Raw genomic sequence first — 57,671 nt, 5'->3', positions numbered from 1 at the left:
GCCCGTTTGAGGGAGATATTGACGGAAACAGCCCCATAAAGTCCAACGCAAACGAGCCAGACAGCAAGAATGCTGATTATCCATTTCAAACGGGAATACGTGCCTTTTACCACCTATGCACAAACCCCTCTACGCGACATTGGTGACAGCATAGGTCATAAAGTGAACCGTTCATCAAGTGTCTGCCACCGGCAATCATGCTCACGGCAGATTGATCAGACACGTCAAGCGGAGACATATCTCTGCCTTTTTAACGGCTGTAAGACGGTGGAGTGAAAACAAGGGAGTGCTTAGATTGTTGAGGACATGGCCGTTCATGCAGAGATCACTGAGGCTGATGATCCGGGCAATCGCTCTCTATAGCGTGATGGTGGGAGCGGCAATGGCGGAGACAAAACCAGATCTGTTGGAACTCGTGCGGCGCGGTGACCATCCTGCCATCGCATCGACAATCAAGGCCGGTTCTGCATTAGAATTACGCGATGAGCGGGGCCAGACAGCGCTGCTGATTGCCACCCATGCCAATGATGTCGAAGCAGCAAGGATGTTGATCGAGGCGGGAGCTGACGTCAACGCAAAGGACGCTATTCAGGACAGCCCCTATCTCTACGCCGGTGCGCGTGGGCACCTGGAAATTCTGCGATTAACGCTTTCGCATGGTGCTGATCTGAAAAGCACCAACCGCTATGGTGGAACGGCGCTGATACCAGCCTCGGAACGCGGTCATGTCGAGACAGTGAAAACGCTGATCGACGCAGGTGTTGATATCGACCACGTCAACAACCTCGGATGGACCGCACTGCTTGAGGCGATCATTCTGAGCGATGGCGGCCCAAAACACGTCGAAATTGTCAAACTGCTTGTCGATGCAGGTGCCGATAAAAATATCGCCGACAATGATGGCATAACACCGCTTCAGCATGCGCAAACCCGGGGTTATCAGCAAATCGTCGATATTCTCGAAAGCAAATAATACTGATGATTGGGCCGTGCACAAAACCCGTCATCTTGGCGCACCAGTTACCTACCGATGCGCCAAGATATTGCGGCTACAGCCTGAAGGTTTTTACGGCATTGCCACGCTCGATTGAACGATTGGCAATAAAACGCTCGGTTTTTGCCGTGACGGTTTTCCTGTCCTGAAGATGCTGAAGCATGGAAGCCAGTCGTTTCACCGCCAGAGCCTTGTTGCGGTGTTGCGACCGCTCATTTCTGGCAATGACGCGTAATCCCGTCGGAGTGTGGATTGCACGCACGGCACTATCGGTGGTGTTCTGGTGCTGACCGCCTGGACCTCCGGCTCTGAGCGTTTCAAAGCGTAGGTCCTTGGCATCAATTTCGACATCTTCGCCGACATCAAGGTCAATTTTTTGCACCGAAACAAACCAGTTCTGGCGTTTATGGCCCGGCCGAACAGGGCTCTTGAACAGGAACTTCACAGTGCCACAATAGTCCGCAGCCAGTTGTGCAGCCGCCTCTCCTTCAAGGTTCAGCAGAGCAGACTTGGGACCATGTGCGTCAGGCATCGGCCCCATGTTCAATTCACACAGACAGTTGTTTTCGCGCGCCTGCCTCTGAAGAATATCCAGCAACGCTTTGACAGCGATGCGGCATTCCGTCGGTCCATTGCCTGAAGTAATCAACAGATCAATAGCGGTCATGTTTATGACCTCCCTTTTTGTGGCCTTCCTTGCGACGGTGATCGGGTTTGCCAGTATGTTGGGTAACGCCATCCTCCCCCACTGCCTTTTTGTAGGTAACAAGCGGGCGCATGGCCGCAAGGCTGTCGATCAGCCCCTCGGCCTGCAGGTCCGTTACCACTTGTCCCGCATCCTTGTACGCGGATGAGGCTTCCTCGATGACCAGATCACGATCATCGCAGATCGCCACGCCACCCCAACTGTTGCGCAAGAGGCCGTCCCGTTCCGACCGTGTTTTGCCAACGCGACCGTGCATGGTGGCACGGTCATATTTGCGCCCGGCACCGTGGGAAATACCGCCTAGGGAAACACCAACCTGGTCGGTTGCCTTCACGACATAGCTCAGTGTCGCCCGCGATCCTGCGATGGGAGCAATCTCTCCCGGCGTTACGGCTGCAGCGCCCTTGTAGTGGACGAAACCATCTGATGTTCTGCGAACCAGATTATGCGGCACATCCGCCACAAGACGAAGATCGGCGTTGAGTAGAGAAGCTGCCTTTTCGGCGATCATGCGTCGATTGAGCGACGCCCAGGTTACGCATTGATCGTGCTTTTCCAGCCATGAAACCGCAGCGTCAGTGACGGCGTCAAGACCATGTACCAGGTCTGGTAGGTGTGCATAAATGCTTGAAAACACATCTGCACCCAAACCACGGGAACCGGAATGAACAAGCAGATATGAGCTCTGCTTCTCCAACGCAGCCCCCTCTACGTCGCCGAGCAGACTTTCGACCGCCTGCAGCTCACAAAAGTGATTGCCGCCGCCGATCGTCCCCAAGGCGTGCGAGAAGAGGTCATTTGGCAGGTCGATGTCGCCAAGCCTTTGCGATGCATCGTCAGTCTTGACGCTGTCCATGCGACGCAGCCGGTTTGCCGCCTTGTCGAGCTTAAGCTTGCGGACCGGAAGATCCAGCTCGAACAAAGACATGCCGCAGCCGATGTCGTTACCAACCAGCAGCGGATGCAGCCTTTCAGACAGCAGGGCAACACCGGTTGCACCGTACTTGCCAGGATGAAGATCAGGGAATGCCGCGACGGCTTTGACACCCGGCAAACGCGACATTTTTTCAAGCTGGTCGAGAGCTGCACCCTCAATCCAGCTTTTGCTGGAGAAATAATGATGAATATTAGCCGGCAAACGTGCTGGCTCGTGGGAAGCAAAAGCGTCCCCGGAAAAAGTGCCCATGAATGATAACTCTGGATACGTGTTCGCTATCCGCCGTCGATGACGGCGGTTGGAGCGACCTAAGTCAGCTTATACTGAGTTAGACCGAGGCCCCGATGGGGCGTGAGGAGATATTTTGCATCGATCCGCTCCCTTTCCAGAAATCAAGATGCGGTGCTTATACGCGAGTTTTGCGAGATTGCAACTCTTCGGTGACAAAGGGGCGAGCCGGAGTCTATCAATACGACGCCCCCGCGATATTTAGAGCCATGTGCAGATGCCCAATAGAATGCAACGCATTTCTCCTTCATGGCCGTGGGAACACCTAAAGCACTGATATGATGATCCATTCTCCATCGCGGTAGATGATGGCATAGCTGAACTGCTGTCCTAGTCCGACCTCGTTACTGAGGCGGACAAGGACAGCGAGCCGCAAGGCTGCTTGAGAAGATCAGGCAGCCTTCATCAGGTCACCATGGGGGTCCAGCACATATTTTACTGCCGCGCCCTGATCAAAGTTTTCGTAGCCCTGCGCGGCGTCATCAAGCGAAATGATTTTTGCATTGACGATGTCGGCGATCGGCAGCCGGTCGTGAAGGATGGCTTGCATGAGCTGACGATTGTATTTCAGCACGGGCGTCTGGCCAGTGTGGAAAGACTGCGCCTTCGCCCAACCAAGGCCCAATCGAAGGGACAAGCTACCCTTTTTGGCAGCATCATCGACCGCACCAGGATCTTCCGTCACATAGAGGCCTGGAATGCCAATGGAGCCTGCCGCGCGGGTGATTTCCATCATCTGGTTCAGAACAATGGCTGGCTGTTCGCCGCCCGAATGTCCGCGGGCTTCGAAACCGACGGCATCAATGGCGCTATCGACCTCATCCGTTCCTGTGACCTGTGCGATCATCTCCCCGAGCCGATCGCTTTTCGACAGATCAATCGGCTCGAAGCCAACCTTGGCAGCATGTGCAAGGCGTTCCTTGTTAAAATCCCCGATCATTACGACCGCTGCACCGAGAATACGCGCTGAAGCCGCTGCCGCGAGACCCACCGGACCGGCGCCTGCTACATAGACGGTCGATCCGACACCAACCCCCGCTTTCACCGCACCGTGAAAACCAGTCGGTAGAATATCGGACAGCATTGTGAGATCGCGGATTTTCGATAGAGCTCTGTCGCGATCGGGAAATTTCAGCAGATTGAAATCGGCATAGGGAACGGTGACGTAACGGGCCTGGCCACCGATCCAGCCGCCCATGTCAACATAGCCATAGGCGCCGCCCGCGCGTGATGGATTAACGGTCAGGCAGACGCCCGTGTCCTGCGACTTGCAGCAGCGGCAACGGCCGCATGCGACGTTGAACGGCACCGAGACGATATCGCCGATGTTCAGCATCTCGACATCGACACCCTTCTCGATGACCTCACCCGTAATTTCATGGCCAAGGACGAGACCTGGCAAGGCCGTCGTGCGGCCGCGCACCATGTGCTGGTCGGACCCGCAAATATTGGTAGAGATGACTTTCAGGATGACTCCATGCTCGATCCGACGCCCGTCCGGTGCCTCGAGCTTGGGATCGTCAATATCTCTCACCTCGACCTGGCCCGGCCGCAAATACACGACACCTCTGTTTCTGCTCATTCCCATTCCTCCTCTGGGTTTAGATTCGAAACTGTTGCTGCTCGGCTGGCAATTCTTTGAACACGACAATTCAGCGGGTTCGAAACCTTTTCCTCCACGAAAAGATTATGCCAGATCGGCAGTACAACTCAGCCCTGCCAGCAGAACATCAACCTCTCTCATCGACTGCCGTGAGAACGACATGGAGAGACAAAATGGCGACGAAGGTCGCGTGGCGCTATCTTAAGAAATAGCGCGTGACGATAGATACAGATCAGTTTTGGCTATTATTTGATAATGAGGGAAATGCCTTATATTGAAGGCTGTTATGGCGGAGAGGGTGGGATTCGAACCCACGATACGGTTGCCCGTATGCCGCATTTCGAGTGCGGTGCATTCGACCACTCTGCCACCTCTCCGCGGACACAGGAAGCCATAAAGCTTCAAGTGCGGCGTTCTCATAACGGGCAAAACGGGAGCGTGCAAGGGGTAATGTGCAGTTCGTGACGAGTTTATGTCGAAGCGGTCAAGAAAACTGCGCCCATCCCGCTCATGTTGGTGCAATCACCTCGACATCAGCCATCAGAACATCATCACTCTCTCGTTTCTGTAACCACTGATGAGATGATGGCTGACACCGATTCTGGTCATTTTGTTCGTGACCATATCCGTTGTTATCCATTGATATTGCGGATGATCCGCATAAAAATCCGGGCGCCAATATCAATCAACTCATCGGGAAAGTCGTAGTCCGGATTGTGCAGATTTGCGTGGCTCTGCCCAGCCCCCAGAAAAAACATAGCGGACTGTGAAACAGCGCCAAAACGTCCAAAATCTTCTGATCCGCGCATCGGTAGAAAATCCTCGGTATAGGGAATGTTCTCGGCCTTTAGTGCGGTTATGATATGCGCCGTCGCCTCGGGCGAATTTTCGCAATGCAGGAAAATATCATCGTAGGCTATGGAAGATTTCAGACTGTTTTTATTGGCAATATCTGTGACGAGCTCTACGGCCTGAGCGCACAGGGTATCCATATTGTCATCCGACAATGTGCGCAATGTCGCCCAAAGCTCGGCATTGGCAGGGGAAATGCCAAAGGCAGCTTCGCCCATACTGGCATGGGTGATGGTGACCATGCGAAAGTCGGAACCTGGCAAAAATGGCTCGTCGGCCTTTGGTAGCCCTACACCCAGTTTAACCAGCGCAGGCATCAACTCTGACAGTGCCAGCATCGGTGAGATGCCTTGCTCCGGTGACGATGCATGGGCGGTTTTGCCGCTGAGGCTGATCTTGATGCCACGCGAGGCACAGTTGACCACGCCTTGCATGATGCTGACATGGCCAAGCGGCAAGCCGGGAAGATTGTGCAGTGAAACGGAAACGTCAGGCACGATCTCGGCAAAACGCGGATCAGCCAATACAGCGGCGGCACCAGCGCCGGTTTCTTCTGCCGGCTGAAACATTAGGATAACGCGGCCCTTTTGCGGCCTCTGCCGTGAAAGACCAAGACCCAGCGATACAAGAATGGTGGAGTGCCCGTCATGGCCACACAAATGGCCCTTGCCATCACTTTGTGAGCTGTAGGCAAGACCGGTCTTTTCAAAGATCGGCAAGGCATCCAGCTCGGAGCGAATGAGCAGTGAGGGACCGGGTTCACGACCTTCGAAGATCACAGCCAGACCATGGCCGCCCAGACCTTCGATGATCCCGTCCGGTTTCATCTGCTCAATGTAAGTGCGTACGCGCTGCGCGGTCTCTTTCTCTTCTCCGGAGATTTCCGGAAACCGGTGCAGCTCCCGGCGAAATGCGGTCAATTCAACAAGGTCGTCATTGCTTAAAAACATCCGAATACCTTACTTTATTGCGGGCAAGCGCTACCCCTGCCCTGCTGCCGTTTCATCCGTCTTTCCAAAGATCATGAACACGTCATAACGTGTATTTTTACCGTCAATCTGATGATTGGGTTTCTTCAGACCGGGCATCGGGTCCGCCTTTTGGGGCCATTTGAGAACCACCCGCTTTTTGGCAACCTCAAGCGCCACACGCATCAATTCGGCCTGATCATCGTCTGCGCCGACAATGTCGCGGAGGTCGCGCATTTCCTTTTTGACAAGTGCGCTGTTGTGGCGAGGAGGATGCATAGGGTCGACCAACACGACGTCGGTTTCTAGCCCGGGCAGCAGCAGCCTGGAATCGCCGTGCAGCAGCGTCATCCGCGCTACGGTTTCAGCGTAGCGCCCACCTTCGGCCATTGCGGCCTCAAGTCCTGCCGCCAGTAGCGCATGCATCTGCGGCGACCGCTCGATCATCGTGACATTGGCGCCCAGTGAAGCAAGCAGAAAGGAATCGCGGCCAAGACCTGCCGTTGCATCAACGATAGTCGGCAAGCGCCCCTTTGTCAGCCCGACAGCCTTTGCCAGGGCCTGTCCCCGCCCCTCGCCGGCGCGAAAGCGATGACCGACAGCGCCACCGACAAAATCCACGACCAGATCTGTGTTGTTTGGTTCCTTGCTCACGCAGCCACCTCAAAACGGACACGGAACGCGAAACGACACATCACGTCCGTCCGGGTGACGAAAACCGATTTCCTCAGCGTGCAGCAACAAGCGATCCGCTGCATCAAGCGCTTCACCACTGGCGTAGAAAGCATCCCCAAGAATTGGGTGGCCGATAGCCTGCATATGAACGCGCAGCTGGTGGGTGCGGCCCGTCAGCGGGTGCAGCTTTACCCGGGTAGCCGGTAATGGCAGGCGGTCCAGCACATGCCACTCACTCTGCGCCGAACGGCCATTTTCATGGTCGACGCGGTGGCGCGGTTTGTTGTCTTGATCAATTGCCAACGGCAGATCAACAAGGCCGCTTTCTTGCGCAAGACGCCCCCAGACAACGGCTATGTAGGATTTGCGTGTCGTGCGGTTTTCGAACTGGGCAGCAATGGCAGCGTGCGCCTTGCGGTTCAACGACATCAGGACAAGACCGGATGTGTCCTTGTCCAGCCGGTTGATCATCAATGCCTTGGGAAACTGCTTTTGAACGCGGGTCGCCAGACTGTCGTAAAGAGCAGGGTCACGCCCAGGCACGGACAAAAGGCCACTTGGCTTGTCTAGGACAAGAATGTCGTCATCCCGGTGGACGATGGACAGGTATGGCTCCAGCGGCGGCGTATAAACAGGGTTTGAAAGAGTTGTGGGCATGCCACCCTTTACCACGGTTTGTGCCTGTTTTGCCTTGGATAATTGAATACCGGGTGCCGCTTTCGCAAAGCACCCGGCATTTCTTTTCGATTATGCGCGCTGTTCGCGGGCGGCAGCCTTGGCTGCCATGCGCTTGCGGATGCTTTCGATATCCGCCTGCGGCGTGGCCGCAAACAAGGTGCGGGTGTATTCGTGCTTCGGATCCGAGAAGACCTCTTCACGCGTGCCGTACTCCACCGCTTCACCAAAATACATCACCATGACTTCGTCAGCGATGTACTTCACCACAGAAAGGTCGTGGCTGATGAACACGTATGTCAGGCCAAACTCGTCCTGCAGGTCAGCCAGCAGGTTGAGAACCTGAGCCTGAACAGAAAGGTCCAGCGCCGATACCGGTTCGTCCAGCACCAGCAGCTTCGGATTCAGCATCAAGGCACGCGCAATGGCGATACGCTGACGCTGGCCGCCGGAGAACATGTGCGGATAGCGATTGTAGTGTTCCGGACCCAAACCGACCTTGATCAGCATTTCCGTTGCACGTTCACGACGCTCGGCAGATGACATCTTTGTATTGATGAGCAGAGGCTCACACAAAACATCGCCGATCTTCTGACGCGGGTTTAACGAACCGTACGGGTTCTGGAACACGATCTGAACCTTCTGGCGCATTTCCGCCGTCAGATGGCCTGGGCGGGTATCAACCGTCTTGCCATCGATCAGCAGTTCACCAGAGGTCGGCTCGTCGATGAAGGTCAGCATGCGGGCAAGCGTAGACTTGCCGCAACCTGATTCACCGACGATTGCCAGTGTCTTGCCGGCTTCCAGCTTAAAGGACACACCTTTCACGGCATGGATTGTTCTGCCTTTTTTGAGCATGCCGCCCGGCAGTTCATAATCCCGCTTCAGGTTGCGAATTTCCAGCATGGTCTTGTTGGACTGGTTCGCTGTCATGCTGTTTCTCCCGCAGGCGTTGGTGCGCCATCGAAAAATGCGGAAACGGTCGTCAGCCGGTCACCTGTTGCATTTTCCGGCAATGCGGCAAGCAAAGCCTTGGTATAGTTGCTTTTCGGGTTTTCGAAGAGGGTCAGCACGTCGGCCTCCTCCATCTTGCGCCCCTTGTACTGCACGACCACGCGGTCAGCCGTTTCCGCCACGACACCCATGTCATGGGTGATCATGATCAGACCCATGCCGTTCTGCGCCTGCAGCGACATCAGCAGATCGAGAATCTGCTTCTGGATGGTCACGTCAAGCGCCGTTGTTGGTTCGTCAGCAATCAGAAGTTTCGGGTTGCAGGCAATGGCGATGGCAATCATCACACGCTGGCACTGACCACCGGACATCTGGTGCGGATAATGCTTGAGCCGTTCAACCGGATCAGGCAGGCCAACCAGCCGGAACAGTTCGAGAGCACGTTCACGACGCTCCTTGCGGCCAAGGCCAAGGTGAATGCGCAGAACTTCCTCGATCTGGAAACCGACGGTGAAGCAAGGGTTCAAGCTTGCAACCGGCTCCTGGAAGATCATGGCAATATCCTTGCCGATCAGCTTGCGGCGTTCCGCAGCAGACAGCTTCTGGATATCCTTGCCCTGAAACAGCATACGGTCAGCGGTGATGCGCGCAGTCCACGGCAAAAGGCCCATGACAGCCAGCATTGACACCGACTTGCCGGAGCCCGATTCACCAACGATGGCGAGAACTTCACCCGGATCGACCGAAATCGAAACGCCATCAACAGCCTTGAACCAGCCATTGGCGGTTTCAAACTCAACGGTGAGATTATCAATTTGCAGAAGTGCCATATCAGGACCTCTTCAGTTTCGGGTCAAGCGCATCACGCAAACCGTCGCCCATCAGGTTGATGGCAAGAACGGTGATTAGAATGGCAAGACCAGGGAATGTAACAACCCACCATGCGCGCAGAATAAATTCGCGTGCTTCGGCGAGCATCGTGCCCCACTCCGGTGCAGGAGGCTGAGCGCCCATGCCGAGGAAGCCGAGAGCGGCCGCATCGAGAATGGCGTTGGAGAAGGACAAGGTTGCCTGAACGATCAGTGGTGCGGTGCAGTTCGGCAAAATGGTGCGGAACATCAGGCGGAACGGACCAGCACCGGCCAGACGTGACGCGGTGACGTAGTCACGGGTCTTTTCCGCCATCACGGCAGCACGGGTCAAGCGCACGAAGTGTGGCTGCAGAACCAGCGCGATCGCGATCATGCCGTTGGTCAGGCTTGGTCCGAGAATGGCAACCAGAACCAGAGCCAGCAGCAACGATGGAAACGCCAGGATGATATCCATCAGGCGCATGATCATCGTGTCGACCCAACCACGGTAATAACCGGCGATGACACCGATCACGATACCGCTGGTGAGCGACAACGTGGTGACGAACACACCAATGAACAGCGAATACTGCGCACCGTAGATCAGGCGGGACAGAATATCACGGCCAACCGGATCTGTGCCGAGAAGATATGTCAGGCGTCCGCCTTCCATCCATGACGGTGGAACAAGAATAGCATCACGATACTGCTGGAACGGCGAATGTGGTGCGATGATCGGTGCGAAAACAGCAACGATAACCAGAGCAATGAAAACATAGAGACCAATGACGGCACCCTTGTTTTCAGAAAAATAGAACCAGAACTCCTTGAGCATCTGGCGACGCATCGCAGAGGCGGAAACCGGCTCTGCGGATTTGGAAATGGCGGTATCGGCCATGGGAATTTCTCCTTCTTAGTGCCGGATACGTGGATTGATAAGGCCATACAGAACATCAACGATAAGGTTGACGATCATAATGATGCCCGCAATCAACAACAAACCACCCTGAATGACAGGGTAATCACGGCGGAAGACCGAATCGACCATCCACTTGCCGATGCCCGGCCAGGAGAAGATCGTCTCGGTGAGGATAGCGCCAGCCAACATCACGCCGACCTGAAGGCCGATGGTGGTGATGACAGGGATCATGGCGTTACGAAGCGAGTGGATGCCGATAACGCGGAAGGGCGACAGGCCCTTGGCGCGTGCGGTGCGGACGTAATCTTCCGACAGCACTTCCAGCATGGCCGAACGCGTCTGGCGGGCGATAACTGCCAGCGGAATGGTGGCCAAAACGATGGATGGCAGCGCCAGGTGGCTGAGAGCCGACGCAAATGCGCCTTTCTGGCCCGACAGCAGCGAGTCGATCAGCATGAAGCCGGTAACTGGCGGGAAGAAGAACATCAGCGAGATGCGTCCTGACACCGGTGTCCATTGCAGGATACCAGAGAACAGGATGATCAGCAGAAGCCCCCACCAGAAAATCGGCATGGAGTAGCCAACAAGTGCAACGCCCATCAGGCCCTGGTCGAAGATCGAACCACGTTTGATGGCGGCAATGATGCCTGCCGGAATACCGATAGCGATAGCCAGCACGATCGCACAGAAGGAAAGTTCAACCGTTGCCGGGAACAGTGCGAGAAACTGGCCAAGAATAGGTGACTTGGACACAATGGATGTGCCGAAATCGCCGGTGAGAACGCCGCCAAGGTAATCCAGATACTGGATGACCAGCGGGCGATCCATGCCGAGCGCAGCACTGATCTGTGCGTGGCGCTCTGGGGACATGACGCGTTCACCCGACAGCAGGGCAACTGGGTCACCCGGAAGCAAGCGAATGAACAAAAATGCAACGATAGAAACCCCGATGAATGTCGGGATGAGCACAGCTATGCGCCGTACAAGGAAGCCAATCATAGTAGACCTTCGATCTGTTCCTTCAGGAACCTGTTCGTTGGTAGGTGTGGCGATTTTGCCTACATCTTAATTTGTCGGAACTGCACAAAGCAAATGCCGCGCGCCTTTATTAAAAGGCACGCGGCACGCTTAACGATCACAGCTTACTCAGCGATGTCCACATTTTCGAATGTGAAGTCACCCAGCGGGCTCTGAACGAAGCCGCTGACTTCCTTACGCATCGGAACGATGGACAGGGAGTGGTCGATGGTTGCCCAAGGAGCTTCCTTCTTGAAGATAACCTGAGCTTCTTCATAGAGCTTGGTGCGCTCAGCCTGATCGGTCGTAACCTTGGCCTTCTTCACCAGATCGTTGAACTCCTTGTTGCACCACTGCGCACGGTTGTTACCGCCAACAGCTTCGCAGCCGAGAAGTGTGTCGAGGAAGTTGTCCGGATCGCCATTGTCGCCGGTCCAGCCGAGGAATACAGCGCCGTCACGGTCCTTAGCCTTCGAACGGTCGAGGTATTCGGCCCATTCGTAGGATACGATCTCAACCTTTACGCCGATCTTTGCGAAGTCATCCTGGATAACTTCAGCAGCGCGACGTGCGTTGAGCATGTAAGGACGCGAAACCGGCATTGCCCAGACCTTCATGGAAAGGTCCTTCACGCCTGCTTCTTCAAGCATCTTCTTGGCAGCGTCAAGATCGTAAGAATCATCTTCGATCTTGTCGTTGTAAGACCACATTGTCGGTGGGATCGGGTTCTTGGCAGGCGTTGCCATGCCCTGGAACACTGCGTCAACGATAGCTGGCTTGTTAATCGCCTTGTTGAGCGCCTTGCGGACTTCGACCTTGTCGAACGGAGCCTGCGTTGTGTTGTAGGCGAGATAAGCAACGTTCAGGCCTTCCTGTTCCATAACCTGCAGGTTTGGATCAGCCTTCATGGACTGTACGTCAGCAGCGTTCGGGAACGGCATCAGGTGGCATTCGCCAGCCTTGAGCTTCTGGTAACGAACAGCAGCATCGGTGGTGATCGCGAATACGAGATCGTCTACCTTAGGCGCGCCGCCCCAGTATTCCTTGTTAGCCTTGTAACGGATAACGGCATCCTGCTGGTAACCGACGAATGCGAACGGACCGGTGCCAACTGGCTTCTGGTTCAGCTGTTCCTTGGTGCCGTCAGCAGCAAGTTTGTCGGTGTATTCCTTCGAAACGATCGAAGCGAATGGCATCGCAAGGTTTGCCAGGAACGGTGCTTCAGGACGGTTGAGGGTGATCTTGACCGTCATGTCGTCGACTTTTTCAACAGACTTGATCAACTCCGGGAAGCCCATGCCGGCAGCATATTCCCAGGATGTACCAGCAACATACTGGTGCCATGGGTTGTCAGTCTTGATCTGGCGCTCGATGGAGAAAACAACGTCATCGGCGTTCATTTCGCGGCTTGGCGTGAAGAAATCAGTTGTCTGGAACTTTACGCCCGGACGCAGCTTGAAGGTGTAAACCGTGCCATCTTCCGAAACTTCCCAGCTTTCAGCGAGACCAGCAACTGGCTTGGTTGTGCCGGGCTCGAATTCAAGCAGGCGGCTGTAAACAGTGTGTGCAGCGGCGTCAAAGGTGGTGCCGGCGGTGTAGAGGCCCGGGTCAAAACCTTCTGGAGAACCTTCGGAGCAGTAAACGAAGGTTTTCGCGCTTGCTACATTGGCGAAGCATGTTGCAGACAGCAAGGCTGCCGCAATGAGGCCAATTTTGGAATTCATGTATAGCTCCCACTTTTATGTTCCCGTTTGTGCCAACAGACGGGAATGGTTGAGTCATTATCGTAATTTCAGTCTGATCCGACGCGGGAGCCACAATTCGGCAATTTAGCTTTGTAAGCAGGTTCCGTTTTGCTGTTCCAGCGGCGCTGCCCCCATTGCCAAAATAACGGGCGGCGTAACCGAAAAGCTGTCTTAGCATCACGAGAGGCAAAGGCGGAAGCCCCCTTATTGCGTAAAGATATGATTTATTCTGTCACAACCAGAGATTCCTGTATCGATACAGGCCAGCCTCATTTTAAGGCTCTGATATGTGAGGGAATTGGTGCCACGCAAAACCAGCATCTTGGCAAATCAGGCAAAACGCAGAATCCGCATAAAACAAGGGCTTAGAGGCTGTGCAAAACCATGCGCGGAAATTTTCACGTAAAAATACTATTTATTTTCAATTAGTTGAATCGCCAATCTGTATGACTGAAAACAATTTGTCATAAAAAATAAAAAAGTCCGTTGACATAGAGCGCTGCTCGCCGTACATCGCTCTCCGTCGCCCAGATGGCGGAATTGGTAGACGCGCCAGCTTCAGGTGCTGGTACTCGCAAGGGTGTGGAGGTTCGAGTCCTCTTCTGGGCACCAATTTCTTGATTTAGTTGTCTAAATCAGCCTGCAAAAAAGCTCCGGTCTCCGGAGCTTTTTTGCGTTTAGGGCCTAGTTACTCCTCACAGCCTGTCTGAAAATGATAGATTTCGACCAACTCGAGCCATCGTTTTGTTCGTCGGATTGGGCGTGTCTGAAACCGCAAATTTTCAGGTCAATTTTGCACCAAACTGGATATGCCGCGTTCTCATATCGAGCAACGGTGGCATCGATGAGTTGTGAACTCATGGGTAGTGAAAGCTCTCCCAAAAACAAAAAAGCGCGACTATGAGCCGCGCCTTTGATGTTTTTGCATGATGAAAGACCGGATCAAGCTTCCATCGAATAACCCGCACCACGAACCGTGCGAATGACATCCTGCATATTGGAGAAGTTCAGCGCCTTGCGCAGACGTCCTACATGCACGTCAACGGTACGTTCGTCGACGTAGATATCATGCCCCCAGACACCGTCGAGCAGCTGCGAACGTGAGAACACGCGTCCCGGTGAGGACATCAGGAACTCCAGCAGGCGGAACTCGGTTGGCCCAAGGCGCACTTCACGGCTTTTACGGTGAACGCGGTGCGTTTCACGATCAAGCTCAATATCACCGCATTTTAGCACCGAAGACAGCACCTCGGGCTTCGCACGGCGCAGCATAGCTTTCACACGTGCCATCAGCTCTGGCGTGGAGAACGGCTTGACGACATAGTCATCCGCTCCGGTGGCGAGACCGCGAACGCGTTCGCTTTCTTCACCACGCGCCGTCAGCATGATAATCGGCAGGCGTTCTGTTTCAGGCCGCATTCTGAGGCGCCGGCACAGTTCGATGCCGGAAACACCCGGCAGCATCCAGTCCAGCAACAGAAGGTCAGGAACCCGTTCCTGCAAACGAATTTCTGCTTCGTCTCCACGAGTGATCGTGTCGACTTCGTAGCCTTCGGCTTCTAGATTGTAACGCAGCAGAACGCTCAGGGCTTCTTCATCTTCTACGACTGCGATCTTCGGCAACATGGCTGTACTCCGCTCAAGTCCGTCTATCTATTATTCGGTTACAGCACCGAGCGTGTTGGAGCTGTCGTCCTTCGGACGATCACCTTCAAGCTGGCTGCCTGTTGCCATGTAATAGATGGTTTCGGCGATATTGGTTGCGTGGTCACCGATACGTTCGATGTTCTTGGCGCAGAACAGCAAATGCGTGCAGGTGGTGATGTTGCGCGGATCTTCCATCATGTATGTCAGCAGTTCGCGGAACAGCGAGGTATACATGGCGTCGATTTCTTCATCACGCTCACGGATGGCGTTGGCCTTCTCGGCGGAACGTGTTGCGTAAACATCAAGCACTTCCTTGAGCTGAACCAGTGCCAGCTCGGACAGGTGCTCCAGGCCGCGTGCCAGCTTGCGTGGTACGCCCGTGCCCTGAACAGCGATTACGCGCTTGGCAGTGTTCTTGCCAAGGTCGCCAACGCGCTCCAGGTCGCTTGCAATACGCAGGGAACCGATGATTTCGCGCAGGTCGGCCGCCATTGGCTGACGCTTGGCAATGGTCACAATTGCCTTGTCACCAATTTCGCGTTCCGCGTGGTCAAGTACGACGTCTTCGGAAATGACCTTCTGAGCCAAAGCCGCGTCGGAGTTGACCAATGCGCGAACTGCATCCGCGCACATTTGTTCTGCAAGACCACCCATCTCAGAGATGCGGCGTGTCAGGAATTTCAGCTCATCGTCATAAGCAGACAAGATATGCGAATGTGTCGATGTCATTTCAAAGTCTCCGGCTTCTGCAAGGGCGCGAGACGAAGCTAAATGGCTCCAAGTCGCTCCGGCACAATTCTTTCACGTTAACAGCGGGCGATTACTCCAGGATTAGCCGAAGCGTCCCATGATGTAATCCTGCGTGCGCTGGTCGTCTGGATTGGTGAACATCTTGTCAGTGTCGTTTTCTTCGACAAGATGGCCGAGGTGGAACATCGCCGTGCGTTGCGAAACGCGAGCTGCCTGCTGCATCGAGTGCGTCACGATGACAATGGTGTAGTTGGTGCGCAGTTCGTGGATCAGTTCTTCCACACGTGCCGTTGCAATCGGGTCGAGAGCCGAGCAAGGCTCATCCATCAGGATGACTTCCGGGCTGACGGCAACCGCACGGGCGATGCAGAGGCGTTGCTGCTGACCACCGGAAAGACCGGTACCCGATTCGTGCAGGCGATCCTTTACTTCGTTCCAGAGACCGGCCTTGTGAAGGCTGGATTCAACGATCTGGTCCATGTCCGCACGCGACTTTGCCAGGCCGTGAATACGTGGGCCGTAAGAGATGTTCTCATAGATCGTCTTGGGGAACGGGTTTGGCTTCTGGAACACCATGCCGACGCGGGCACGCAGTTCCACCACGTCGATGGCCGGATCGTAGATATCATCCGTATCGAGCGTGATCTTGCCGGTAACGCGGCAGCCATCGATGGTATCATTCATGCGGTTCAATGTGCGCAGGAACGTGGACTTACCACAACCCGATGGGCCGATCAGCGCCGTTACGGTATTTTCGCGAACGTTGAGGTTCACGTCGAAAAGCGCGCGCTTCTCTCCGTAATAAACCGAAACGTCCTTGCCGATCATCTTAAGCGAAACATCATTCATTTTCTTGTCCAGCGCCTTTTCAACTGCTGCTTCCGACATCATGTTCATCTGCTTCAAGCTCCTTTTACCAGCGCCGTTCGAAACGTCGACGCAGAAGGATTGCGCCTACATTCATAACAATCAGGAACAGAAGCAATATGATGATTGCTCCCGATGTACGCTCTACGAAAGCGCGTTCTGCTTCATTTGCCCACATGTAGATCTGGACTGGCAAGGCAGTAGCAGGGTCCATTGGTGTGGTCGGGTAGTTGGCAACGAAGGCCACCATGCCGATGAGAAGCAGCGGTGCGGTTTCACCCAGAGCATGTGCGAGACCAATGATCGTGCCGGTCAGAATACCAGGCATGGCCAGAGGCAATACGTGATGGAAGATCGTCTGCATTTTCGATGCACCGAGGCCAAGGGCCGCAGCGCGGATAGATGGCGGAACTGCCTTGAGTGCCGCCCGTGTAGCAATGATGATGGTTGGCAGGGTCATCAGGGTCAGAACCAGACCACCAACAATCGATGCCGAACGTGGGAAGCCCATGAAGTTGATGAACACCGACAGACCAAGCAGACCGTACACAATGGACGGAACGGCCGCGAGATTGTTGATGTTGACTTCGATGAGGTCGGTGAAGCGGTTCTTCGGAGCAAACTCTTCCAGATAGATGGAAGCGGCAACACCGATTGGCAGCGACAGCACCAGAACGATCAGCATCATGTAGAAGGAGCCGATCAGCGCAACGCCCACGCCAGAGGCTTCCGGACGGCTGGATGCGCCATTGAAGAAGATGCCGGTGTTGAAGTGCTTGGCCAACTGGCCAGCCTCAGCAAGCTGGTTCATCCAGCCAACCTGATTGTCTTTTACCTTGCGGCTGGCTTCGGCCACAGACAGGTCGATCTGACCCTTGTAAGCAGAGTCGATGTCGCCCGCCGCCAGCAGCGACACGTTGCGGGTCGTACCGATAACCGACGGATCCTTGGTCACGATATCGCGAAGCTGAGTGCGCACGCTATCGGAGATCATGGCATTGACAGCGCGCAGGTCTGCACGGTTGTCAGGTGCAATACCCAGAACCTTGGCAACAGCGTCGCGTGCCAGGATCGGGTAGTTGGCGGTCATCAACTTTGCCGGATTCTGAGCGCGCTCATTGTTCGGGTCGATAACCTGCTCGGAGAACTCGACAGGCACCGTGATCATCGTCTGCTGGAAGGCAGTATAGCCCTTGCCAATCACTGACCACAGCAACAGCGCGAGGAAAATCAGGCCAAACGAGATGGCAGCGACACCATAGGCACGGAACCGGCGTTCAGCAGCGTAGCGACGCTTGATACCGATATCGCGACGGTTTGTGGATGCCTTGGCAGACGGAGTGGAGGCCGGCGAGGAAACTGCGTCGGTCATTCATACTGCTCCCGGTATTTGCGCACGATGTAGAGCGCGTAGATATTGAGGCAAAGCGTGATGGTGAAAAGCGTAATGCCGAGGGCGAAAGCAACCAGCGTCTGGGGCGAGGTAAATTCAAGGTCGCCCGTCAACTGGCTGACGATTTTCACGGTCACAGTCGTCATCGGTTCAAATGGGTTGAACTGGATGCGCGCGGCAACACCGGCGGCCAGAACAACGATCATGGTTTCGCCGATAGCGCGCGATGCCGTCATGAGGATAGCACCAACAATACCTGGCAAGGCAGCTGGCAGAACAACGCGCTTGATGGTTTCCGAACGGGTTGCACCGAGGCCGAGAGAACCGTCACGCAGTGCACGCGGCACGGCGGTGATGATATCGTCCGACAGCGACGACACATAAGGAATGAGCATGATGCCCATAACGAAACCAGCGGTCAGAACACTCTGTGCCTGGATGAACGTGGTGTAGTTACCCGTTGCCAGACCGTTGATCTGGGTGGAGATGTCACGCAGGAACGGACCAACTGTCGTCAGGGCGAAAAAGCCGTAAACGATGGTTGGGATACCGGCGAGCACTTCGAGAAGTGGCTTGGCCATCGAGCGAACGCGCGGCGACGCGTATTCCGCCATGTAGATGGCCGAGAACAGGCCAACCGGTACGGCCACGAGCATGGCAACCAGACCGATGTACAGCGTACCCATCAACAGTGGGATGAGACCAAACTGACCGGAACTGTCCGTTGCACCAGCAGCCGCAAAACGTGGGTCCCACACGGTTCCAAAGAAGAACTCATGTGCTGGCACCATATTGAAGAACTGGATCGCTTCCGTCAGCATCGACAGGATAATTCCGACCGTGGTCAGGATCGCGATCGAAGAGGCAAGTATCAGACCGGTCAGAATGAATTTTTCCACTCTGTTACGGGCGCGGAAGCGCGGCGCAATCGAACGGAAAGACACTGCTGCACCGCCAAGGGCCAGACCAAGCACCACAACGATCATCGCAATGCGGCTCATCGAGGTCAGGTCGTTCAGTTCCTTGGCAGAAACGATCATGTAGGGCTGAGGGTCGCCGGCCAAGGCAATACCACGGGTAGACAGAAGCGGACGGATATCTGTCGTGCCAGCCTCAACCGCGGCGAGTTCTTCAGCCGAAAGGGCGTTCATGCCGCGCGCAATTGCGCCGACCATGCCGTAAGCCAGTCCCTGTTGGGCTTGCGACTGGGCGCGAACGTCTTCCGGGAAACCGCCACGCACGGTGGAGGTGATGACCATTGGGCTGACAATCAGCCAGATACCCAGAATGATGGCGGCTGGAATGACGGCCCACAAAAGAACGTAAGAACCGTGATAACCCGAGCGGGAATGCATGACGGCGGAACGGCCGCCGGCAAGCGCCGCAGCACGGCGGCTACCAAGCAGGTAGCTGGCAATGCCGATCAATGCCAGTATGAGCAAAAGGATCGATGTGTTCATAAAATTTCCTCGGCATGCCGGGGCGGCAGGGTGCAGCAAAACAACGTAACGGTGGCAAATAACACGCCTCTGTGGGCAGCCTGACCGTTTTCACAATCCCAATACGCCAAGGGTGAAACCGGAACAAGCCAGACACCCAAGGGAATAAACGGCGCGGGGGAAAACCCCGCGCCGTCAAGATATTAGAGAGTCTTACCGGATTCGAAGTTAGCGCGGATTTCGTCGCGCTCTGCGTCAGGCGCAGCAACCAGACCGTAAGCGGCCAGCGGAGAGTCTGGGCCGATCATTTCTTCAGACGTGAAGAACTCAACGTATTCCTTCAGGCCTGGGATAACGCCCAGGTGAGCCTTCTTCACGTAGAAGAACAGCGGACGGGATACTGGGTACTTGCCAGAAGCAATGGTTTCCGTGGAAGGAACAACGCCGCTGATGGTAGCAACCTTCAGACGGTCAGCATTGTTTTCGTAGAAAGCCAGGCCGAATACGCCCAGACCGGTCTTGTTGGCGTCGATACGAGCCAGGGTCTCTGTGTAGTCGCCGTCAATATCAACCGAAGCGCCGTCCTTACGAACAGCTACGCACTTAGCAGCAGCCTGCTTGGCATCAGCAACCAGACCCTTGATGGCATCAGTTGCACCAGCTTCCTTGCAGCCTTCAGCCATAATCTTCTCTTCGAAGACTTCGCGTGTGCCGTGCTTGGAACCAGGGATGTAAGCAGCGATTGCTACATCAGGCAGTTCCTTGTTGATTTCGGACCACTTCTTGTAAGGGTTGGCAACGAGCTTGCCGTCCTGAACGATTTCAGCTGCGAGAGCGAGGTAGATGTCCTTCGGCTCAAACTTGACGTCTGGGTTGGACGAGTCCATCGCGAAAACGATGCCGTCATAACCGATCTTGACTTCCTGAACTTCAGTGACGCCAGCAGCCTTGCAAGCTTCGAGCTCTTCGCCCTTGATTGCGCGCGACGCATTGGCAACGTCGATGGTGCCTTCACCAACGCCGGAGCAGAATGCCTTGAGACCGCCACCGGTGCCGCCGGATTCAACAACTGGCGCCTTGAAGGCAGGGAAGGTTTCGGAGAACGTCTCGGAAACGATCTTCGCGTATGGAAGAACGGTCGAAGAACCTGCGATCTGTACCTGGTCGCGAGCAGCGGCGGCGCCTGCAAATGCAACGGAAGCCACCAAAGCTGCTGCGGTCAATTTAACGATGTTCATTTGTCTCTCCCATGATGGGTTTGTAAGGACGCAGCCTATGCGGCACTCGCACTTTCCTGCGTTCGGCGCGTCCTTATTAGCCGCGCTTGGCTTATGCTTTTATGTCATTTCAATGAAACATTTGTGACACACCAAGCCATTGATATAAAACGTTATTTTATATCAGTTGAAAAACTTGATGACTGAGTATGTCAGAATCGGACGGTAAACTCGGTTCCTTCGCCCAATTCGGATTTCACGATCAACCGTGCCCGATGGCGTGTCAGGATATGCTTGACGATCGCAAGACCGAGACCTGTGCCCTTTTTGGAGCGACTGTCAGTGACGCTCACGCGATAAAACCGCTCCGTCAAACGCGGCAAATGTTCCTTGGGAATGCCCGGCCCCTTATCAATAACGCTGACTTCTACCGGCTTTCCGGGCGGTGTCTTCAGCCAGATATCGACGACCTTGCCTTCCTGGCCGTATTTACAGGCGTTCTCGACCAGGTTCTGGAATACCTGCACCAATTCGTCGCGCTCGCCCTGCACTTCGACGGCCCCTTCGGGCACATGCAGATTGATCGAGACATCAAGTTCATTGGCCAACGGCACCAGAGCATCCCGCACATGTCCGAGAAGCGGCACAAGATCGACCTTCTGATCCGGAGCGATATGAGCGCGTAGCTCCAGCCGCGACAATGACATGAGATCATCGACCAGACGGCTCATGCGGGTTGCCTGATCCAGCATGATGCCCAGAAAGCGCGTCTGCGCCGCAGGATCATTCTTGGCTGGTCCCAACATGGTTTCAATAAATCCACGCAAAGAGGCGAGCGGAGTACGCAGTTCATGGCTGGCATTGGCAACGAAGTCGCTGCGCATGCGGTCGATACGACGAAGTTCGGAAATGTCGCGGAACGAAAGGATGTAATAACGTTTGTCCTGCGATTTCGGTAGGTCGGCCGGTGCAATACGGACAATAAAGACCTGTTGGGACGGCAGTCTTTCGGAATGCTCGATCTGGTTCGGCTCTCCAGTCATGATGGTTTCGCGGATCATGTCCAGTATGCTGGGCGAACGCAGGCGGGCGGAAATATGCGTGCCGGTGGTAAGCTGACCGAAGATTTTTTCAGCAGCCTCGTTTTCAAACAGAATGGCCGCCGACTTGTCCAGAATGAATATTGGGCTGTCCAGCACGGCAAGACCGGCCTTGAAGCTGGCGAAGCTTTCCGGCACCGCATCATCGGCTTCGACGACAACAGGTGGCAGCATGCGGGGGATTTCTGGACGGGCTGATTTATCGCGCAGCAACAATGCGACCAGCGCCAATATCCAAGCGCCGCCCACCAGCCAGGGCGAACCTTTTTCCAGAACAGCCAGAAGCGCCAGCAAGGTCAAAGACAAGATAACGAGCCAGTTCCGTCCCATCTTAGCGATGACACTGTTGCCAGCATTGTTGTTGTCATCAGTCGCCATTGCCATGTCCGCTTCCAAACGTCGCCAGTTATAATGCATTGCACATCATGTCCGCAGAATCGCGAAACGTTTGGCGCATCGATCCGTCATATCGTGACTTCATGACAGATATTCATCAAGCCAGCGGTTATTAAACAGCTCATTATCCCCGAGAATAAAAAAGGGCCATTTTCCTTAGCCGGCGACAAAAATCTGTTCTCGAAATTGCTTGAATTTCAACATGCAATATGTGCTGATTGGTTGATAATTACACGTCCTGTGCGCGTGGAAAAGGGAGATACCATGGCTGATACCAGCAAGAACCGGGCAGTTGAGCTTGATATCAATGGCAAGACACGGACATTCGATATTGATGACCCAACGTTGCCCTCCTGGGTCCAAGACGCCAAGCTTTCCGCCGGAGGTTATCCCTACGAAAAGAAAATGAAGCGTGAAGATTATGACAATACGCTGGAAGCGTTGCAGATTGAGCTGGTAAAAGTGCAGTTCTGGCTGCAGTCAACAGGCAAGAAGGTTATGGCGGTCTTCGAAGGCCGTGACGCTGCCGGTAAGGGCGGCACGATTTTCGCTACCAAGGCCTACCTCAATCCTCGCTCCGCACGGGTTGTTGCGCTGACCAAGCCGACGGAAACCGAACGCGGTCAATGGTATTTCCAGCGCTATATCTCCCACTTTCCGACAGCGGGCGAACTCGTGCTGTTTGACCGCTCATGGTACAACCGCGCCGGCGTTGAACCGATCATGGGTTTTTGTACGCCGGAAGAGCACAAGCGCTTCCTGAAGGAAACGCCACGGCTGGAAAAGATGATCGTCCATGACGATGTGCATTTCTTCAAGTTCTGGCTGGATATTGGTCGTGAAACGCAGATCGAGCGTTTCCACGATCGCCGTCACAGCCCGCTGAAATGCTGGAAACTGTCGGATATGGACATCGCTGCGCTGACAAAGTGGGATGATTACACCGCAATGCGCGACCAGATGCTGGATAAGACCCATACGGATGACGCACCATGGACAGTTGTCCGTGCCAACGACAAAAGGCGCGCACGCATCAATGTCATCCAGCACATTCTCAAATCGATCGATTACGAGGGTAAGGATAAAAAGGCCATCGACGATATCGATGACAAAATCCTTGGTTTCGGCCCTGACTTTTTGAAGTAAAACACCTCTGACGTCTTTATAAAGATCAGGCCGTTTTCATTCCGGTTTCGGTTGTGACGGCCCGATCCGATATTTCGATGCGAAAACGGGTTCCTGGCTCCGGCTTTTCCACCAGCGCAATCGTACCACCATGGGCAAGTACAAGTTCGCGGGCAATGACGAGGCCAAGGCCGGTGCCGCCGGAGCGGGCAGAGCCACGAAACGCCGAAAACAGGTTTTCACGTGCCTTTAGCGGCATGCCCGGGCCATTATCATCAATGGTAATGCTGACAGAATTGCCGTTGCGCTGGCCGGAGACAATCAGCGTGCGCGGTGGCATGCTTTCGTCCCACTCCATATTCAACAATGCTTCGACTGCGTTGCGACAGATATTGTGAATAATGCGGAACAGTTGCTCTGCATCAGCATCGACAACCAGTTCCGACTGCAGCTGCGACACAAACTCAATGCCGCTTTGCGGGCCAATGGCCAGGATGTCGCGCACTTCTTGCAGCGTTGTGCTCAGTCTCAATGGACGACGTCTTGGCGCGGCTTCGGTGGCCTGACCGTAGGTCAGCACTTCATTTGTGTAACCAACGGCCCGGTCGATGGTTCTCAGAAGCTTGGGCGCAAAACTGCGGACCATTGGATCGTTTACGTCCACCAGTCTGTCCGACATCAGTTGCGCCGATGACAGAATATTGCGCATGTCATGATTGATCTTGGATACGGCAAGACCGAGGTCAGCGAGGTTTTTCTGCTGCTTCAACGTCCGGTGAAGCTGTGTCTGCATATCGGCAAGATGCCGTCCGGCCACCGAGAGCTCATCAGGACCATTATCGGGCGTGAAAATCCGTGACGGATTGTCCGGCTGTTCTGAAAAGTCCTGGATGCCACGGGTGATACGGCGGATTGGCCGGATCATAATGCGGTTGATCGAAACGAAGATAAGAAATGAGGTAATCAGCGAAAGGACGATCGACAACAGAAAGACGTTTCCGGCATAGGCCAACATTGCCTTGCGCAGATGTTTGTCCGGCATGACAAGTTCAATGATGGTGTCGGTCTCACCGACCACGCCGAACACCCGCATCATGCGGTCACCACCAAAAAGCAGAGTGGAGAAGGCATCCCTGACGGCGCCGAGTTGCGACACGTGGGAGAGATCAAACTGCTGATCGATACTTGGTGGCATTTCGGTCGCCGCCAGAAGACGCGAGGTTCCGTCTTTACGAAGGGCAATCAGCTTTGCGCCTATGGCCGACAATGTGTCATCCTGCACGGAGCGAGGAAGTTCCGCTTGTAAACCATCGATGACGGCACCGGCCGCAGCAGCCGTGTTGAGACGGTCATTGAGCCAAGACAGGCGCATATTGGCGACAGATGGTGGAAAAATCAGCACTTCCGCCACCATAATAAAAATCACGGTCAAGAGCAGCAGACGTCCGGACAGACCTTTGGTCAGCCCCGGCATGTCATTGGGAGCTTTCTCCAGCGCTGGACCTGCCTTGTCTGCTCCTTCTGAAAACAACGGCTCATTCCTGTCTGCGATGCCCCATTTGAGGTGTCGGGCATCCGTTGGGCATTATCTGACAGACATAATAAGGGGTCATCCGTGTTTTTCCAATGCCTGCCAACACGTTCCTCGCATAACACAGAAACGCCACCTGAAAAGGTGGCGTTTGTTATTTCACGGAGGATTACCGCTGATCACTCACGATATCAGAAGTCTTCCCATTCGCGGGTATTCTGGGCAACAGCGGCCGATCCGTTAAACGCGCGGGCAACATCACCCATCATGCGACGGGCTGGAGAGGCAACCGCCGTCGCGCCATTCTGACCGGGACGGGCAAGTGTCGGACGGGACTGTGCAACCGGGCTGGCCTCGCCAACTCTGAACTGGCTGACCAAACGCATCAGATTGCCAGCTTCTTCCGTCAACTTATGGGTTGAGGCAGAGGTTTCCTCGACCATGGCCGCATTACGTTGTGTGACCTGGTCCATCTGGTTGATGGCAGTGTTAACTTCCTGCAGGCCGGTCGACTGTTCCTTGGCAGCTGTTGCAATCGAGTGAATGTGCTCATTGATGCTGAGAACACGGCTTTCGATTTCATCCAGCGCTTCACCGGTTTTCTGAACCAGTGTTACGCCCTGCGACACCTCAGAACCGGACTTGGTAATCAGCGCCTTGATATCCTTGGCAGCGTTTGCAGAGCGCTGCGCCAGTTCACGCACTTCCTGCGCAACCACCGCAAAGCCCTTGCCGGCTTCGCCAGCACGGGCGGCTTCAACACCGGCATTCAGCGCCAAGAGATTGGTCTGGAAAGCGATCTCATCAATGACGTTGATGATCTGGCTGATTTCACGCGATGCCTGTTCGATACGCCCCATTGCCGAAACGGCTTCACGAACCACCTTGCCAGACTTCTCTGTTGTTTCCTTAGCCTCGGAAACCATGGTGCTGGCTTCCTGGGCTCGCGAGGTCGAGTTACGTACGACGGCGGTAATCTCGTCCAGAGCGGCAGAGGTTTCTTCCAGTGCCGCAGCCTGCTGTTCGGTACGCTTGGAAAGATCGTCGGCAGCCGAGCGGAGTTCGAGACCGCTGTCATTAATACTATGCGTGCCCAAACGAACGTCGCTCATAGTGACGCGCAGCTTGGCGAGGGTATTGTTGACGTTGCCCTGAAGTTCACCGAACACACCGTGGAATTCACCACGCATGCTCTGCGTCAGATCACCATCAGCAAGGCTTGCAATAACGCGGCCGGTTTCGGATACGCCATTATCAACGCTGACCAGTAGCGTGTTGATGTTTTGCGCGAAGCGATTGAGGTTGTCGTCACCGTAATCCTTGTTGATACGGCGGCTGAAGTCACCTTCTGCGGCAGCGCCGACAACTTCGGCCATACCGGCCTGAAGATCGTCGCTCTTTGCTCGCATGGCAGCTTCCTGCGCATTCATCTGGCGCACTTGAAGACCATTGCGCTTGAATACTTCAACGGCGGCAGCCATTTCACCAATCTCATCCTTGCGGTCAAGATAAGGGACATCCGCCTCAAGATCACCTTCAGCGACAGCATTCATCACGCCGGAGACTTTAAGAATAGGGCCGCTCAGTTGCTTGGAGCCAATGTAAAGGCCAAAAGCCGAACCAACGATAACGCCGGCAGCCGTCACCAGAGACACGATCCAGAACATCGCCTGACCGAAATTCTCGATACCGGCTTTTAGCGCGTTCAACTCGTCGACATCAGCCTTGACGATTGCGTCGATATCAACCTGATAAGCTTTACGGTTTTCTCGGTTGGCGTCATTATTACCCTGTTCATTGGCCGCTTGCGGGCTGACATCGCGACCAAGACGGACTGTTTCGGTACGGAACTTCCTGAATTCGGCAAAACGGCTTTCAAGATTGGAGAAGGCGACGGACTGTGCAGCAGGAACCATTGGCTTCCAGGCGGCAATCAGGCTTTCCATGGAATCGAGGTTCTTCAGTAGACCATCGCCAAACTTCGATGCGGTTGCTGTGTCCTTTGCCGCATAGATACCGCGTGCTTCCATAACAACGGCGGTTACCAGACGATTGAGAGATTCCCCCTTATGTGCACGATCGGCAGCCGCATCAAAAGCAACAACACGGCTGTGGTACTCATTGACGGCATAGATAGACAAGCCCCCGATTGTACACGCGACAAGGCTTAAAAGCCCCACGAGAAGATTAATCTTGCCCCGTATTTTCACTGCAATCCCTCCAAAGTGCTGCTCCCTCACGCAATAGTGAAAAAAGGAAGCCGCCATGACCTTTCGTCACAACAACATTTATCTACGCACCATTAAGAAAGAATTTCCGATTTTAATTACTTGCCGTTGCTGGAACAAAATTTATACATTCTGAAGTGATGCAATTGTTCCTAATACGCGGCAAAGTCGTTCCGGCTGTTTATCTTGCAGACAAAACAGGCTGCGGTTCAGCAATTGACTTTAGAGGTCTTAAGCCCTTATAAGCCCGCACGTCTGGCTATTATGCGCTTAATGCGCGTGCCGGGCATCAATCGAAACGCTCCTGCCCATAAGGGCAAAGCCAAGAAGGGCCGCACACCGCGGTATTAAATAAATGTCGAAGCGTACATTCCAACCATCCAAGCTTGTTCGCAAGCGCCGTCATGGTTTCCGTGCCCGTATGGCTACCGCTGGTGGTCGTAAGGTTCTGGCTGCTCGCCGCACACGCGGCCGCGCCCGTCTGTCGGCTTAATTGCCGATTGCCCGATTGAAAAGTCGCGGGCAGATGACTGAGACGAAGAAATCCCCCGGGCGGTTGAAAAACCGGCCGGATTTTCTTGCCGTGCAAAAGGGAGAGAGACGCAAGGGGGCAAATTTCCTTCTTGAAGTTCTTGACCGCAAAGAACCTGAGAGCGACGCTCGTGTCGGTTTTACGGTCACCAAAAAGCAAGGCAATGCGGTCGAGCGCAATCGAATGCGCCGCCGCCTCAAGGAAGCCGTCAGGCTGTCAGCCGGGTTTGCAATGAAACCCGGACATGACTATGTGATTGTCGCACGGCGTGACGTGTTGAAAACACCTTTCGCCCAACTGTCCTCCCAGCTTGCCGATCGTATCGAAGGCCGTGGGAAACCGAAACGGTCCCAGGAGACCCGCTCCAGGAAAGAATGATGGAAAAGAACCGCAATTACTTCATCGCGATAGCCCTTTCGGTTGTCATCGTCCTTGCCTGGCAATTCTTTTACATGAACCCGCGCATAGAACAGCAACGTCTGGCTGAAGAAGCACGCAAGGCACAGGTTGAACAGACGCAGGCAGCCAATGGCGCCGCGTCGACAACGTCGGGTGCAACGGTAGACGGCACTCTTCCAGGTGCTGCAGGCCAACCAGCGGCAACCGCGACCCGCGAAGAATCCCTGGCCAAGTCACAGCGTATCACAATCGATACCAGCGCAGTTGCCGGTTCGATCAATCTGACAGGCGCACGCCTCGATGACATCCGTCTCAAGGACTACCATGAGACCGTTGATGACTCGAGCCCGATCATCACGCTGTTTTCTCCATCGGACAGCAAGGACGGTTACTTTACTGAGCTTGGTTACATTGCCGGCGAAGGCGCAGGCTCAGTACCAGGCCCGTCGACTGTCTGGACTGTCGCTTCTGGCGACAAGCTGACCGAAACGACACCGGTTACGCTTTCCTTCACCAACGAAAAGGGCGTGGTTTTCACCCGTACCATTTCGATTGATGAACACTACATGATTACCGTTGCCGACAAGGTCGAGAACCCAGGACAGGAAGCAGTGTCCTTCTCCACTTACGGCCGCGTGACACGTAACAACAAGCCGACCACCCCGTCTGTTTTCGTTATTCATGAAGGCTTCATCGGTGTGACAGGTCCTGATGCCAGCCTGACGGAAGAGACTTACAAGAAGGCTGAAGAAGGCGCGCTTACCCTGCCTAAGGGCACTGGCGGCTGGATCGGTATCACCGACAAGTACTGGGCAGCAGCGATTGTTCCGCCGCAGACCGTACCTTTCGAAGGCCGTTATTCGCACTTCACCGATGGTCAGCCCCGTTACCAGGCCGATTATCGTACCGACGCCATTACGGTCGCCCCTGGCCAGTCCACGGAACTGAAGAGCCTGGTATTTGCCGGCGCCAAGGAAGTTCCGCTGGTCGACCGCTATGAAACATCGCTGTCCATCCCGCGCTTCGATCTGATGATCGACTGGGGCTGGTTCTACTTCATCACCAAGCCAATGTTCAAAATGATGGACTTCTTCTTCCGTTATTTTGGCAACTTCGGTGTTGCGATCCTGATGACGACCATCGTCGTGAAGGCGCTGTTCTTCCCGCTTGCAAGCAAGCAGTACGCTTCCATGGCCAACATGAAGCGCATGCAGCCGAAAATGGAAGAGCTGAAAGCCAAGCATGGCGATGACCGCATGGCATTGCAGCAGGCGATGATGGCTCTTTACAAGGAAGAGAAGATCAACCCGGTGGCCGGTTGCTGGCCGATGCTGCTGCAGATCCCGGTATTCTTCGCGCTCTACAAGGTTATCTACGTTACCATCGAAATGCGCCATGCGCCGTTCTTTGGCTGGATCCACGACCTTTCCGCGCCAGATCCGACCTCGCTGTTCAACCTGTTCGGTCTGCTGCCATATGACGTACCACACTTCCTGATGATTGGTGTATGGCCGCTCATTATGGGTATCACGATGTTCCTGCAGATGCGCATGAACCCGACCCCGCCAGATCCAACACAGGCCATGATCTTCACCTGGATGCCGCTGATCTTCACGTTCATGCTCGCTTCCTTCCCGGCCGGTCTGGTTATTTACTGGGCATGGAACAACACCCTGTCGATCAGCCAGCAGGCGCTTATCATGAAGCGTCATGGCGCAAAGATTGAGCTGTTCGACAATCTGAAGGGCTTGTTCAAACGCAAAACGGCCGAACCGAAATGACGACGGATTCGCCTCAGGAAAAACCGCTGTTCGGACGGCCCTGGATCTTCATTCGCGGTGTACCCGCCATGAAGTTCCTGCCGCCTGAGGGACCGCCGGAAATCGCATTTGCCGGGCGCTCCAACGTGGGCAAGTCCTCGCTTATCAATGCGCTGGTCGGCCATAAGGGACTGGCCCGCACATCGAACACGCCGGGCCGTACGCAGGAACTCAACTACTTCGTGCCCGACGGTTATTCAGGCCAGGAAAACGACCTTCCGCCGATGGCGCTGGTCGATATGCCCGGTTACGGATACGCACAGGCTCCGAAAGAGCAGGTCGATGCATGGACCAAGCTAGTCTTTGACTACCTACGTGGCCGTGCGACGTTGAAGCGCGTTTATGTGCTGATCGATTCCCGCCACGGCGTGAAGAAAAACGACGACGAAGTGTTTACGCTTCTGGACAAGGCGGCCATTTCCTATCAGCTGGTTCTCACGAAGACCGACAAGATCAAGGAAGCTGGTGTTCCGCGTCTGATTGGCGAAACGCTTGAGAAAATCCGCAAGCACCCGGCCGCTTATCCGGAAGTACTTGCCACATCGTCGGAAAAATCTTCCGGCCTTGATGAATTGCGGGCTGAAATAGTGCGGACTGTCGGCTACGTCTGAGATACAGCTCCTGTCATTCAGTGCATGAATGACAGGAGTACCGCAAAAAATATCGCCCCGAACGCGATGGCGCGCCAGAAGCGCACAGAATTCCAAAGATATTCCAGAGTCAGTCTTTTTGTCGCGTGTTGCCGCGCCTGCATCATCGCAATGGCTGCAGTCTGTGTCTGTAATTCTCCGGCATAGGCTGTGTGAGTAGCCTGTTCTTCAAACGCGACCTGCTGCAAATTGGCCTGCCAGCGGCTGACCATTAGCGCAAATGACCGGTCTTGCCGGATACGCCGCGTCAATTGCTCGTGAACCTCAGGCGGTAATGCACCCAGCACATATTCACCGGCCAGGATCTCGTCTTTCATACCGCTTTGTTTGTTGCTGTCCGGCATGGTCATCTGCCGTCCACTCCCTGTCATCACTTTTGTTGTTTTGACACATGCGCCTCCCGCACAATGTGCCCTATCCGACCAAGCTCTGCCTATTCCCCGCGCCTGTCAATCGCCGGAAAATCACACCCTCGCGGAATTTATGGTTTTACCATTTGTCGGGCACATTAAGCGATTGAGATTATTCCCTCCGTCAAAAACTTGCGCTAAAAGGCCGCAACCAACGACGAGGGTTTTTACATGGCAAGTTCTGAAAGCGAAATGCAAGCACGGCTTCTGGCGCAAGCCCTGCCCTTCATGCAGAAATACGAAAATAAAACCATCGTCGTGAAATATGGCGGCCATGCCATGGGCGATCCTGCACTGGGCAAGGCCTTCGCCGAAGACATCGCACTTCTCAAGCAGTCCGGTATCAACCCTATCGTCGTGCATGGCGGCGGTCCGCAGATCGGCGCGATGCTGGCCAAGATGGGCATTGAATCGAAGTTTGAAAATGGTCTGCGCGTGACCGACGCCAAGACCGTCGAAATCGTTGAAATGGTTCTGGCCGGTTCGATCAACAAAGAAATCGTTGCCCTGATCAACCAAACCGGCGAATGGGCTATCGGTCTGTGCGGCAAGGACGGCAACATGGTGTTTGCTGAAAAGGCCAAAAAGACGGTTATCGACCCGGACAGCAACATAGAGCGCGTTCTCGATCTCGGCTTTGTCGGTGAAGTTGTTGAAGTAGACCGCACGCTTCTGGACCTGCTTGCCAAGTCCGAGATGATCCCGGTTATAGCACCTGTTGCACCGGGCCGCGATGGCGCGACCTATAACATCAACGCCGACACCTTTGCCGGTGCTATCGCTGGTGCGCTGCACGCCACACGCCTGCTTTTCCTCACCGACGTTGAAGGCGTTCTGGACAAGAACAAGGAACTCATCAAGGAACTGACCGTGTCGCAGGCCCGCGCGCTGATCAAGGACGGCACGATTTCCGGCGGCATGATCCCCAAGGTTGAAACCTGCATTGATGCGATCAAGGCCGGTGTTCAGGGCGTTGTCATTCTCAATGGCAAGACTGCCCATTCGGTTCTGCTGGAAATCTTCACCGAAGGTGCCGGCACGCTGATCGTTCCCTGATCACTGCACCATGCCCGTTTCATGTGCGCCCGGCCGGAAAGTGGCTTGTACTTTCCGGCCGAACGTTTTTTACCAGAACAGCAGGCCTAAGATGCCGCTGACGATCAGCAGGCATCCCGCAAGCTCCATGGCATTTATCCGTTCGCGAAACAGGAACCATGATGCCATGAAGGTGAAGATTAGTTCGATCTGGCCGAGCGCCCGCACAAAGGCCACCTGCTGCAAGGTCATCGCCGTAAACCAGCACGCCGATCCGACCACACCAGCTATTCCCACCAGCGCCGACGAGCGCCATGTGACAAGAACCTGCACGATTTCCCGTTTGTCTTTCCACGCCATCCAGATCAGCATGAAGGCCGTCTGAAAGGTGGTGACGCAGGCAAGCGTAACCGCGGCCGACATGATCGGCCCCGCCCCTTCCAGGGACAGCGACGCGCTGCGATAGGCAACCGCTGAAATACCAAAAACACCGCCAGACGCGATGCCGATCAGGGCTGTCCGGCTGGTCAGGGCCGTCAGTGTGTTACGCCAGGAAAGCGGCATGCGCGCCATGGAAATTGTCATTACGCCGATGACACCGACAAAGATTGCCGCGATGGTACCCGTCGTCAGCTTTTCACCCAACAGTATAAAACCGAACAGGGCTGCCTGCACCGGCTCGGTCTTCGAGTAGGCCGTACCGACCGCGAAATTCCTCAGCGAGAACAGATGCACCAGCAGCATCGTGGCGAAGATTTGCGCAAGTCCACCGATCACTGCCCAAGCAAAAAAGGCCGCATGAAAGCTGGGGAATGTCTGCGCGGCTGCGAAATACAGAAATAGCACATAGGCGATGGCAATCGGAAAGCCGTAGCCGAACCGCACAAAGCTCGCACCGCGTGTGCCGAGTGAGCCCTGCAAATGCTTCTGCAATGCCGAGCGCAGGTTCTGCATGAAGGCAGCAGCGATAGTGATGGGTATCCAGAGTTCCATGATGTTTGACGACAGCATCGGCTCGAAAATCCGGCAGGATTTCCGGAAAGCTCGGTGCGAAGCTTCCATAGGTTAGAGCATCCTTTGAGCGTCCTGAAGAACGTATGGTGCTTTATCATGCGGCACTTGCAGGCCCCAAGCCCGGAAAGCGGTGCAAGCCGCCACCTTTTCGATTTTCTTTGCCGTTGCGAGGGTGCATAAGAAAGCTATGACAGCAAAGCCACACAATCTCCCTCAGAACTCTGATTTCGACCACGTACGCGACTGGGTGTTTGACCTCGATAACACTCTGTACCCGCACCACATCAATCTGTTCGAGCAGATTGATCGCAACATGACCGCCTACGTGTCAGAGTTGTTGCAATTGGAGGCCGACGAGGCCAGGGCTTTGCAAAAACGGTATTATCACGAGCACGGCACCACCCTGCAGGGGTTGATGATCCATTATGGCATTGATCCCAATGACTTCCTCGAGAAGGCACATGCCATCGACTATTCGCCGCTTCTGCCACATCCGGAGCTGGGTGAGGCAATCAAGGCGCTTCCGGGCCGCAAGTTCATTCTGACCAATGGCAGCGTAAAACACGCCCAAGCCGCCGCAGGGGCACTGGGTATTCTCGATCAGTTCGAAGATATTTTCGATATTGTTGCCGCAGGCTACCTACCAAAACCTGCCAGCGCGACCTATGAAAAGTTTGCAGCCCTGACCAAGCTCGAAACAAATAAGGCCGCGATGTTTGAGGACTTGCCACGCAATCTGTCAGCGCCAAAGGCGCTCGGCATGAAGACCGTGTTGCTGGTGCCGCGCAATTTGGAAGGCATCGTCATGGAGCGGTGGGAAATTCCCGGCGAAACCGATGCCCACATCGATTACATCACCGATGATCTTACATCGTTCCTGACCCATCTGACAGGAATGAAAAATCCGGTTTAAAAAAGGCAGATAAGCCTGCTTTAACATTACAAAATCGTCACCCACATTACGGATGTTTAAGTGGTGTGGAACGTCATGCGCCATTACTTTTTCCTCAGGGACACCAAAGGAAAGGTACTAGCGATGACTACAAAAAAGATCACCCTCACCGCTCTTGGTGCAGCACTTGTTCTTGGCAGCACAACAGTGGCCAGTTTTGCCGCACCAAGGGATCGGCACCCGCCGATGCCGCGTGAGGCGCTGTTCATTCATTTGCTCAAAGTAGCCGACACCGACAAGGATGGTAAAATTTCCAAGGCGGAATTCGACGCGAGACAGGAAGCCCTGTTTATCGAAGTCGACAAGGACAAGGATGGCTCGATCACGCCAAAGGAAATGCGCGAATACCGCAAGGCGAAGTTCGAGGAATTCCGTGCCAATAACCCGCGCCCGGAACGCGCAAATGCCGATGCTCCCAAAGATAAAAAGCATGAAGAGCACGCCAAGAATGATGACCACCGTCACGGCGAAGGTCGTCATGGCGCTAAAGGCTGGGGTGAAGGTCGTCACGGCGGCAAGGGTGCCGGTTTCATGCTGATCCGTATGGCGGACAAGGACGAGAACGGTCAGCTCAGCAAGGCCGAGGTTACTGAAGCCAGTGCAAAACTGTTTGAACGGCTGGATCGCAACAAGGATGGTGTCATCAGCATTGACGACATGCCAGATCGTCCATTCCCCTGAACGGACATGATCTCAAAAAATAATGCCCGCCCGGTTTCTTGCCTGGCGGGCCTTACGGTCCACTCAGCTGCACACGCAGCTCCGTGTGACAAATCGATCAGTGAAGACTTACGGTCTTGAGGTGGTCTTCGGCAGCCTTGAAGAAGGTGCTGGAACGATTGTCAGTCAGCAGGATCGGTGTACCATCGGCACCGAACAATGCCCAAAGGTCAAGCTGCGGGTCGACATCAGGCGCTTCAGGAAAACAACGGCTGATTTCTTCAGCGCGCATGCGTCTGATGTAACCAACCTCACCTGCCCCGATATGAGCAAGCTGTGACTGCGTAAGGCGCGAATGCGCATCCTTCAAAAGCATTTTATGCCTCCACATTTGCGAACGCTGTCACCAGCGCCCTTCGGAACCTTACGTTCTCATGAACGTCCCTACGGTTCCGCCAAGACCTGTCGCACTCAGTGCCCTTATTCAGCAGACGGTGCGTTGCGTCCTACTGTGAAACGGAAATGTTAATTTTCTTCACCATATGGGAAATTTCCGGACGGACGAGATCAATGGAAAGCAGGCCATTGCGCAGACGCGCTTCACCCACTTTCATGCCCTCAGCCAGAACAAAAACGCGCTGGAATTGCCGGGCGGCAATACCGCGATAGAGAAAGTCGCGTTTTTCCTGTTCTTGCTGGCGCCCACGGATTATGAGTTGATTTTCGACTGTTGTGACATCAAGCTCTTCTTCGGAAAAGCCGGCAACAGCGATAGTTATGCGCAAGACATCATGTTTTCCGTCTTCGCCATGCAATCTCTCTATATTGTAGGGGGGATAGCCGTCATTGCCCTTGATCATGCGTTCAAGGGTCTTTTCGATAGCATCGAAACCCAGCACCACCGGGCTACCAAAAGGCCTCATACGGCTCATCTTCTGTCCTTGTTTTTACCCAAGCGACGTTTTGCGAACCCGTCAATCGGCACTCGCAGACTTCCATATGGGAAGAGAAAGCCTGCCCTGCAAGGCCGTGTGGTGGACACATCCGCGGCTTCTGTCGAGCCAACTTGACAATCCACTTCGGAACGGTCGAAAAGAACCACCTCACTCAATTGCAGGCGCACCATGACCGAACGCAGAAAAATCATTATCGACACAGATCCCGGCCAAGACGATGCAGCTGCCATCATGCTGGCACTGGCGAGCCCGGAGCTTGAAGTTCTGGGCCTGACAGCCGTTGCCGGCAACGTGCCATTGCGTCTGACCAGCCGTAATGTCCGCATTATCTGCGAATTGTGCAATCGCACCGACGTTCCGGTTTACGAAGGCGCAGAGCGCCCGCTGGTGCGTGAACCGATTACCGCCGAACACGTCCACGGCAGTACGGGCCTCGATGGCGCTGACTTCGATGAACCGACCATGGCGGTGCAGGACCAGCATGCCGTTGATTTCATCATCGAGACGCTGCTGCGCGAACCGGCTGGCACAGTCACTTTGTGCACACTGGGCGCCCTGACCAACATTGCCACGGCCCTCAACAAGGCACCTGAGATCGCTCCGCGCGTCAAGGAACTGGTGATGATGGGCGGCGGCTATTTTGAAGGCGGCAACATCACGCCAGCTGCAGAATTCAACATCTATGTCGACCCACAGGCGGCCCACATCGTGTTCCGTTCCGGTATTCCGATCGTCATGATGCCACTTGATGTGACACACAAGTTGCTGACAACAAAGGAACGCGTCGCGAAAATTCGTGACATCGGCACACGCCCGGCGCTGGCCATGGTTGGCATGCTGGAATTTTTCGAACGTTTCGATGTCGAGAAATATGGCTCGGACGGCGGCCCACTGCACGATCCTTCGGTTATCGCCTATCTAATCAAGCCGGAACTGTTCACCGGTCGTGATTGCAATGTCGAGATCGAAGTCAGCTCGGAACTGACCATTGGCGCAACAGTCGTTGATTGGTGGCACGTGACTGATCGCAAGCGCAATGCCCGTGTGATGGGTGGCGTTGATGCAGACGGTTTCTTTGCGCTTCTGACCGAGCGTTTCGCCCGCCTCTAATGCGGTGCTGAAATCACCAATACACCCATGAAAAAGCCACCGGATTGCGCCGGTGGCTTTTTTGTTTGGCAAACCTTGGCTTGTCTGGTCAGGCTTGGCTCAGAACTCAGTCCAATCTGCTTCCGCCAGCGCATTGGCACCCGACACGCGCGGCGCGGGACGCGCTGGCGCTCTTTTCACCTGATGTGACGGTGCAGGCGCGGCAGCAGAGCGCATGGTGCTGGCGACAGAGTGCAATGGATGGCCGGCGTTACCGGACACCGCAAACTTCGCCACCAGCGTTTTCAGCGTGTCGGCTTCGCCATTCAACGTCACGCTGGCAGCAGTCGTTTCTTCGACCATCGCAGCGTTCTGCTGGGTCACCTGATCCATCTGGTTGACCGCAGAGTTAATCTCCTTCAGACCGACGGCCTGCTCGCTGGCAGAAGCCGAGATCTGTCGGATCAATCCGTTAATCTCCATAACCTGCACGGCAATACGGTCCATTGTTTCGCCAGCACGGCCGACGAGATCAACACCCTCATGCACCTGCGTGGACGAGGTGTTGATGAGTGCCTTGATTTCCTTGGCCGCGGTTGCGGAACGCTGCGCCAATTCACGCACTTCCTGCGCAACAACCGCAAAACCCTTGCCGGCCTCACCGGCACGCGCCGCTTCAACACCGGCATTCAGTGCCAGCAGATTGGTCTGGAACGCAATCTCATCGATAACGCCGATAATCCGGGAAATTTCCTGCGAGGACTGGGCAATGCCGTTCATGGAATTGACGGCCTGCTTGACGACGTCACCGGACTTTCCAGCATCATCACAGGCGTGATTGACGGTCTCAGCCGCACGTTGGGCATTTTCGGCACTGGAGTTTACCTGAGCAGTCAGCTCGTTCAGTGCTGCCGCCGTTTCTTCAAGGCTTGCCGCCTGCTGTTCCGTGCGGTGTGACAGGTCGCTGGCAGCACGGGTGATTTCACCGGTACCATTGCCGATGCTGAACACGGTTGTGTTGACAGTCATCATCGTGTCTTCAAGGCTGGTCAGGGCCGAGTTGAAATCGGTCTTCAGCTTTGCGTATTCGCCCGGGAAGTCATCCGTAATGCGGAAGGCGAGATTGCCCATTGAAAGTTCATTCAAACCGCTGCCAAGCGCTGAAACGATATGCATCTGGATGCGGCCGTTTTCATTGCGCTCGGCTTCCGAGCGGTTGCGCTCAACCTCGGCGGCGCTGCGCTGATGATCGGCATCCTGCTGGATGCGTAAGGAATCTGCCAGTTTGACACGGAAACCTTCCAACGCTTTAGCCACCTCACCGGTCTCATCCAGTCTTTGCTGGCCGGACACCGTATGATCGTACTGGCCATTTTCCAGCGTCTTTACATCCTTTACCAGGGCTGCAAGCGGATTGCGGACGAAGAAACGCACGGCGAAATAAAGCGTTGTGATAACCGCCGCCAGAATAACCAGCGCGCCGAGCACCATCAAGAAGGTCTGCTCATTGACCGGCGCATTGAGCGCGCTATGCGGGATGTCGACAAGTACGACCCAGGTGGCATTGAGGCCCGGAACCGCAAATGGATAGACCAGACGGTTAAACGGTGTGTCGGTATCCATGCCGAGATTTTCGATCAGCCCGCCAGTGCTATTGGAAATCGCAGCCTTGACGGTATCTGCGCCATTATCGGCATAGGCCTTCATGTTGAGATCAGCAGACGGCGGCACCAACCATTGTCCGCCTTGCGATACCAGGGTCACTCGACCAGTTCCGAATGGATGGATGGCCTGCAGCTTGGTCGAGAGCGATGCCAGCGAGATATCGACGCCCGCCACACCAATCATCTTGCCGCCGGACAAAACCGGATAGGCAAGTGAGGTCATGGTTGTCGGAACCTGGGTTCCTTCTGCCAGATACGGCTGGGTAATGGCACCTTTGCCGGTTTTTGCCGCCAACGAATACCATTCGGCGGCGTAGTCATTGTTGAAGGTCGAGAACTGAATCTCGCTGGTCTGGGTTTTCGACCAGTAAGGCGCAAATGCACCATTGGCGTTCATGCCAAGTTCGGTTTTGCCCGCCAGTTCCGTTGTCTGGCCATCGAACAGGCCGATCTGCTCGCAGAACCAGCTGCCGAAAGCAAATGCGTTCTGTTCAACATTGGCTTTGAGGATGTTGACGATACCGGGGCGGTCCATCGACTTGCCCTCATGGGCACGTCCGATAACGCCAGCCATGGACCGCGCCGCACTTGCCATTTCTCCGACATCTGCGGAAATGGTGTTGGCGATCGCGCGCGCTTCCGTGTTGGCCTGCTCCATCGTCAGCGCGTGCACACGTTCGCTGGTCTGAAGGATAAGAAATGAATTGGATGCAACGAGAACCGTTGCAATGGCACCGCCTGTCGCAAGAATCAGCTTGGTCGAAAGCGACCTGATCTTGATATTGAACATCATTGCCTCAAATAAAACGCGCGAGTTTTGGCAAACCGGCACAATGGGTAACGAGTGGGGGATGTCTCCATCATGGAGGGTCTGTTCAGTGCAGACGGGTCGCATTAATCGCGACAATTGCAGTTTATTCGATGTTTCCTAAAATTATTATAAATAGAGTCCGAAGCTCCAAAAAAATAAACGGTCCACATCCCTAGATGGAGACCGTCTATCCTTGGGTTGTACTTTCACTCATCAAGTAATTGGCAAAAGTTAAACTGTATCCGGCTCATAAAACGACGCTACGATATCCCATGCCTGTTCTGCCGTTTCGGCAAAATGCAGCAATTCCATATCTTCCGGAGCAATGGTGCCGAAATCGGCCAGACCCTGGAAGTTGATGATCGAGTGCCAGAACTTCTCGCCAAACAGCACAACCGGAATACGGGCCATGCGCTTGGTCTGGATCAAAGTCACGCATTCAAACAGTTCATCCAGCGTGCCGAAGCCGCCGGGAAAAATAACCACGGCCTTGGCGCGCATCAGGAAGTGCATCTTGCGGATGGCGAAATAGTGGAAATTGAAGCTCAAATCCGGTGTGACATATTCATTGGGTGCCTGCTCATGCGGCAACAGAATATTCAGACCGATCGACGGTGCGCCAACTTCCGAAGCGCCACGATTGCCGGCTTCCATGACGCCCGGACCGCCGCCTGTCACCACGACATATTCACGGTGATCGTATTTTGCGGCCTCTTCGGCGCACAGGCGAGCAAATTTACGGGCTTCATCGTAATAGACTGAGGCCGCTTCAAGATTGGTCTTCTGGATATCATTCTTGGCAGCCCAGGCGGGCATGCCAGGTGCCGGAATTCGGGCACCGCCAAACATCACAACGGTGGATTTGATGCCGCGCTCGGTCAGCACCATTTCTGTCTTGAGAAGCTCAAGCTGCAGGCGGACCGGACGCAATTCTTCACTGCACAGGAAATCCGTGTCGACAAAGGCAAGGCGGTAGGACGGTGACGCCGATTGTGCGGTTTTCGGAATGACTTCCGCCTGATCGCGATCCGTCGAACTGCTTTTCAAAGGATCCCAAACACCGTCCTTCCGATGCAGCTTGCCGTTCTTTATTTTTGCCATTGCATTGCCTTTCCTTCACTCACGCCAACAGCGTTGACGCCATTCTCAAATCAACGATCACCCTGCATGTCACCACACATGGTAAAGTCCATTCCGTTTTTTTGAAGCCATCTGCCCGACAGATCAAAAATTCATTCCGATTCCCGGACCAATGCTGTAGAGCATTTCCGAACATTGCCCGGGCTCTCCCGTCTGCAACGATAGTCAACGAAGTTTAAGGAATTCTCATGAGCAGCACCGATCTCGCTTCGCTTGAGCGCATCATTGAAACCGCATTCGACAATCGCGACACCGTTACGATTTCGACACGCGGTGAAATTCGTGATGCGGTCGAAACCTCCCTCAATCTTCTGGATGGTGGCAAAGCGCGTGTTGCAGAAAAGCAGGCTGACGGTTCTTGGAAAGTTAACCAGTGGCTGAAGAAGGCCGTGCTTTTGTCTTTCCGCCTCAATGAGATGGGCATCATCAAGGGTGGTCCGGGTGCGTCCGTCTGGTGGGACAAGGTACCATCGAAGTTCGAAAACTGGGGCGAAAGCCAGTTTCGTGAAGCCGGTTTCCGCGCTGTTCCCAACGCTGTCGTGCGCCACTCTGCCTATGTGGCCAAGAATGTCGTGCTGATGCCATCCTTCGTCAACCTCGGCGCTTATGTCGATGAAGGCACCATGGTCGACACATGGGCAACCGTCGGCTCCTGCGCGCAGATCGGCAAGAATGTTCACCTGTCCGGCGGCGTTGGTATCGGTGGTGTTCTCGAGCCGCTGCAGGCCGGCCCGACCATCATCGAGGACAATTGCTTTATCGGCGCACGTTCCGAAGTGGTTGAAGGCTGTATCGTACGTGAAGGCGCCGTGCTTGGCATGGGCGTTTACATCGGCAAGTCCACTCGCATCGTTGACCGCGCCACCGGCGAAATCACCTATGGTGAAATTCCGCCATACTCGGTCGTGGTCTCCGGCACGATGCCGGGCAAGCCATTCCCGAACGGTGAGCCGGGCCCAAGCCTGTACTGCGCTGTGATCGTGAAGCGCGTCGATGAAAAGACCCGTTCCAAGACCGGCATCAATGAACTGCTGCGTGACTGAGTGAAAGTGCAAGACATGTCCGTGACCGATCCCGTTTCCAATCTCGCCGCCCTTATCCGTTGCCCGTCCGTGACACCGGCAGAAGGCGGCGCGCTATCATTGCTCGACAACTTGCTGACACCACTTGGTTTCAAAGTGGAGCGCATGACAGCGACGGAGGCGGGAACGCCGGACGTGGAAAACCTTTACGCCCGCATTGGCACCGATGGCCCGCACCTGATGTTTGCGGGTCATACCGACGTTGTGCCGGTTGGCGATGAAGCTGCATGGAGCCACCCGCCTTTTTCCGCCGAAATTGCCGGTGGTGAAATGTATGGACGCGGTGCGGTGGACATGAAGGGCGGCATTGCCTGCTTTGCGGCGGCGATTGCCCGTTACATCGAAAAGAACGGCGCTCCGAAGGGTTCCGTCTCTTTCCTGATCACCGGTGACGAGGAAGGTCCGTCCATCAACGGCACCTCCAAACTTCTGGAATGGGCGGCGGCCAAGGGTGAAACCTGGGATGCCTGCCTGGTGGGTGAACCAACCAATCCTGACAGGCTCGGCGACATGATCAAGATCGGTCGTCGCGGATCGCTGTCCGGCCGTGTCACCGTACATGGTGTTCAGGGTCACGCTGCCTACCCGCATCTGGCCGACAATCCGCTTCGCGGTCTTTTGCAGTTGACGCATGCCCTGATGGACCCACCATTCGACCACGGCACGGAAAATTTCCAGCCGTCCAATCTGGAAGTCACCACAATCGACACCGGCAACCCGGCGACCAACGTCATTCCGGCCAAGGCGACCGCGTCGTTCAACATTCGTTTCAACGATACGTGGACCGCCGACAGCGTGAAGGCTGAAATTGTACGTCGTCTGGATGCCGCAGCGGCCGATGGCGCGCTGCGCCCGGACAGAACACCCGCCAAATACGATATCGTCTGGGCGGATCGTCCAAGCCACGTCTTCCTGACCCGTAACAACGCACTGATATCGTCGCTTTCCGGTGCGGTTGCCGGAGTGACTGGCAACGAGCCAAAACTTTCCACGACCGGTGGCACGTCGGATGCCCGTTTCATCAAGGATTATTGCCCTGTGGTGGAATTCGGTCTGGTCGGTCAGACCATGCATATGGTCGACGAGCGGGTGGCTGTTGCCGATCTGGAAACGCTGACCCTTATCTACGAAACCTTTATCGAACGCTGGTTTGCCAATGCCGCCGATTAGCGAAGTGCGCTCTTACATGCATGGCCTCTGGCTGATGTTCTGTGGCGACCCGAAAGGTCAGAGTTATCTCGACCTTACGGATCGCGGCATGATGCGTTCGTTCTTTTCGGCGATCTGGAGCCTGCCCGCACTTTTGCTGTCCTGGTTCTGGTGGCAGCGGGCCTTCAAGGTCGAGCAGGTTCTGGAGAGCATGTCCGGCCCTTCCTATTACCTCAGACTGGCACTGGTTGAAGCTATCTGCTGGGTGGTGCCACTGGTTTTGATTGGCGGCTTGATGTTGATGTCCGATGTGCGCGGCAAGTTTCCCGCCGTGGTCACCGTCGTCAACTGGCTGAACCTGCCCTTTGCCTATGCTTCTGCCGCACTGGTGCTGATTGCCGTGGCTGTGCCGGGCATGCAGGGCTTTGTAGCGCTGTTGTGGTTTGCGCTGCTGTTGACGCTCGTCTGGACGTTTTCGCGCATCCTTAGCCTCATCCTCGGTAAACAGCCGCTATTGGTCTCGACAGCTGTCATGACCCTGCTTATTCCCGGCATGTTGCTATCGGAAGTGCTGCAGCGCTTTCTGGGTGTCTACCCCGGATAACCGTGTCGCGCGATGCGCCACAAGGCGGGTTACGAGAGATCGTCGCCGTCACTGGTTATTTCCGAACGCTCTTTTCGTGGTAGAATAACATCAGGATAATCCACCTGCATGAAATACAGCCCTTCGGGCGGCGCCACGGGCCCACAGGCTTTTCTGTCTCGCGCCTCAAGGGCTGCGCGTACATCCTGCGGGGTCATGGTGCCTTCACCTGCCAGCTTTAAGGTCCCGGCGAAAGACCGTATCTGGTTGTGCAGAAAGCTCTGCGCCGAGGCGCGAATTTCGATGATGTTACCGTTCCGCGTCACATCCAGCCGGTCAAGTGTGCGCACCGGGCTGTTGGCCTGACAGTGTGCAGACCGGAATGTCGTAAAGTCATGTCGACCGACCAGGGTCTGGGCCGCCGCATGCATGGCGTCATGGTCGAGATCCTTCGACACCCACCAGGCGCGTTTATGCTCCAGCGCAAGCCGCGATTTGCGCGATATGATGCGGTACAGATAATGCCGACGAACCGCAGAAAAACGCGCGTCAAAATCTTCTGTTACCGACATGACATCCAATATGGCGACCATGTCGCCAGCCATGGCAATATGGGCGTTCAAGGCATTTCTGAGCTTATAGGGCTCCCACTCCCGCGACAGATCCGCATGAATGACCTGTCCCATGGCATGGACGCCAGAATCGGTACGGCCAGAGCCACGGATCGACACGGTTTCGCCCGTTAAAGACAAAATAGCGTCTTCAATGGCAGACTGAACGGAACGATCGTTTTGCTGCCTTTGCCAACCGACAAAAGCCGTACCGTCATATTCAACGGTCATACGGTAACGTGGCATCAGATCAGCCTCGTGCCTTCAGGCAACGCCGTACCGCGCAGGAAATCAGCTGCGGCAAGCGGTTTGCCTCCGGCCTTCTGCAGGCGCTGAAGACGGATTGCCCCCTCTGCACAGGCAACCAGCAACTGATTGTCCAGTACCGTGCCGGCAATACCATTGCCGTTTTCAAGTGTTGTTTCCAGAACCTTTACGCGTTCCAGCTTGCCGGAAATTTCGGTTTCAAACCAGGCACCGGGAAAGGGCGCCAAGCCGCGGATGTGGTTATGCACATCACGGGCCGGCCGTGCAAAATCGATACGCGCCTCAGCCTTGTCGATCTTGGATGCGTAGAGAACGCCATCCTGTGCCTGCTCTTGCAGCGGCAAGTCGTCGGCTTCCAGCTTGTTCATAGCCTGCGCCATCGCGCGTGCACCGGCAAACATCAGCGCGTCATGCAGCTGCCCGGCCGTCATGTTGTCGCCGATCGGCACCTTGACGGTCAAGGCAACAGGGCCGGTATCCAGCCCCTTGTCCATTTTCATGACCATCATACCTGTTTCCTTGTCACCAGCCATGATGGCACGCTGAATAGGTGCAGCGCCACGCCAGCGCGGAAGAAGTGAGGCATGGCCATTGTAGCAGCCAAGCCGGGTTCCGGTCAGAATGGCTTCCGGCAACAACAGTCCATAGGCAACCACCACAGCAACATCCGCATCGAACGAGCGGAATTGTTGCCGGTCTTCCTCGGCCTTAAAATTGACGGGAGTGAACACCGGAATGCCGAGCAATTCAGCGGCCTGATGCACAGGGGATTTTTGAAGGTCCAGACCACGCCGCCCACCGGGACGCGGTGGCTGGCTGTAAACGGCCACCACCTGATGGCCAGCCTCCACGAGAGCCCGCAAGGTTGCCACCGAAAATTCCGGTGTTCCCATAAAGATGATGCGAAGAGACACGGACGCCTCCCTGAGTTTTGCGGCCCGGAGAAAACCTTGCCGGTTTAATGACCGGCACAGGCAGGATCAGGCTTTCGCCTTGGCGATCTTGGTGAATTTCTTGATGACCATATCGCGCTTCAGGCGCGAAATGTGGTCGATGAACAGCACGCCGTTCAAATGGTCGATTTCATGCTGCAGGCAGGTTGCGAGCAGACCATCGGCTTCAAGGGTCTGCTGCTTACCAGTGCGGTCGACGTAGTTGACCGTCAATCCGGCAGGGCGCTCCACTTCCGCATAATAATCGGGAATGGAGAGGCAGCCTTCTTCATAGGTCGACAATTCATCGGTGGTTTTGACGATTTCCGGATTGATGAAAACAATCGGCGCTTTTTCTTCATCCTCACGGGACACGTCGATCACCAGCATACGGCGAGCGACGCCGATCTGGATGGCAGCAAGGCCAATACCGGGCGCATCATACATGGTTTCCAGCATGTCATCGGCAAGCTGGATGATTTGTGAATCAACCTGTTCGACTGGTGTTGAAACCTGTCTCAGCAAGGGATCTGGAAGAATGATAAGTGGTTTGATGGTCATGGCTTCCCATAACCCATCTGATTGCCAGAGGAAATGAAAAAACACATCATCGTCTCACCACGATAAATCATGCACTAAGCAGTCAGCCGATAAGCTCAGCCCGCCCGGCGCGCGGTTTCCCAACCCGCATTGGACTGGCGATGTGTGTCTCTCGTTTTGAACTTGTTGAGTGCACCGACAAGCTGCTCGACCTGGTGACGGAGCGTGACGGTTTCGGCCGAGGTCTGCTCAACCATCGCAGCATTTTGCTGGGTGATGGTGTCCATGGCGCCGATGGCGGAGTTCACTTCGCGTAAGCCGCCTGACTGATCCTCCGCAGCCGTTGCAATTTGGGATACGATGCGATCAATGTCGCCAATCCTGTCGGTGATCATGCGCAGGGCATCACCGGCATTGTTGACCAGGCCGACGCCTGACTGCACCTGACTGGTGCTCTGGGAGATCAGGGCTTTGATTTCTCTCGCGGCGTTGGCACAGCGTTGCGCCAGTTCACGCACCTCCTGCGCCACCACAGCAAATCCGCGCCCCGCCTCACCGGCCCGAGCGGCCTCAACCCCGGCATTCAGCGCAAGCAGGTTTGTCTGGAACGCAATCTCGTCGATCACACCGATGATTTTAGAGATTTCGCTGGATGAATGGGCGATATCTCCCATCGCCTTGACGGCGCTGGTGACCACCTCGCCGGAGGTTTGTGCATCACTCAGAGCTGCGCCGACGGCTGAGGCAGCCTTCTGTGCACCATTTGCCGTGACTGCCACGCTTTGGGTCAGTTCGTGCAGTGCAGCGGTGCTTTCTTCCAGGCCCGCCGCCTGTTGCTCGGTACGCTGCGAAAGATTTTCCGTCGCATTGGCAATACTGGTGGCGACATTCAGAATTTCTTCTGCCGTGCGGCGCACCGCCGCGATGGTGTCATTCAAGGTTTCAACCGAGACATTATAGTCATTGCCGATCTTTTCGAAATTATCAGGCAATTTTTCTGTCAGACGCGTCTCCAGATCGCCCTTGGAAAGAGCAGACAAAAGATTGGTGAGTGACGCAAGCGCCTGTTGCTGTTCGCGCAGATTGCGCTGGCGCTCTTCTTCGAGTTGCTTGCGCTGTGCGTCAAGAATTTCGAGGTAGATGGAAATGGAATAGTCCATATCCAGCACCGAAGCCTTGACGATTGCCGAAACGTCTTCCGCCAGTCCCTTGGACTTGCGTTTGCCAAATCGGGATGGCCAACGCTCTCTGACAACCGCATGGATCAGTTGTTCCATCAGCAGAGCGTAACCACCCATGTACCAGCGGGGTTCGAGACCGATACGGGCATGCGCCTGGCCAACCGCCTGCACGCCTTCAACGTATTTTTCATCATAGGCTGCGGCACCGACAACACCCCAATGCTCGACCTGACGTTTTTTCGCACCCTGAATATGATTTTCGTTGCGGAAAAATGCAGCCGTCTCGGGCGTCGACCGCACCTTGGTGTAGAACGTATCCAGCGCAGATCCGACATTACCCGCAATCACTGGCTCAAGATCTTTCAGCCTCTTGCGCGCCTCAGTGTCCAGACCAATAAAATCGAGCCGCTTGGCGAGCACCTGTGTGCTGTCGTTGTTTGTCATGCACGGTCCCCTTAACCCCGATAAGGCCACGATCCCGGCTAAACCCGTCCGGAAACATGGTTAACCCTTGGTTACACCAATATTCCTTTCGAATTTGCTAAATTTAGAACTCTTTTATATCAGACATAAAGCAGACAGTGGCGCGTGTTCTCGTTTTGATCTTCCGAATCAAACTGAATCCGGGTAGGTTCGGCCATGAGCATCGATTTTCCCGCACTCGGCATTACGATCCTGACCATTGGCGGCATGCAGGTTTCGGCAGGCGCAATCATCATTTGTTTGCTGCTGCTTTCCATTGCGTTGCCGTTGTTCGTATCAATGCGGTTTTCAAGGCGCAACGACGATGCCCGCGGCGAAGTGAGTACGCTGTTGCGCACTCAGGCGGAGTTGCATGGGCGTATCTCGGCACTGACGGAAACACTTTCCAACAAGCAGTCTGAAATGAGCCAACACCTTAATCAGCGGCTCGACGGCATGTCGCAACGACTTGGTGCCACGCTGACCGAACAGACAAAATCGACACACGACAATCTCAGCAAGCTTCAGGAACGGCTTGCAGTGATCGATGCCGCACAGAGCAATATCCAGACCCTGGCGCGTGACGTTGTTGGCCTTCAAGCCATTCTGTCCAACAAACAGACGCGTGGCGCTTTTGGACAGGCGCGCATGGAAACGATCATTGCCGACGCCATGCCTTCCAATGCCTATGCGTTGCAACCGACACTGTCGAATGGTTCCCGCCCCGACTGTACGGTGCGAATGCCGAACAACGCGCCCCCGCTGGTCATCGATGCCAAGTTTCCGCTGGAAGCCTGGAATTCCATGCGAGAGGAAACTTCGCCTGAAGTGCGCAAGCTTGCGGCCCAGCAATTCCGGCGTGACATGGAAGTGCATATCCGCGATATCGCGGAAAAATACCTGCTGGCAGGTGAAACACAGGATACGGCGTTTCTGTTCGTGCCATCGGAATCGATTTTTGCCGATATTCACCAGCATTTCGAAGCCATTGTGCAAAAAGCACACCGCATGCGGGTTGTTATCGTTTCACCATCGCTGCTGATGCTGTCGGTACAGGTTATCCAGTCCGTGCTGAAAGACCAGCGCATGCGCGAGCAGGCACATCTCATTCAAGGCGAGGTCGCGCTTTTGATGGATGATCTGAACCGGCTGGACGATCGTACCCGCAAACTGCAAGGGCATTTTCTGGCTGCACAGAAGGATGTGGACCAGATCATGACCTCCGCAGACAAGCTGACGAAGCGCGGCAACAAGATCGAGGCTCTGGATTTTGGCGGCGATACACCGGAGCAGCCTCAAGCGCCTTCTCCACAATCACTGGAGAGCCGAATAGGCAGCCTCAAGTTCCGGGTGGTTGACGACGAGTGACCCTGTCGGGCAAAGTCGGCGCCATTGAACATCAATTGGACATATCATGATTACTGTATTCGGCTCCATCAACATGGACCTCGTTGCCACTGCACAACGCCTGCCCAAACCGGGTGAAACCGTAACCGGGCAAACCTTTGCAACGGCAGCAGGCGGCAAGGGTGCCAATCAGGCGCTGGCAGCCAGACGGGCCGGAGCAAATGTCCGCATGGCAGGCGCTGCAGGCGATGACACCTTTGCAGGCTCTGCACTGGAGCTCCTCAGTAACGCTGGCGTTGACCTTGCCACCGTCAAGACCTCGCCGGGCGCGACCGGCACAGCTGTCATTCTGGTAGGCGAAGGCGGAGAGAACATGATTGCCGTCATTCCTGCGGCAAACGGTACGATCACGCCTGACGATGCGAGCAAGGCGCTCGACGGCATGACGTCCGGCGATATCCTGATGCTACAATTTGAAATTCCCGTCGAGGCCATTGAAGCTGCCTTGGCTGGCGCCAAACAGAAGGGCATCACCAGCATCATCAATACGGCACCATTGACGCAGGACGCTGCTCGCATTTCTGCATTGGCCGACATCATCATCGCCAATGAAACCGAATTTGAACTGCTGATTGGCAAGCAGGGCATTTCTGGCGAAGAGCGCCAACAGGCCATGCAGGATATGCATGCTCGTACCGGCCAAACCATCATCATAACGCTGGGTGCTGATGGCGTTATCGCCATGCGGGATGGCCAGCTGCACAAGGCTGCCGGTCTGAAGATCGAGCCGGTTGATACGGTGGGGGCCGGCGATACATTCTGCGGTTATCTGGCAGCCAGCCTCGACAAAGGTCTGGATTTTGCGACGGCGCTGACGCGTGCAGCCGCAGCCGGATCGCTGGCTTGCACCAAACATGGAGCCCAGCCGTCTATCCCGCTGGCCAGCCAGGTCGATCAGCAGGCCTGAGGGCAAATTGCTCGCGCAAGGGTTAAAATGAAAAAGCCGGGTCAAAACCCGGCTTTTTCTTTGAATTCAATTTGAACGAGATACCTCAGACGCGAATAAACGTCAGATAGGCGGACGTTCGGCCCTCACGTTTGGCCTTTGCCTCATATCGGGTTCCTGGCCATCCGGCGTAAGGTGTCTTCCAGTCCTCAGCAGACTTTGCGGTCCATTCAAAGCCGCCATGGTCGCGACAGTGGGTCAGCGTCCAGTTCACATAGGTGTCGATATCGGATGCGAAACAGAAAGTTCCGCGCGGCTTCAACACACGATGGAAGCGGCTGAGATTAACCGAAGAGACAAAGCGACGTTTCCAGTGCTTTTTCTTCGGCCATGGATCGGCATAAAGCAGATCAATCTGGTCGATCGAGGCCTCTGGCAACCAGTCGAGAAGCTGCGTGGCATCGTCATCATAAAGGCGGATATTTTCAATGCCGCGGTCGCCAACCTGCCGGAGCAGTTTTGCCATCGAGTTTACGAATGGTTCAACGCCGATGAAGCCGGTCGTTGGCTCTTCCTGCGCGCGGTGAACCAGATGCTCACCGCCACCAAAGCCGATTTCCAACCGCAGCTGCTCGACTGCGTTTGGGTACAGCGAAACAAGCGATGCGGGCGGCGCAGCATTGAGGTCTATTTTCAGCTCCGGCAACAATGTTGCGATATCATCGCTTTGCCGGTCACGCAGGGGTTTACCCTTGCGTCTGCCGAAAAATGCCTCAGTTGCGCGTGCGCGCCGCTCGCTATCGTCTGTCATACCTTGCTTTAAGCCTTCAATGCTTCCTTGAGTGGCTTGACCAAATCAAGCTTCTCCCAGGAGAACGAACCGTCACGTCCGGACTTGCGTCCGAAATGTCCATAGGACGCGGTCTTAGCATAAATAGGCTTGTTCAGGTCAAGGTGGCGACGAATACCGGTTGGGGACAGGTCGATAACCTTGCGGATACCCGCCTCAACCTGATCTTCCGTGACCTTGCCGGTGCCATGCAGATCGACATAAACGGACAGAGGCTGGGCAATGCCAATTGCGTAGGAAAGCTGGATCGTGCACTTGTCGGAGAGGCCAGCTGCAACAACGTTCTTGGCGATGTAGCGCGCCGCGTAAGCAGCTGAACGGTCAACCTTGGTGGTGTCCTTGCCGGAGAATGCGCCGCCGCCATGAGGTGCTGCACCACCATAGGTGTCCACGATGATTTTGCGGCCGGTCAGGCCAGCATCGCCATCCGGACCACCGATGACAAATTTGCCGGTCGGGTTGATGTACCACTGGCAATCGTCAGCGATCTTCAGCGTACCGAGCGCTTCGCGAATGTAAGGTTCGACAACGGAACGTACCTTCTTGGAGTCCCAGCTTTCATCGAGGTGCTGGGTAGACAGAACGATCGAAGCAACCTCGGCAGGTTTGCCGTCTACGTACCGGACTGTCACCTGGCTCTTGGCATCCGGGCCGAGTTTTGCAGCGTCGCCATCACCCTTTTTACGGGCTGTCGCCAGCAACTGCAGGATCAGATGCGAATAATAGATTGGAGCCGGCATCAGTTCCGGTGTTTCGCGGCAGGCGTAACCGAACATGATACCCTGGTCGCCAGCACCTTCATCGCCCTGCTTGTCGGCAGCATTGTCCACGCCCTGTGCGATGTCAGCGGACTGCGAGTGCAACAGCACGTCAATCTTGGCGGTCTTCCAGTGAAAGCCATCCTGCTCGTAACCAATGTCTTTGATAGCGCGGCGTGCAGCGGCCTTGAACTTGGCAGGATTGATAACGTCGTTACCGGCTTTATCCTTCTTCATCAGGCTTGGCGGCAGGCGAACTTCACCAGCGATAACCACCCGATTTGTCGTGGCCAGGGTTTCGCATGCGATACGAACGCCCCAAGGGTCGACTTTGCACTTTACAGCTTCACGATAAACGAGATCGACGATTTCATCCGAAATACGATCACACACCTTATCCGGATGACCTTCGGCCACGGACTCGCTGGTGAAAAGGTAGTTGGCACGCATACGGGATTCCCCTCAAAGAAATGGCCTCTGCGTGTGTTAGTCATTTCACGTCAAAAAAACAAGGACACAACGACATAAATATATCTTTATGTCAGCAATTCTGTCGAATTTTGCCATGAAACTCCACCAAACTGTAGACAGCAAAAAGCCACCGCGATCTTTCAATCACGGCGGCATCATGAACCAATCACGGTTTGTCGGATGCTTACTCGGCCTCGCCCTCAGCAGAGAGCGCCTTGACCAGATCCACGATACGACGACGAACCTTCGGATCAGAAATCTTCACGAAAGCGCGGTTGAGCTGCAGACCTTCTGAGGAGGACAGAAAATCAACAACGTAGTTCGAGCTGGACGCTTCTGCGCCAGTCGCCGAACCTGGCTGATCGCCCGGCGCGTCTTCGAAGAAAAAGGAAACAGGTACATTGAGGATACCAGCAATGTTCTGAAGACGGCTGGCGCCAACGCGGTTGGTGCCTTTTTCGTACTTCTGAATCTGCTGAAAGGTGATACCGAGACTTTCACCCAACTTTTCCTGGCTCATACCAAGCATTGTTCGGCGCAATCTGATCCGGCTACCAACATGAATGTCGATGGGATTTGGCTTCTTTTTATTCTCGGTCATAGTCAATGTCCTGACATCGATACGTTGCGTAATTGCAAAATGGCCAGCCTAGCTGGTCACTGCGGGTACTTCGCATTGCCGCAGCATTTTCCGCATCTTAAACACGTCAAAAACATGTCATCCGAAGCATGGAACAAGCTGCCAGCGACATCTTCAACGAAACGGTAGACCCAAAGTTCCCCACCATATACCATCTGCGTTGTAGCTATATGCAATATCACTATGCCTTTTTAGGGAATTTTGGTCAATTCTCCTTAAAAACTAAACCAAAGCGCGAAACTATTGCTATTATAAGCAGTACTCCAAAGATCAACCAAAAGTGATCCTTGCGAACACCCTGACGTACAGATTGAAGATCAGCACTACTCAGGGTAGCGTCAAAAATTCCTTTTTGACCGCTAGCAAGCCCTGCGACAATTTGTCCCATTGGGTCAATTACAGCCGAAATACCGTTATTTGCAGCACGAATCATGCTGACGCCGTTTTCGACCGCCCGTAAACGGGCCTGCAAAAAGTGCTGCGACGGCCCTGGTGTCTGGCCAAACCAGCCGTCATTGGTGATGTTGAGAATCAGGGAAGCGCCCGCCAATCCACTGGCCAGTTCATTCGGGAAAATGGCTTCGTAGCAGATCAACGGATAGACGCTTTGGCCACTCGGCAACGTCAGCACACTACGATTTGCTGCTGCAGAGAAACCGCCAGGAAGATTGACGATATTCTCGATGCCAAATCGGGTGAGGATATTCTCAAACGGCACATATTCGCCGAATGGCACCAGATGCACCTTGTCGGCTGCTCCCAGAATCTGGCCCTGACTATCAATCATGTAGATCGAATTATAGAAGCGTGGAGGCATTCCCGGTGCAGCTTCTTCGAACCGCACCGCTCCAGTCAAAAGAATCTGGCCGTCTTCCAGTACATCGGCAATTCTGACCAGTGCATCCGGGTTCTGGGTCAGAATGAACGGTACGGAAGTTTCAGGCCAGATGATAATGTCGGGCCGCTTTTTACCGGCTGCAGCTGGCGTTGCCGTCAGGCTAAGGTGTTCTTCGAAAATTGCCGCCCTGTCGGTGTTTTCAAGCTTGCGCGATTGGTCGATGGCAGGTTGGACGATACGAACTGTCAGGCCGTCCTCTGTTCGCGCAGGCGCGGTGTAAATGCGATATGCACCATACCCCAGATGCGCGGCGACAAGCAGGACGGCGATAGCAATTCCTTGCGCCGCTCCGCGTCGCGTAACCAACAACGCGGGTGTGGAAAATACGAAGACCGCCAACATGCTGACCCCAAAAAGGCCGATGGCATGCGAGGACTGCATCATGATCGGAATGGGCATGGCGCCGTAACCGATGGCGTTCCAGGGAAAACCGGTGGCAACAAAACTTCTCAACCACTCGGCAAGGCCGAAGGCGGCAGCCAGTGCGGCGATACGCCCAAAACCTTCTGACCAGAAGATATGGGCAAGGCCTGTCGCAAGACCATAAAACAGCGCCAGAACGGCTGGCAGGCCCAGGATCGCCAAAGGCAGAGCCCAGGCAAATTCATCCGCTTCCAGCAGAAGCGCGTTACCAAGCCACCACAGGCCAGCAACAAAATAACCAAAACCGAACAGCCAGCCGATCCGCACCGATGACCACCAGCGGCTGGTACCACCACCATTGGCAGAGCCGACGGAACCGTCCATCAGCCAAACAAGCAGGGTGAAGGAGATAAACAGGACTGCAAAAAAGCCGACCGGCGGAAGTGCCAGAGCGCCGAAAGCACCGGCAGCGATAGCCAGAACAGCGCGCCAGAAGCCCCCCATGAGCATGACCCTACCTGCAAGCCGCTCCATGTGGTCTCCATTCCGTTGACTAGAATTAGCAGGATGCCCCGACCGAAATCCTGCGAGCCTTCGATGTTGCATTTTATCCGTCACATCGGAATGGGTGTGATCGAATCAAATACGCTGTATCTTGTCAGATAAACCAATTGGCATCAGAGGCACAAATATATCCGGTAGACAGCAATATTGAATTTCAAAAATGGTCTGTTGTCCTGCGGACATAATATGGTTTCGGCGCAATATAAGGCAGCACTTCTTGCCGCCACACTGCAAAACCGACATCGTTTACTTGGGGTTACAGAATAGGCGGCGACACCATGCAATCATTTGCCACCGCCTGCTGAAAATTTATGGCGTTTCAGCCTGTCCGGAAGCCTGACGCGAAAGGGAGGATGCAGCGATCAGAGCAGCGATTGGCTTATCTCCGTCGTTGTCTTCTCCGCTTACATCATGCCGCGTGATGCGAACACGTTTTACGCGACGACTGTCGGCATCGAGAATTTCAAACTCGAAGCCAGCAACGGCATGAACGGTTTCACCGGCAACCGGAATACGGCCGAGCAGGAAGAAGATAAGGCCGCCAAGCGTATCCACTTCTTCCAGATGTTCCGCCACGTCGAAGTCAGGACCGATTGCCTGTTGCAACTCAGAAAGTTCCGCACGGGCATCCGCCACAACAGCACCATCCGCAAGACGGGTGAACATGGCCTCTTCGTTGTCATGCTCGTCGTCGATATCACCGACAACCATTTCGACGATGTCTTCGTGGCTGACAAGACCGTCGGCGCCACCATATTCGTCGATGACAAGAGCAAGCTGCGTGCGCTGCTGTTGCATGCTTTGCAACAGATTGGCCGCCAGCATGGAGGACGGCACGAACAGGATTTTGCGGACAAGGCCTGCTTCCTGCACCGTCTTTGTGAGATCAACACGGGCGAGATCAAAATCAGCGCGTGGTGTCTTTGGCGCCTTCACACCCTCAGCCTGCGCTGGCCGCGTACCGACCCGACGTTTGTTGCGCGCCTGCTTGCCGATATAGGCGAGCAAATCGCGAATGTGGATCATGCCACGGGCATCATCGAGGGTTTCAAGGTACACCGGCATACGCGAACGCCCCGTTTCCTCAAAAAGGATCATGGCTTCGCCGATTGTCATGGTCTGGTCGATGGCATCAATATCCGTTCGCGGGATCATGATGTCTTCGACGCGCACTTCGCGAAAACGTAAGATATTGTTGAGCATTGCCCGTTCTTCGGGCGCAAAGGCTGTGGCGACATCCGCATCGGTCATCAGCGCATCAGCCAGATCCTCACGCAGGCGTTCACCTTGCAGCGGCCTCAAAAGGCGTGAGAGACGAGACCAGAGTGTCCCTTTGGTTTTCTGTATCGAGTCCTGTCGTAACGGACTACTGCCCTCTTCCGATGAGGACTGCTCTCCCGTTTCCTTGCCCTGCTCAGAGGGTCTTGTCGAATGTTCGTTCATGGCTCCAGACTATAATTATGACAGCGGATCCTGTCCCGCATAGGGATCAGATAGTCCAAGCGAAGCCAAAATGCGAGTCTCAAGCAACTCCATTTCTTCCGCTTCCTCGGTTTCCATATGATCATACCCGAACAGATGCAGAAATCCATGCACCATAAGATGTGTCAGATGATCATCAAAAGTCTTTTCCAAATCAACAGCTTCGCGCTCTACCGTTTCTCGCGCAATGACGATATCGCCGAGCATTGGACCCGGCATACCGCCCGGTTCAAGCGGAAAAGCTGGGAAGGAAAGGACATTGGTTGCCTTGTCCTTATCCCGCCATTCGGCGTTGATTTCGCGGATTTCGGCGTCGTTGGTAAAGACGAGAGAAATCTCTGGAGCCATTTTCGGGAAGGGCTGTTTCTCTTCCTTTGCAAGAAACTGGGCGGCAGCGCCCAGCACCTTTTCACAAAGCGCGAGTAAAACGTCTTCTGAGGGCCAGGCATCGTCTTCGACGCTGATCTGGATATCCAGTGCTGTCATTTCAGTATTTCGCTTTTTCGTGTCCAGATTTTATCTGTCCGTGTTCAGACTTTCATCCGGAACCGCTGTCTGCGCCTCGTATGCACGCACAATACGGGCAACCATCGGATGACGCACAACGTCCACATCCTTGAAGCGGACCACGGAAACACCTTCCACGCCGTTCAAAATCTGCAGCGCCTCAACAAGGCCAGACTTCACCCCGCGTGGTAAGTCGACCTGGCTCGGGTCACCGGTCACAATCATGCGGCCGTTTTCACCAAGGCGCGTCAGGAACATCTTCATCTGCATCGATGTGGTGTTTTGCGCTTCGTCGAGAATGACGGCAGCGTTGGCAAGCGTACGGCCACGCATGAAAGCGAGCGGAGCGATTTCGATCACTCCGGCCTGGATGGCACGCTCCACCTTGTCGCCCGGCATCATGTCGTAAAGCGCGTCATAGAGCGGGCGAAGGTACGGATCGACTTTTTCCTTCATGTCGCCAGGAAGGAAGCCAAGACGTTCACCAGCTTCAACAGCCGGGCGCGACAGAATGATGCGGTCCACCGCACCACGCTCAAGCAGCTGTGCCGCATGGGCAACCGCCAGATAGGTCTTACCGGTACCGGCTGGACCAACGCCGAAAACCAGTTCGGACTGCTCCAGCGCCCGCATGTAGACATCCTGCGTCGGCGTGCGGGCAGAAATAGTCTTTTTGCGAGTGGAAATCTGCGCCATGGAAAGCTTAACCTTGCCCTCCATCGTCGGCAGTGTCAGTTGGTCGTCAGCAGCTAGGACCATTCGGATTACGCCTTCAACGTCAGAAAGTTCAACAGAGCGGCCTTTCAGCAGGCTCTCATATAGTAGATCAAGCACACGGCGGGCCTGATTGGTGGCCACAACATCGCCGGTAATGGCAACGGAATTGCCTCGCGGCCTCGCTTCGATATTGAGGCGCTGTTCCAGCAATTTCAGATTCTGATCGTACTGCCCGAACAGCTCCCCAGCGATCCTGTTATTCTCGAACGTCAGGACGAAGTGATTGGCGTCGGTCGCGGCTGAACGTGGCTGGCGCGATGAAGGTGATACCAATTCGTGTGCGTTCAAGCGGTCAGGCTCCCGTCCCAGTAAGCTCCGGCTCCATCTTAACGCTCTGCCACCTCGGCAAACAAGCTGTTTGGACCCGTCGCGGTGATTCGTACATTTACAATGTCACCGATTTGCGATGTTTTTGCATCAAGATTCACAGACTGAAGCCACGGAGAACGGCCAATAAGCTGTCCCTGCATGCGTCCCGGCTTCTCCAGCAGGATATCCATGGTCTTGCCAACGAGCGATGTGGCAAATTCATTCTGCTGTTTCAGAAGCAAATTCTGAAGTCTTTCAAGGCGTTCCGACTTTACGTCTTCCGCAACCTGATCCGTCAGATCCGCTCCCGGCGTTCCCGGACGTGTGGAATATTTGAACGAAAAAGCCTGTGCATATCTCACTGTTTCGACAATCTTCAACGTGTCTTCGAAGTCCGCATCCGTCTCGCCGGGGAAACCAACGATAAAATCACCGGACATGGCGATGTCGGGACGTGCGCCACGAATGCGCTCGATCAGCCGTATATACTCCGCGCCGGTGTGGCGACGGTTCATGGCTTTGAGAATGCGGTCCGAGCCGGATTGTACCGGCAAGTGAAGGTAAGGCATGAGGATGCGCAGATTGCTGTGCGCGTCGATAAGACAGTCATCCATGTCGCGCGGATGGCTGGTCGTGTAACGAAGACGCGCCAAACCAGGGATTTCCGCCAGACGGTAAAGAAGCTGTGCCAGGCCCCACTCTTCACCCTTGGGGCCGGTTCCCTTCCACGCATTGACGTTCTGGCCAAGCAGCGTCAACTCGCGAACACCACCGTCAACCAGCTTCATTGCCTCGTCGACGATCTGCGAAACGGGACGCGATACTTCAGAACCACGGGTGTAAGGCACCACGCAGAAAGTACAAAACTTGTCGCAACCTTCCTGAACGGTAAGGAACGCAGTGACACCACGCGTGCGGATCTTCGCCTTATCGGCGACAGGCA

The 57,671-nt window shown here is 55.0% G+C and carries 54 protein-coding genes and 2 tRNA genes (2 of these 56 cut by a window edge); 16 read left to right on the top strand and 40 right to left on the bottom strand.

Annotation, left to right across the window (positions count from 1 at the left end):
* On the bottom strand, positions 1–113 hold the 5' portion of the coding sequence (locus PYL13_RS02495) for a sensor histidine kinase (RefSeq protein WP_275640400.1). It extends 1,486 nt beyond the left edge of the window; the window shows 113 of its 1,599 coding nt (coding positions 1–113); its start codon is at positions 111–113; its stop codon lies beyond the left edge, outside the window.
* Between the two features lie 203 nt (positions 114–316).
* Here PYL13_RS02495 and PYL13_RS02490 point away from each other — a divergent pair, with 203 nt between their 5' ends.
* Positions 317–973, top strand: a complete 657-nt coding sequence (locus PYL13_RS02490) for an ankyrin repeat domain-containing protein (RefSeq protein WP_441296616.1) — start codon at positions 317–319, stop codon at positions 971–973.
* A gap of 76 nt (positions 974–1,049) precedes the next feature.
* Here the strand turns inward: PYL13_RS02490 and prfH are convergent, their stop codons facing one another.
* From prfH to PYL13_RS02430, 12 genes are all read right to left on the bottom strand, one after another.
* Positions 1,050–1,661, bottom strand: a complete 612-nt coding sequence (gene prfH / locus PYL13_RS02485; RefSeq protein WP_275640399.1) for a peptide chain release factor H — start codon at positions 1,659–1,661, stop codon at positions 1,050–1,052.
* Positions 1,648–2,886 (bottom strand): RNA ligase RtcB family protein, encoded by a 1,239-nt coding sequence (locus tag PYL13_RS02480; RefSeq protein ID WP_275640398.1) that lies wholly within the window; start codon positions 2,884–2,886, stop codon positions 1,648–1,650. Before PYL13_RS02480 ends, prfH begins: the two co-directional genes overlap by 14 nt.
* Positions 2,887–3,316: 430 nt before the next feature.
* On the bottom strand, positions 3,317–4,507 hold the full coding sequence (fdhA, locus tag PYL13_RS02475) for a formaldehyde dehydrogenase, glutathione-independent (protein ID WP_275640397.1): 1,191 nt from the start codon (positions 4,505–4,507) through the stop codon (positions 3,317–3,319).
* A 308-nt stretch (positions 4,508–4,815) separates the two neighbouring features.
* Positions 4,816–4,905: transfer RNA gene (locus tag PYL13_RS02470), tRNA-Ser, on the bottom strand.
* 255 nt (positions 4,906–5,160) lie between these two features.
* Positions 5,161–6,330, bottom strand: a complete 1,170-nt coding sequence (locus PYL13_RS02465) for an amidohydrolase (RefSeq protein ID WP_275640396.1) — start codon at positions 6,328–6,330, stop codon at positions 5,161–5,163.
* 30 nt (positions 6,331–6,360) lie between these two features.
* Positions 6,361–7,002 carry a class I SAM-dependent methyltransferase gene (locus PYL13_RS02460; protein ID WP_275640395.1) on the bottom strand — a complete coding sequence of 214 codons (642 nt, stop codon included), beginning with the start codon at positions 7,000–7,002 and terminating at the stop codon, positions 6,361–6,363.
* Between the two features lie 9 nt (positions 7,003–7,011).
* On the bottom strand, positions 7,012–7,680 hold the full coding sequence (locus PYL13_RS02455; protein ID WP_275640394.1) for a pseudouridine synthase: 669 nt from the start codon (positions 7,678–7,680) through the stop codon (positions 7,012–7,014).
* A 90-nt stretch (positions 7,681–7,770) separates the two neighbouring features.
* Positions 7,771–8,631 (bottom strand): dipeptide ABC transporter ATP-binding protein, encoded by an 861-nt coding sequence (locus tag PYL13_RS02450; protein ID WP_250983341.1) that lies wholly within the window; start codon positions 8,629–8,631, stop codon positions 7,771–7,773.
* Positions 8,628–9,482: an ABC transporter ATP-binding protein gene (locus PYL13_RS02445; protein ID WP_275640393.1), complete on the bottom strand. Its 855-nt coding sequence runs from the start codon at positions 9,480–9,482 to the stop codon at positions 8,628–8,630. The genes PYL13_RS02450 and PYL13_RS02445 overlap by 4 nt, the downstream gene beginning before the upstream one ends.
* A gap of 1 nt (position 9,483) precedes the next feature.
* Complete coding sequence (locus PYL13_RS02440) at positions 9,484–10,401, bottom strand: ABC transporter permease subunit (protein ID WP_192486695.1); 918 nt, start codon at positions 10,399–10,401, stop codon at positions 9,484–9,486.
* A gap of 15 nt (positions 10,402–10,416) precedes the next feature.
* Positions 10,417–11,421: an ABC transporter permease subunit gene (locus PYL13_RS02435; protein WP_250983340.1), complete on the bottom strand. Its 1,005-nt coding sequence runs from the start codon at positions 11,419–11,421 to the stop codon at positions 10,417–10,419.
* Positions 11,422–11,564: 143 nt separating this feature from the next.
* Entirely contained in the window at positions 11,565–13,163 is a 1,599-nt protein-coding gene (locus PYL13_RS02430) for an ABC transporter substrate-binding protein (protein ID WP_275640392.1), read from the bottom strand.
* 546 nt (positions 13,164–13,709) lie between these two features.
* Here PYL13_RS02430 and PYL13_RS02425 point away from each other — a divergent pair.
* Positions 13,710–13,796, top strand: a tRNA-Leu gene (locus PYL13_RS02425).
* Positions 13,797–14,126: 330 nt separating this feature from the next.
* Here PYL13_RS02425 and phoB read toward each other — a convergent pair.
* From phoB to phoR, 7 genes are all read right to left on the bottom strand, one after another.
* A complete protein-coding gene (phoB, locus tag PYL13_RS02420; RefSeq protein WP_192486692.1) occupies positions 14,127–14,810 on the bottom strand; it encodes a phosphate regulon transcriptional regulator PhoB in 684 nt (227 codons plus the stop codon).
* Positions 14,811–14,840: 30 nt separating this feature from the next.
* A complete protein-coding gene (phoU, locus tag PYL13_RS02415; protein ID WP_192486691.1) occupies positions 14,841–15,560 on the bottom strand; it encodes a phosphate signaling complex protein PhoU in 720 nt (239 codons plus the stop codon).
* A gap of 102 nt (positions 15,561–15,662) precedes the next feature.
* Complete coding sequence (pstB, locus tag PYL13_RS02410) at positions 15,663–16,478, bottom strand: phosphate ABC transporter ATP-binding protein PstB (protein ID WP_192486690.1); 816 nt, start codon at positions 16,476–16,478, stop codon at positions 15,663–15,665.
* Positions 16,479–16,494: 16 nt separating this feature from the next.
* A complete protein-coding gene (gene pstA / locus PYL13_RS02405; protein WP_192486689.1) occupies positions 16,495–17,820 on the bottom strand; it encodes a phosphate ABC transporter permease PstA in 1,326 nt (441 codons plus the stop codon).
* Positions 17,817–19,301 carry a phosphate ABC transporter permease subunit PstC gene (gene pstC / locus PYL13_RS02400; protein WP_250983338.1) on the bottom strand — a complete coding sequence of 495 codons (1,485 nt, stop codon included), beginning with the start codon at positions 19,299–19,301 and terminating at the stop codon, positions 17,817–17,819. Before pstC ends, pstA begins: the two co-directional genes overlap by 4 nt.
* Before the next feature lie 182 nt (positions 19,302–19,483).
* Positions 19,484–20,518, bottom strand: a complete 1,035-nt coding sequence (locus tag PYL13_RS02395; RefSeq protein ID WP_250983337.1) for a substrate-binding domain-containing protein — start codon at positions 20,516–20,518, stop codon at positions 19,484–19,486.
* Positions 20,519–20,709: 191 nt separating this feature from the next.
* Positions 20,710–21,981, bottom strand: coding sequence for a phosphate regulon sensor histidine kinase PhoR (gene phoR / locus PYL13_RS02390; RefSeq protein WP_405049439.1), 1,272 nt, complete (start codon positions 21,979–21,981; stop codon positions 20,710–20,712).
* 276 nt (positions 21,982–22,257) lie between these two features.
* On the opposite strand from phoR, the gene ppk2 reads away from it, so the two are divergent.
* Positions 22,258–23,139, top strand: coding sequence for a polyphosphate kinase 2 (gene ppk2 / locus PYL13_RS02385; RefSeq protein WP_275640391.1), 882 nt, complete (start codon positions 22,258–22,260; stop codon positions 23,137–23,139).
* A 25-nt stretch (positions 23,140–23,164) separates the two neighbouring features.
* On the opposite strand, the gene PYL13_RS02380 is transcribed toward ppk2, so the two are convergent.
* Both PYL13_RS02380 and PYL13_RS02375 read right to left on the bottom strand, forming a co-directional pair.
* Entirely contained in the window at positions 23,165–24,592 is a 1,428-nt protein-coding gene (locus tag PYL13_RS02380; protein WP_275641355.1) for a sensor histidine kinase, read from the bottom strand.
* A 248-nt stretch (positions 24,593–24,840) separates the two neighbouring features.
* Positions 24,841–26,859, bottom strand: coding sequence for a methyl-accepting chemotaxis protein (locus PYL13_RS02375; RefSeq protein WP_275640390.1), 2,019 nt, complete (start codon positions 26,857–26,859; stop codon positions 24,841–24,843).
* A gap of 373 nt (positions 26,860–27,232) precedes the next feature.
* On the opposite strand from PYL13_RS02375, the gene rpmH reads away from it, so the two are divergent.
* The 4 genes from rpmH to yihA are packed head-to-tail and all read left to right on the top strand — an operon-like array spanning position 27,233 to position 30,239.
* On the top strand, positions 27,233–27,370 hold the full coding sequence (rpmH, locus tag PYL13_RS02370; RefSeq protein WP_111839965.1) for a 50S ribosomal protein L34: 138 nt from the start codon (positions 27,233–27,235) through the stop codon (positions 27,368–27,370).
* 33 nt (positions 27,371–27,403) lie between these two features.
* Positions 27,404–27,787: a ribonuclease P protein component gene (rnpA, locus tag PYL13_RS02365; protein ID WP_192486684.1), complete on the top strand. Its 384-nt coding sequence runs from the start codon at positions 27,404–27,406 to the stop codon at positions 27,785–27,787.
* On the top strand, positions 27,787–29,589 hold the full coding sequence (gene yidC / locus PYL13_RS02360) for a membrane protein insertase YidC (RefSeq protein WP_192486683.1): 1,803 nt from the start codon (positions 27,787–27,789) through the stop codon (positions 29,587–29,589). The genes rnpA and yidC overlap by 1 nt, the downstream gene beginning before the upstream one ends.
* Complete coding sequence (yihA, locus tag PYL13_RS02355; RefSeq protein ID WP_275640389.1) at positions 29,586–30,239, top strand: ribosome biogenesis GTP-binding protein YihA/YsxC; 654 nt, start codon at positions 29,586–29,588, stop codon at positions 30,237–30,239. Before yidC ends, yihA begins: the two co-directional genes overlap by 4 nt.
* A 17-nt stretch (positions 30,240–30,256) precedes the next feature.
* On the opposite strand, the gene PYL13_RS02350 is transcribed toward yihA, so the two are convergent.
* Complete coding sequence (locus PYL13_RS02350) at positions 30,257–30,628, bottom strand: hypothetical protein (protein ID WP_275640388.1); 372 nt, start codon at positions 30,626–30,628, stop codon at positions 30,257–30,259.
* A 231-nt stretch (positions 30,629–30,859) separates the two neighbouring features.
* Here PYL13_RS02350 and argB point away from each other — a divergent pair, with 231 nt between their 5' ends.
* Positions 30,860–31,744, top strand: a complete 885-nt coding sequence (gene argB / locus PYL13_RS02345; protein ID WP_192486680.1) for an acetylglutamate kinase — start codon at positions 30,860–30,862, stop codon at positions 31,742–31,744.
* Between the two features lie 69 nt (positions 31,745–31,813).
* Here the strand turns inward: argB and PYL13_RS02340 are convergent, their stop codons facing one another.
* Positions 31,814–32,716 (bottom strand): DMT family transporter, encoded by a 903-nt coding sequence (locus tag PYL13_RS02340; RefSeq protein ID WP_275641354.1) that lies wholly within the window; start codon positions 32,714–32,716, stop codon positions 31,814–31,816.
* Between the two features lie 208 nt (positions 32,717–32,924).
* Here PYL13_RS02340 and PYL13_RS02335 point away from each other — a divergent pair, with 208 nt between their 5' ends.
* Positions 32,925–33,650, top strand: a complete 726-nt coding sequence (locus PYL13_RS02335) for a pyrimidine 5'-nucleotidase (RefSeq protein WP_192486679.1) — start codon at positions 32,925–32,927, stop codon at positions 33,648–33,650.
* Between the two features lie 123 nt (positions 33,651–33,773).
* Complete coding sequence (locus PYL13_RS02330; protein WP_275640387.1) at positions 33,774–34,370, top strand: EF-hand domain-containing protein; 597 nt, start codon at positions 33,774–33,776, stop codon at positions 34,368–34,370.
* 97 nt (positions 34,371–34,467) lie between these two features.
* Here the strand turns inward: PYL13_RS02330 and PYL13_RS02325 are convergent, their stop codons facing one another.
* Both PYL13_RS02325 and PYL13_RS02320 read right to left on the bottom strand, forming a co-directional pair.
* Positions 34,468–34,725 (bottom strand): DUF1150 family protein, encoded by a 258-nt coding sequence (locus PYL13_RS02325; protein WP_192486677.1) that lies wholly within the window; start codon positions 34,723–34,725, stop codon positions 34,468–34,470.
* 130 nt (positions 34,726–34,855) lie between these two features.
* Positions 34,856–35,281 (bottom strand): Hsp20 family protein, encoded by a 426-nt coding sequence (locus tag PYL13_RS02320; RefSeq protein ID WP_275640386.1) that lies wholly within the window; start codon positions 35,279–35,281, stop codon positions 34,856–34,858.
* A gap of 192 nt (positions 35,282–35,473) precedes the next feature.
* On the opposite strand from PYL13_RS02320, the gene PYL13_RS02315 reads away from it, so the two are divergent.
* Positions 35,474–36,415: a nucleoside hydrolase gene (locus PYL13_RS02315; RefSeq protein WP_275640385.1), complete on the top strand. Its 942-nt coding sequence runs from the start codon at positions 35,474–35,476 to the stop codon at positions 36,413–36,415.
* A gap of 99 nt (positions 36,416–36,514) precedes the next feature.
* Here PYL13_RS02315 and PYL13_RS02310 read toward each other — a convergent pair whose 3' ends face one another.
* A complete protein-coding gene (locus tag PYL13_RS02310; RefSeq protein WP_275640384.1) occupies positions 36,515–38,848 on the bottom strand; it encodes a methyl-accepting chemotaxis protein in 2,334 nt (777 codons plus the stop codon).
* 252 nt (positions 38,849–39,100) lie between these two features.
* Positions 39,101–39,970, bottom strand: a complete 870-nt coding sequence (locus PYL13_RS02305; RefSeq protein WP_275640383.1) for an LOG family protein — start codon at positions 39,968–39,970, stop codon at positions 39,101–39,103.
* A gap of 227 nt (positions 39,971–40,197) precedes the next feature.
* Between PYL13_RS02305 and dapD the strand changes: the two genes are divergently transcribed.
* Genes dapD through PYL13_RS02290 form a run of 3 tightly spaced genes read left to right on the top strand, consistent with a single transcriptional unit; the run spans position 40,198 to position 42,844 of the window.
* On the top strand, positions 40,198–41,052 hold the full coding sequence (dapD, locus tag PYL13_RS02300; protein ID WP_275640382.1) for a 2,3,4,5-tetrahydropyridine-2,6-dicarboxylate N-succinyltransferase: 855 nt from the start codon (positions 40,198–40,200) through the stop codon (positions 41,050–41,052).
* Between the two features lie 15 nt (positions 41,053–41,067).
* Positions 41,068–42,261 carry a succinyl-diaminopimelate desuccinylase gene (gene dapE, locus PYL13_RS02295; protein ID WP_275640381.1) on the top strand — a complete coding sequence of 398 codons (1,194 nt, stop codon included), beginning with the start codon at positions 41,068–41,070 and terminating at the stop codon, positions 42,259–42,261.
* Positions 42,248–42,844 (top strand): hypothetical protein, encoded by a 597-nt coding sequence (locus tag PYL13_RS02290; protein ID WP_250983326.1) that lies wholly within the window; start codon positions 42,248–42,250, stop codon positions 42,842–42,844. Before dapE ends, PYL13_RS02290 begins: the two co-directional genes overlap by 14 nt.
* A 29-nt stretch (positions 42,845–42,873) precedes the next feature.
* On the opposite strand, the gene truA is transcribed toward PYL13_RS02290, so the two are convergent.
* The 4 genes from truA to PYL13_RS02270 form a co-directional block, all read right to left on the bottom strand.
* The gene (gene truA / locus PYL13_RS02285; protein WP_275640380.1) at positions 42,874–43,680 is read right to left on the bottom strand and encodes a tRNA pseudouridine(38-40) synthase TruA; all 807 of its coding nucleotides are present in this window, start codon (positions 43,678–43,680) and stop codon (positions 42,874–42,876) included.
* The gene (fmt, locus tag PYL13_RS02280; protein ID WP_275640379.1) at positions 43,680–44,615 is read right to left on the bottom strand and encodes a methionyl-tRNA formyltransferase; all 936 of its coding nucleotides are present in this window, start codon (positions 44,613–44,615) and stop codon (positions 43,680–43,682) included. Before fmt ends, truA begins: the two co-directional genes overlap by 1 nt.
* A 66-nt stretch (positions 44,616–44,681) precedes the next feature.
* On the bottom strand, positions 44,682–45,194 hold the full coding sequence (gene def / locus PYL13_RS02275) for a peptide deformylase (RefSeq protein WP_250983323.1): 513 nt from the start codon (positions 45,192–45,194) through the stop codon (positions 44,682–44,684).
* A 95-nt stretch (positions 45,195–45,289) separates the two neighbouring features.
* Positions 45,290–46,798 (bottom strand): globin-coupled sensor protein, encoded by a 1,509-nt coding sequence (locus PYL13_RS02270; RefSeq protein ID WP_275640378.1) that lies wholly within the window; start codon positions 46,796–46,798, stop codon positions 45,290–45,292.
* 195 nt (positions 46,799–46,993) lie between these two features.
* Here PYL13_RS02270 and PYL13_RS02265 point away from each other — a divergent pair, with 195 nt between their 5' ends.
* Positions 46,994–48,184, top strand: coding sequence for a DNA recombination protein RmuC (locus PYL13_RS02265; RefSeq protein ID WP_250983321.1), 1,191 nt, complete (start codon positions 46,994–46,996; stop codon positions 48,182–48,184).
* Positions 48,185–48,230: 46 nt separating this feature from the next.
* Positions 48,231–49,130, top strand: coding sequence for a ribokinase (locus PYL13_RS02260; protein ID WP_275640377.1), 900 nt, complete (start codon positions 48,231–48,233; stop codon positions 49,128–49,130).
* 85 nt (positions 49,131–49,215) lie between these two features.
* Here PYL13_RS02260 and trmB read toward each other — a convergent pair whose 3' ends face one another.
* The 8 genes from trmB to miaB form a co-directional block, all read right to left on the bottom strand.
* On the bottom strand, positions 49,216–49,920 hold the full coding sequence (gene trmB / locus PYL13_RS02255) for a tRNA (guanosine(46)-N7)-methyltransferase TrmB (RefSeq protein ID WP_275640376.1): 705 nt from the start codon (positions 49,918–49,920) through the stop codon (positions 49,216–49,218).
* Between the two features lie 8 nt (positions 49,921–49,928).
* Positions 49,929–51,167 carry a methionine adenosyltransferase gene (metK, locus tag PYL13_RS02250; protein WP_275640375.1) on the bottom strand — a complete coding sequence of 413 codons (1,239 nt, stop codon included), beginning with the start codon at positions 51,165–51,167 and terminating at the stop codon, positions 49,929–49,931.
* Positions 51,168–51,372: 205 nt separating this feature from the next.
* On the bottom strand, positions 51,373–51,789 hold the full coding sequence (locus tag PYL13_RS02245; RefSeq protein WP_192486661.1) for a helix-turn-helix domain-containing protein: 417 nt from the start codon (positions 51,787–51,789) through the stop codon (positions 51,373–51,375).
* 244 nt (positions 51,790–52,033) lie between these two features.
* On the bottom strand, positions 52,034–53,623 hold the full coding sequence (gene lnt / locus PYL13_RS02240) for an apolipoprotein N-acyltransferase (RefSeq protein WP_275640374.1): 1,590 nt from the start codon (positions 53,621–53,623) through the stop codon (positions 52,034–52,036).
* A 339-nt stretch (positions 53,624–53,962) separates the two neighbouring features.
* Positions 53,963–55,096, bottom strand: a complete 1,134-nt coding sequence (locus PYL13_RS02235; protein WP_275640373.1) for a hemolysin family protein — start codon at positions 55,094–55,096, stop codon at positions 53,963–53,965.
* 15 nt (positions 55,097–55,111) lie between these two features.
* On the bottom strand, positions 55,112–55,621 hold the full coding sequence (gene ybeY, locus PYL13_RS02230) for an rRNA maturation RNase YbeY (RefSeq protein ID WP_259147929.1): 510 nt from the start codon (positions 55,619–55,621) through the stop codon (positions 55,112–55,114).
* A 30-nt stretch (positions 55,622–55,651) separates the two neighbouring features.
* Positions 55,652–56,707, bottom strand: a complete 1,056-nt coding sequence (locus PYL13_RS02225; protein ID WP_275640372.1) for a PhoH family protein — start codon at positions 56,705–56,707, stop codon at positions 55,652–55,654.
* Positions 56,708–56,745: 38 nt separating this feature from the next.
* Positions 56,746–57,671, bottom strand: the 3' portion of a protein-coding gene (miaB, locus tag PYL13_RS02220) for a tRNA (N6-isopentenyl adenosine(37)-C2)-methylthiotransferase MiaB (protein ID WP_275640371.1). It continues 478 nt past the right edge of the window; only the last 926 of its 1,404 coding nucleotides appear in the window; the start codon falls outside the window, past its right edge; the stop codon is at positions 56,746–56,748.

The sequence above is a fragment of the Agrobacterium sp. Azo12 genome (genome assembly GCF_029193765.2).
Taxonomy (GTDB): domain Bacteria; phylum Pseudomonadota; class Alphaproteobacteria; order Rhizobiales; family Rhizobiaceae; genus Agrobacterium.
Note: the sequence above shows the minus strand (reverse complement) of the source record. Positions and strands in the feature narration are given on the sequence as shown.

Excerpts from the sequence above, each read along its gene's own strand:
- PYL13_RS02490 (WP_441296616.1), top strand. The coding sequence starts at position 317 with ATGCAGAGATCACTGAGGCTGATGATCCGGGCAATCGCTCTCTATAGC.
- prfH (WP_275640399.1), bottom strand. The coding sequence starts at position 1,661 with ATGACCGCTATTGATCTGTTGATTACTTCAGGCAATGGACCGACGGAA.
- PYL13_RS02480 (WP_275640398.1), bottom strand. The coding sequence starts at position 2,886 with ATGGGCACTTTTTCCGGGGACGCTTTTGCTTCCCACGAGCCAGCACGT.
- fdhA (WP_275640397.1), bottom strand. The coding sequence starts at position 4,507 with ATGAGCAGAAACAGAGGTGTCGTGTATTTGCGGCCGGGCCAGGTCGAG.
- PYL13_RS02465 (WP_275640396.1), bottom strand. The coding sequence starts at position 6,330 with ATGTTTTTAAGCAATGACGACCTTGTTGAATTGACCGCATTTCGCCGG.
- PYL13_RS02455 (WP_275640394.1), bottom strand. The coding sequence starts at position 7,680 with ATGCCCACAACTCTTTCAAACCCTGTTTATACGCCGCCGCTGGAGCCA.
- PYL13_RS02450 (WP_250983341.1), bottom strand. The coding sequence starts at position 8,631 with ATGACAGCGAACCAGTCCAACAAGACCATGCTGGAAATTCGCAACCTG.
- PYL13_RS02445 (WP_275640393.1), bottom strand. The coding sequence starts at position 9,482 with ATGGCACTTCTGCAAATTGATAATCTCACCGTTGAGTTTGAAACCGCC.
- PYL13_RS02440 (WP_192486695.1), bottom strand. The coding sequence starts at position 10,401 with ATGGCCGATACCGCCATTTCCAAATCCGCAGAGCCGGTTTCCGCCTCT.
- PYL13_RS02435 (WP_250983340.1), bottom strand. The coding sequence starts at position 11,421 with ATGATTGGCTTCCTTGTACGGCGCATAGCTGTGCTCATCCCGACATTC.
- PYL13_RS02430 (WP_275640392.1), bottom strand. The coding sequence starts at position 13,163 with ATGAATTCCAAAATTGGCCTCATTGCGGCAGCCTTGCTGTCTGCAACA.
- phoB (WP_192486692.1), bottom strand. The coding sequence starts at position 14,810 with ATGTTGCCGAAGATCGCAGTCGTAGAAGATGAAGAAGCCCTGAGCGTT.
- phoU (WP_192486691.1), bottom strand. The coding sequence starts at position 15,560 with ATGACATCGACACATTCGCATATCTTGTCTGCTTATGACGATGAGCTG.
- pstB (WP_192486690.1), bottom strand. The coding sequence starts at position 16,478 with ATGAACATGATGTCGGAAGCAGCAGTTGAAAAGGCGCTGGACAAGAAA.
- pstA (WP_192486689.1), bottom strand. The coding sequence starts at position 17,820 with ATGACCGACGCAGTTTCCTCGCCGGCCTCCACTCCGTCTGCCAAGGCA.
- pstC (WP_250983338.1), bottom strand. The coding sequence starts at position 19,301 with ATGAACACATCGATCCTTTTGCTCATACTGGCATTGATCGGCATTGCC.
- PYL13_RS02395 (WP_250983337.1), bottom strand. The coding sequence starts at position 20,518 with ATGAACATCGTTAAATTGACCGCAGCAGCTTTGGTGGCTTCCGTTGCA.
- phoR (WP_405049439.1), bottom strand. The coding sequence starts at position 21,981 with ATGGCAATGGCGACTGATGACAACAACAATGCTGGCAACAGTGTCATC.
- ppk2 (WP_275640391.1), top strand. The coding sequence starts at position 22,258 with ATGGCTGATACCAGCAAGAACCGGGCAGTTGAGCTTGATATCAATGGC.
- PYL13_RS02380 (WP_275641355.1), bottom strand. The coding sequence starts at position 24,592 with ATGCCGGGGCTGACCAAAGGTCTGTCCGGACGTCTGCTGCTCTTGACC.
- rpmH (WP_111839965.1), top strand. The coding sequence starts at position 27,233 with ATGTCGAAGCGTACATTCCAACCATCCAAGCTTGTTCGCAAGCGCCGT.
- rnpA (WP_192486684.1), top strand. The coding sequence starts at position 27,404 with ATGACTGAGACGAAGAAATCCCCCGGGCGGTTGAAAAACCGGCCGGAT.
- yidC (WP_192486683.1), top strand. The coding sequence starts at position 27,787 with ATGGAAAAGAACCGCAATTACTTCATCGCGATAGCCCTTTCGGTTGTC.
- yihA (WP_275640389.1), top strand. The coding sequence starts at position 29,586 with ATGACGACGGATTCGCCTCAGGAAAAACCGCTGTTCGGACGGCCCTGG.
- PYL13_RS02350 (WP_275640388.1), bottom strand. The coding sequence starts at position 30,628 with ATGACCATGCCGGACAGCAACAAACAAAGCGGTATGAAAGACGAGATC.
- argB (WP_192486680.1), top strand. The coding sequence starts at position 30,860 with ATGGCAAGTTCTGAAAGCGAAATGCAAGCACGGCTTCTGGCGCAAGCC.
- PYL13_RS02340 (WP_275641354.1), bottom strand. The coding sequence starts at position 32,716 with ATGGAACTCTGGATACCCATCACTATCGCTGCTGCCTTCATGCAGAAC.
- PYL13_RS02335 (WP_192486679.1), top strand. The coding sequence starts at position 32,925 with ATGACAGCAAAGCCACACAATCTCCCTCAGAACTCTGATTTCGACCAC.
- PYL13_RS02330 (WP_275640387.1), top strand. The coding sequence starts at position 33,774 with ATGACTACAAAAAAGATCACCCTCACCGCTCTTGGTGCAGCACTTGTT.
- PYL13_RS02325 (WP_192486677.1), bottom strand. The coding sequence starts at position 34,725 with ATGCTTTTGAAGGATGCGCATTCGCGCCTTACGCAGTCACAGCTTGCT.
- PYL13_RS02320 (WP_275640386.1), bottom strand. The coding sequence starts at position 35,281 with ATGAGCCGTATGAGGCCTTTTGGTAGCCCGGTGGTGCTGGGTTTCGAT.
- PYL13_RS02315 (WP_275640385.1), top strand. The coding sequence starts at position 35,474 with ATGACCGAACGCAGAAAAATCATTATCGACACAGATCCCGGCCAAGAC.
- PYL13_RS02310 (WP_275640384.1), bottom strand. The coding sequence starts at position 38,848 with ATGTTCAATATCAAGATCAGGTCGCTTTCGACCAAGCTGATTCTTGCG.
- PYL13_RS02305 (WP_275640383.1), bottom strand. The coding sequence starts at position 39,970 with ATGGCAAAAATAAAGAACGGCAAGCTGCATCGGAAGGACGGTGTTTGG.
- dapD (WP_275640382.1), top strand. The coding sequence starts at position 40,198 with ATGAGCAGCACCGATCTCGCTTCGCTTGAGCGCATCATTGAAACCGCA.
- dapE (WP_275640381.1), top strand. The coding sequence starts at position 41,068 with ATGTCCGTGACCGATCCCGTTTCCAATCTCGCCGCCCTTATCCGTTGC.
- PYL13_RS02290 (WP_250983326.1), top strand. The coding sequence starts at position 42,248 with ATGCCGCCGATTAGCGAAGTGCGCTCTTACATGCATGGCCTCTGGCTG.
- truA (WP_275640380.1), bottom strand. The coding sequence starts at position 43,680 with ATGCCACGTTACCGTATGACCGTTGAATATGACGGTACGGCTTTTGTC.
- def (WP_250983323.1), bottom strand. The coding sequence starts at position 45,194 with ATGACCATCAAACCACTTATCATTCTTCCAGATCCCTTGCTGAGACAG.
- PYL13_RS02270 (WP_275640378.1), bottom strand. The coding sequence starts at position 46,798 with ATGACAAACAACGACAGCACACAGGTGCTCGCCAAGCGGCTCGATTTT.
- PYL13_RS02265 (WP_250983321.1), top strand. The coding sequence starts at position 46,994 with ATGAGCATCGATTTTCCCGCACTCGGCATTACGATCCTGACCATTGGC.
- PYL13_RS02260 (WP_275640377.1), top strand. The coding sequence starts at position 48,231 with ATGATTACTGTATTCGGCTCCATCAACATGGACCTCGTTGCCACTGCA.
- trmB (WP_275640376.1), bottom strand. The coding sequence starts at position 49,920 with ATGACAGACGATAGCGAGCGGCGCGCACGCGCAACTGAGGCATTTTTC.
- metK (WP_275640375.1), bottom strand. The coding sequence starts at position 51,167 with ATGCGTGCCAACTACCTTTTCACCAGCGAGTCCGTGGCCGAAGGTCAT.
- PYL13_RS02245 (WP_192486661.1), bottom strand. The coding sequence starts at position 51,789 with ATGACCGAGAATAAAAAGAAGCCAAATCCCATCGACATTCATGTTGGT.
- lnt (WP_275640374.1), bottom strand. The coding sequence starts at position 53,623 with ATGGAGCGGCTTGCAGGTAGGGTCATGCTCATGGGGGGCTTCTGGCGC.
- PYL13_RS02235 (WP_275640373.1), bottom strand. The coding sequence starts at position 55,096 with ATGAACGAACATTCGACAAGACCCTCTGAGCAGGGCAAGGAAACGGGA.
- ybeY (WP_259147929.1), bottom strand. The coding sequence starts at position 55,621 with ATGACAGCACTGGATATCCAGATCAGCGTCGAAGACGATGCCTGGCCC.